The sequence below is a fragment of the Parahoeflea olei genome (assembly GCF_001703635.1).
In the GTDB taxonomy this organism is placed as follows: Bacteria; Pseudomonadota; Alphaproteobacteria; order Rhizobiales; family Rhizobiaceae; genus Hoeflea; species Hoeflea olei.
Genome location: NZ_LQZT01000008.1, coordinates 1 through 54356 on the forward strand (window position 1 = coordinate 1; position 54356 = coordinate 54356).

Sequence of the window (54356 nt, forward strand, 5' to 3'; positions counted from 1 at the left end):
CCCGCGCGATCAACGAAGAGGTGGGCGAGCGCTGGTACAAGATGTGGAAGGCCTATCAGGACGAGGTGATCTTCGCGCACCAGACCGACGACCTCAGTGACAGCCAGCCGACCAAGGGCAATATCGAGGGCGGTCTGACGACGATCGAGGAGAAGGCGCTGGGCAATCTCGAGAAGATCGGTCGGACATCGAAATTCATCGACATTCTCGATCCGGCCGAACAGCCGCAATCGGGCAACGGCTTGTACTTCATGGATTCGTCGTCGGCGGCGGCGGAATGCGTGACCCTGATGGCTGCGGGCGGTGCGGTGATCCACACCTTCCCGACGGGGCAGGGCAACGTGATCGGCAACCCGATCGTGCCGGTGATCAAGATCTCGGGCAACCCGCGCACGCTGCGCACCATGAGCGAGCATATCGATGTCGACGTGACCGGCGTGCTGACCCGGGAGATGACCATCGACCAGGCCGGCGACGCGCTGATCGAGATGATCATCCGCACCTCCAACGGCCGCGCAACCGCCGCCGAAGCCCTCGGTCACCGCGAATTCTCCATGACAAAACTCTATCGTTCGGCGTAAGCGGACGGGAGAGGGAGGATAAATGGCGGAAATTGTCATCACCGAATTCATGGACGAGGCGGCGGTTGCCCGCCTCGCCCAGGCCCACGACACGCTCTACGACCCGAAGCTGGTCGATGATCCGGCCACCCTTCACACCCATCTCGCCTCGGCGCGCGCGCTGATCGTGCGCAATCGCACCCAGGTGCGCGAGACCCTGCTCGGCATGGGGCCGAAACTTCGGGTGGTGGGGCGGCTCGGCGTCGGGCTCGACAACATCGACACCGGCGCCTGCAAGGCGCGCTCGGTGAAGGTGATCCCGGCGACCGGCGCCAACGACCTGTCGGTGGCCGAATATGTGATCACCTCGGCGCTGATGCTGTTGCGCGGAGCCTATCTGCGCAGCGCGGAGGTGGCCTCGGGCGCCTGGCCGCGGCAATCGATGATGGGACGCGAGCTTGCCGGCAAGACCATCGGGCTCGTGGGCTACGGCTCGATCGCGCGCGAAGTGGCCTGGCGGGCGCACATGATGGGCATGCAGATCGTGGCCTACGACCCCTATCTGATGGCCGACCATCCGGGCTGGCAGATCGCCCGCAACGTCTCGCTCGACGCGGTGCTGGACCTCTCGGACGTGGTCTCGCTGCACACGCCGCTCACGGATGCGACGAAGAACATGATCGACGCCAAGGCGCTTGCGGCCATGAAACCGGATGCGATCCTGATCAATGCCGCGCGTGGTGGCATTGTCGACGAGGCGGCACTGGCGGATGCGCTGAAGGCCGGAAAGCTCGGCGGCGCGGCGCTCGACGTGTTCGAGACCGAACCTCTGAGCGCCGAAGCAGGCGAGAAATTCAGGGGCATCGCCAATCTGGTGCTGACGCCACATGTCGCCGGGGTGACCGGAGAATCCAACGAGCGCGTCAGTCACATGATCGCGGACAAGGTGCTCGAAGCCCTGGGGAGCAAGGCATGAGCACTGCGACGACGATGGCGCCCGAGGCGGTCTCGCAACTGATCGCCGAGGCGCTGATGCGCAACCGGACTTCGGCCGAGAACGCCGCCTCGGTGGCGCGAGCGCTGCTCGCGGCCGAGCTTGCCGGCCAGACCGGGCACGGATTGAGGCGTGTCGCCGCCTATTCGGCGCAGGCCCGCGCAGGCAAGGTCGACGGTTTCGCCACGCCGTCTTCCACGCAATTGAGGCCCGGCGCGCTGGCGATCGATGCGGGCAACGGCTTCGCCTATCCGGCAATGGATCTGGCGCTCGACTGGCTGCCGGATGCGGCGAAAGCCCAGGGCATCGCCATTGCCGGCATCCGCCGCTCGCATCACTGCGGCGTGGCGGGCGTGATCGTCGAGGCGCTGGCTCAGCGCGGCGTGGCGGCACTGATGGTCGCCAATGCGCCGGCGGCGATGGCGCCCTGGGGCGGCAACCGCGCGCTGTTCGGCACCGACCCGATCGCCTTTGCAGCCCCGCTGCCGGATGCCGAACCGGTGGTGGTCGATATCTCGCTCTCCAAGGTCGCGCGCGGCAAGATCATGGCCGCGGCGCAGAAGGGCGATCCAATCCCCGAAGGCTGGGCGCTCGACACCGAGGGCCGGCCGACCACCGATGCGAAGGCCGCCATGGCCGGCACCATGATCCCGCTCGGCGACGCCAAGGGGACCGCGCTGGCGCTGATGGTGGAGCTTTTGTGCGCGGGCCTGACCGGGGCCAATTACGCCTGGCAGGCAAGCTCGTTCTTCGACGACAAGGGCGACCCGCCCGGCACCGGCCAGGCGATCATCGCCATCGATCCCGATGCCTTCGGTCCCGGCGGGGCGGAGCGGATGGCGCTGATGGCCGACATGGTGGCGGGCACCGAAGGCGCACGGCTTCCCGGCCGGCGCCGGCAGCAGATCCGCTCGGAGATGCTGGCCAACGGGATTCCCGTCGATGCGGAGCTGATCGAGCAGATCCGGATGCTCGGCGCCTGACGCCGGCGGAGACTGAACCCCGCGCCCGCCGACTGCCACGGCGGGCGTTTTCGCGTTCTCAGTAGAGCAGGCGGACCGCCACCAGGGTGATGGCGGGGAACATCGTCAGGATCGCCACCCGGACGATGTCGGTCAGTACGAAGGGGAACACGCCTCGGTAGGTGGCCGACAGCGGCGTGTCGCGCGCCATGGAGTTGATTACGAACAGGTTCATGCCGACCGGCGGCGTGATCAGCCCCACCTCGACGACGATCAGCACGATGATGCCGAACCAGAGCGCGAATTCCTCCGGTGCGAGCCCGAAATCGAGCGCCGACATGATGGGGAAGAAGATCGGCACGGTCAGAAGGATCATCGACAGCGAATCCATGATGCAGCCGAACACGAGATAGAGCACCAGCACCGCCACCATCACCAGCCACGGATTGAAGCCCTGCGAGCCGACATAAGCGGCGGCGGTCTGCGGCAACTGGCTGAGCGCAAGGAAGGCGTTGTAGACGCCGGCGCCGAAGACGATCAGGAAGATCATGCCGGTGGCGCTCGCGGTGGCGAGGATCGATGCCGTGAGCGTCCGGCGGTTGAGGCCGCCATTGGCGAGAGCGATCACGCCAGTGCCGAAGGCGCCGATCGCGGCGGCCTCGGTGGGCGTGAAGATGCCGCCATAGATGCCGCCGACCACGGCGATGAAGACGATCAGCACCGGCCAGACGCCGAGCAGGCTGCGGAACCGCTCGGAATAGGGCGCGCGTTCGCGCAACCCGGCGGAGCCGGGCTTGAGCCGGACATAGATGGCGATGGCGATCATGTAGCCGATTGCGGCGAGGATGCCCGGGATGAAGGCCGCGACGAACAGCTTGGCGATGTTCTGCTCGGTCAGGATCGCATAGATCACCAGAATCACCGAGGGCGGGATCAGGATGCCGAGCGTGCCGCCCGCCGCGAGCGCGCCGGTGGCAAGCTCGCCGGAATAGCCGTAACGCTTGAGTTCAGGCAGGGCGACCTGGCCCATGGTGGCGGCGGTGGCGAGCGAAGAGCCGCAGATCGCGCCGAAGCCGGCGCAGGCACCGACGGCGGCCATGGCGACGCCGCCGCGCCGGTGGCCCATCCAGGTTTCGGCCGCCTTGAACAGCGCCTGCGACATGCCACCGAGCGTGGCGAACTGGCCCATCAGCAGAAACAGCGGAATGATCGAGAGCGAATAGCTCGAAAACGTGCCCCAGGTCAGGTTCTTGAGCTGGGCGAAGACCATCAGGAACGAGCCGTTGATGAAATAGCTGCCGCCGATGCCGGCGATCAGCATGGCAAGTCCGATCGGGATCCTGAGGAAGATCAGGAGCAGCAGCGCCGGAAAGGACAGAAGCGCAATGTCGATATTGCTCACTGCGCGGGCTCCCCGTGCGGCTGGTCACGTCCGGTTGCGAGTGCCCGGAGGCTCAGGACCACGCACCAGGCGCTCACCAGCACGAAGCCAAAGGCGCCGGCGAGACCCGAGGCATAGGCCCACCAGATCGGATATTGCAGGACGAAGGTGGTCTCGCCGTAATTGAACTTGTCGAGCGTGCCGTCCCAGTGCTTCCAGGTCAGCAGGACCGCGATCGAGAGCATCAGCAGATCGGCGCAGAGATCGATCAGGCGGTTGGCGAACCCGCCCATATGCATGGTCAGGATCTCGACCGAGGCATGCTGGCGGTTGATCTGCGCCCAGGGCAGGAAGGCGAAGACGGCGAAGCCCGTGCCGAGTTCGACCAGTTCGAAATCGCCCCGGATCGGGCCGAGGCCCGCCCAGAGCAGCGCGCGGCCCGAGACCGATGCGACGGTGGAAAGGATCACCGCGATCAGGGCCAGCCCGCCGAGGATGGCGAGAAATGCGGCCAGCTTCCGCACCGCGCTGTCGATCCGGTCAAACATGGGCGGGGCCGCCCGGTGCGGCGGGACCGGGAATGAGCGGCGGCCGGGCATTGAGCGTTTCGCGGTCGAAACCCGCCAGCCGCTTGTAGCGGGCGGCGTGGTCGGCAAGTTCCTCGGCGCTCATGACCTCGTCGATGCTGTCGAACAGGCCTTCGCATTTCTGCTCCACCACTTCCATGATCTGGTCCGGGCCGTTGCCGCGATTGGCAAGCACGATCCGGGTGGTGGCCGGGCGCCGGTCTTCCTCATAGGCCGCGAGGGCCTCTTCGCTCAGTCCGTTCTCGATCAGCGTGCGGCCGAGAATGCGGGCATCGAGGATCGCCTGCGAGGCGCCGTTCGAGCCGATCGGGTACATCGGGTGGGCGGCGTCGCCCATCAATGTCACGCGTCCTTCGCACCAGCTGTCGAGCGGATCGCGATCGACCATCGGGTATTCGAAAATGTGGCTCGCGCTGCGGATCAGCGCCGGGATGTCGAGCCAGTCGAAGGCCCAGCTTTCGAAGGCCGGCAGGAAATCGGCGAGGTTGCCGGGCCGGTTCCAGTCTTCCCGGTTCCACAGCGCGTCCGGTGCTTTCTTGATCTCGGCCACCCAGTTGATGTCGGCAAGGCCGGTTTCGGGATCGACAGGCGAGATCGGGTAGGTCACGAATTTTTGCCATTCATGGCCGGCCATGGCCATGGAGGCGCCGGTGAGGAACGGCTTTGCGCGGCTGGTGGCGCGCCACAGCACGGCGCCGCCCCAGACCGGAGGGCCTTCCTTCGGGTTCATCTGGGCGCGGATGGCGGAATGGATGCCGTCGGCGGCCACCAGCAGGCTGCCGCGCTCGGTGCGTGTCTCTCCCTGCCGGTTGACGAGGTGCAGCGCCACGCCGCCGCGCTCGCGGGTGTAGCCCACGGCTTTCCAGCCGGTCTCGACCGCGTCGGCGCCGAGCCGGTCGCGCACCGCCTTGAGCAGCGTGAGCTGCAGCTTGCCGCGATGAACCGACAGTTGCGGCCAGTTGTAGCCGGCCTCGAGCCCGCGCGGCTCGGCCCAGATCCTGCGGCCGTGCTTGGAGAAATAGGCCACTTCGCGGGTGCGGATGCCGATCTCGTCGAAACAGGCCTCGAGCCCCAGATCGATCAGTTCGCGGATCGCGTGCGGCTGCAGGTTGATGCCGACGCCGAGCGGGCGGATCTTGTCCACCTGTTCGAACAGCCGCACCGGAATGCCGATCTGTCGGCAGGTGAGGGCGAAGGTCAGGCCGGCAATGCCGGCGCCGGCAACAAGGATGGTCATCGTCGTCACTCGCTACGTTCCGGCAGAGCGGCCCCGCTCGGACCGCCCTGCGGGCTTTGAAAAGTCGCCCGACTTACTTGGTGTATTTGGCGATCAGTTCCTGCGCCTTGGCATAGAGCGCCTCGCCGTCGATCCCCTTGTCCTTCATTTCCGCGAACCAGCTGTCGCGCACCTTTTCGCCAACCTTCTTCCAGCGTTCGACTTCGGCCTCGTCGAGAACGACGATCTCGTTGTCGGTGGCTTCGGCGATCTTGCGGCCGGGCGCATCGAACGAGGCCTGTGTCTTGCCGGCAAAGGCCGAGAACTCGGCGCCGGTGTTGTCGTCGATCACCTTTTTCAGGTCGTCGGGCAGGCTGTCATACTTGGCCTGGTTCATGGCCAGCACGAAAGCCGCGGTGTAGAGCGCATGGTCGCCCGAAAACTCGGTGTGGGTGTCGACCAGTTCGGCGATCTTGAGCGAGGGCGTGACCTCCCAGGGGATCACCGTGCCGTCGATCACGCCCTTGGACAGCGCCTCGGGAATGGCCGGCACCGGCATGCCGATCGGCTCGGCGCCGAGTTCGGCCAGAAGCCCGTTGATGACGCGGGTGGGCCCGCGCATCTTCTTGCCCTGCATGTCCTCGAGCTTGCGCACGCCTTCGCCCTTGGCATGGATCACGCCGGGGCCGTGCACCCAGGTGGCGAGGATCTTGATGCCCTGGAATTCCTGCGCTTCCATGTCGGATTTGAACAGATCCCAATAGGCGTGCGAGGTGGCTTCCGCGTTGGTCATCATGAAGGGCAGTTCGAACACTTCGACCCGGGGAAAGCGGCCCGGCGTATAGCCCGGCAGCGTCCAGACGATGTCGACCACGCCGTCGCGGGCCTGGTCGAGCAGCTGCGGCGGGGTGCCGCCAAGCGACATGGCGGAAAACACCTCGACCTTGATGCGCCCGCCGGACTCGGTGCCGATCTTCTCCGCCCAGGGGATCAGAAGTTCGGCCGGGACATTGGCCTGTGCGGGCAGGAACTGGTGCATGCGCAGGGTGACTTCCTGCGCGAAAGCGCCCGACGCGGAAGCGCCGAAAGCCGTCAGGGCGAACGCCGCCGCGGTTGCCGATTTCAGGAATGTGCGTTTTTTCATTGTATCCTCCCAGATTGTATGCGCGGTGCGAGACCGCTGTTCCCCGGAAATTAGGGTTATTTTTTGTAACTGCCTAGGGAGAGCCGCCTGGCGCGGGTCTGTTCTCTCTGTCAGTCTTTGGTCAATCCGCGTTTTACTGTCAGCTCCCGGTTTCGGGCCTGCTCTCCCAAACATTGCCGAAGGCGATTTCCTGCCGGAGCGCCGTTTTCGGCCCGCAACCGGACTGCGTGACCGGCGTGCCATTGGCCGACCGCCCGGTTGGTTTGTAGGGGCAAGGATTCGCGCCGACAAGCGCTTTCTTCGCGGGCACGACCAAAGGCGCAGGCGGGCGGCGCCGGCCCGGTCCCGCCGTCTCCGGGGCAGTCGGGCAGCTGTCGAGATTATTGCACGTTTGCCTGTTGATCCTTTTCCAAAAAAGGAAAATGATGGCTTCAGGGTGAGGAAGAGGAACTGCACCCCAGGGAGGTAATTGATGGCGACTGTATCAATGACCGTGAACGGACGATCCGTCTCCGGCCAGTGTGAGGACCGGACGCTTCTGGTCCAGTTCATTCGTGACAATCTCGGTCTGACCGGAACGCATGTGGGCTGCGACACGTCGCAGTGCGGCGCCTGCGTCGTGCATGTGGACGGCAAGGCCGTCAAATCCTGCACCATGCTTGCGGCACAGGCCGACGGCGCGGAGGTCACCACGATCGAGGGGCTGGCGTCCGGAGGCGAATTGCACCCCGTGCAGCTGGCGTTTCGCGAGCATCACGGGCTTCAGTGCGGGTTCTGCACGCCGGGCATGATCATGTCGGCCGTCGACATGATCCGGCGGCACGGCGGCAAGCTGGACGAGAAGACCGTCCGCGCCGAACTGGAAGGCAATATCTGCCGCTGCACCGGGTATCACAACATCGTCAAGGCCGTTCTCGACGCCGCGTCCAAGATGGGCGACGGCGCGCGGATCGCCGCCGAATAGGCACTGCCTGAACAGGCGATGGCGAAAGGCGGCGGCACATGCGGGTCTTCGACAGTCAGGTTTAGGCGCGGCGGACAACGAGCCGGATCACGATCCGGCCGCTGACGAAGCCCCCGCGCCGGGTCTGGCAAGCGATCGAACCGGTCCGCCCCGGCTTTTCTCCAGCACTCAACCGGAGGAGTTTGAGACATGGGAATGGAAGGTATCGGCGCCCGGGTGGCGCGCAAGGAAGACAAGCGGTTCATCACCGGCAAGGGCAAGTACACCGACGACATGGTGGTGCCGGGCATGCGCCACGCGCATTTCGTCCGCTCGCCGCATGCGCATGCGAAAATCAAGGGTATCGACACGTCGGCGGCGGAAAAGATGCCGGGCGTGATCGGCATTCTCAACGGCGCGCAGCTCACCGAGGATGCGATCGGCAACATCATCTGCGGCTGGATGATCCATTCCAAGGACGGCTCGCCGATGAACATGGGCGTCTGGCGCCCGCTCGCCCAGGACACGGTGCGCTATGTCGGCGACGCCGTGGCGGTGGTGATCGCCGATACCAAGGCGCAGGCGCGTGATGCCGCGGAAGCGGTCGTGGTCGACTACGAACCGCTGCCGGTGGTCACGAGCGCGGTCGAGGCGCTCAAGACGGGTGCCCCCCAGCTCCACGAGAATGCGCCCGGCAACCTGATCTATGATTGGGAGATCGGCGATGCCGCGGCCACCGACGCGGCGATTGCCGCGGCTGCGCATGTGACCGAGATGAAGATCATCAACAACCGGCTGGTGCCCAATCCGATGGAGCCGCGGGCGGCGCTCGGCGTCTATGACGAGGGCGAAGACCACTACACGCTGTGGACCACCTCGCAGAACCCGCATGTGGCCCGGCTGGTGCTCAGCGCCTTCTACAACGTCGCGCCCGAAAACAAGCTCCGGGTGATCGCCCCGGACGTGGGCGGCGGCTTCGGCTCCAAGATCTACATCTATCCCGAAGAGATCGTCTGCCTGTGGGCCTCCAAGCGCACCGGCGTTCCGGTCAAGTGGAACTGCGACCGGACTGAGGCCTTCCTCACCGATGCCCATGGCCGGGATCACGTGTCCACCATCAAGATGGCGTTCGACGCCGACAACCGGATCACCGGTTTCAAGGTCGACACGATCGCCAATCTCGGCGCCTACATGTCGCTGTTTTCGAGCTCGGTGCCGACCTATCTCTATGCCACGCTCTTGTCGGGCCAGTACAACATCCCGGCGATCCACGCCAATGTGCGCACGGTCTACACCAACACCGTACCGGTCGATGCCTATCGCGGCGCCGGCCGGCCGGAGGCGACCTATCTGCTGGAACGGGTGATGGAAACCGCGGCGCGCGAACTCGGCGTTTCGCCGGCGGAGCTGAGGCGGACCAATTTCATCCGCGAGTTCCCGCACCAGACGCCGGTGATCATGTGCTACGACGCAGGCGACTACGACGCCTCGATGTCGGCGGCGATGAAGGCCGCCGACTATGACGGGTTCGCCGCACGCAAGGCCGAGGCCAAGGGCCGCGGCAAGCTGCGCGGCATCGGCATGAGCTGCTATATCGAGGCCTGCGGCATCGCGCCCTCGGCGGCGGTGGGGTCGCTCGGCGCCGGCGTGGGCCTGTGGGAATCGGCCGAGGTGCGGGTCAACGCGGTCGGTACCGTCGAGGTGCTGACCGGTTCGCACAGCCATGGCCAGGGCCATGAGACGACCTTCGCCCAGCTTGTGGCCGAGCGCTTCGGCGTCGGCATCGACAGCGTCTCGATCGTCCACGGCGACACCGACAAGGTGCAGATGGGCATGGGCACCTATGGCTCGCGCTCGGGCGCGGTCGGCATGTCGGCGGTGGTCAAGGCGCTCGACAAGGTCGAGGCCAAGGCCAAGAAGATCGCCGCGCACCTGATGGAAGCCGACGAGAGCGACATCGTTATCGAAAACGGCGAACTCAAGGTCGCCGGCACCGACAAGAGCGTGCCCTGGTTCCAGATGGCGCTGGCCGCCTATACCGCGCACAACCTTCCCGAAGGCATGGAGCCGGGCTTGAAGGAGGGCGCGTTCTACGATCCCTCCAACTTCACTTTCCCGGCCGGCTGCTACATCTGCGAGGTCGAGGTCGATCCCGACACGGGCGTGACCGAGATCGTGCAGTTCGTCGCCGCCGACGACTTCGGCAAGATCATCAACCCGATGATCGTCGAAGGCCAGGTGCATGGCGGGCTCGCGCAGGGCATCGGCCAGGCGCTGCTCGAAGGCACGCATTACGACCCGGAAACGGGGCAATTGCTGACGGCGAGCTACATGGACTACACCATGCCGCGTGCCGACAACCTGCCCTCGTTCAAGGTCTCGACCACGGAAACGGCCTGTCCGGGCAACCCGCTCGGCATCAAGGGCTGCGGCGAGGCCGGCGCCATCGGCTCTCCGCCGGCCCTGATCAACGCGATCACCGACGCCATCGGCAACAACGACCTGACGATGCCCGCCACCTCCGAAAGGGTGTGGGCAGCGATCCGGGCGGCACAGTAGCAACGGGAGGCATACGCCATGTATCAGACCAACTATCACCGCGCCTCCTCGGTGGAGGACGCCGTCAAGCTGGCTTCGGCAAACGACGAGGCCAAATATCTCTCGGGCGGGCAGACCCTGCTCCCGACCATGAAGCAGCGGCTTGCCGCACCCTCGGACCTGGTGGATCTCAGGCATGTGGGCGAGATGAAGGGTATCTCCGTGAACGGCGGAAAGATCCGCATCGGTGCTGCCACGCCCCATGTCGAGGTCGCCACCTCGGCAGAGATCGCCGCGGCCTGCCCGGGGCTCGCGCATCTGGCCGCGCATATCGGCGATCCGCATGTGCGCCATATGGGCACCATCGGCGGCTCGATCGCCAACAACGATCCGGCGGCGGATTATCCGGCGGGCCTGCTGGCGCTCAACGCCACCATCGTCACCAACAGCCGTTCGATCAGCGCCGATGATTTCTTCACCGGCATGTTCGACACGGCGCTCGAGGAGGGCGAACTGATCGTGGCGGTGGAGATCACCGCGCCGGCCAAGAGCGGCTACGCCAAGTTCCCCAATCCGGCTTCGCGCTATGCGCTGACCGGCGTCTTCGTCGCCAGGCACGGCGATGGCTCGGTGCGGGTGGCGGTCACCGGGGCAGGGGCGGACGGCGTGTTCCGGCATGCGGGCATGGAGCAGGCGCTGGCCTCGAACTTCTCCGCCGATGCGCTCGACGGCGTGACAGTCGACGATTCCGACCTGATGGCTGACATCCATGCGTCGTCGGCCTACCGCGCCAACCTGGTCAAGGTGATGGCCAAGCGCGCGGTGGCGGCCGCGGGATAGCAAAGACGGCCGCTTGAGCTCGGTTGATGGAGGCCGGTTGCACAAGACGATGACCGGGCCGCCCGCGGATTATCCGGGCGGCCCTTTTGATACCTGGGGGAGGGGCGGTTGCATGTCGCATCGAGAGGGCTGGCCGGGAGCGCCCGGGTTCGGTGCCGGAGGCAATGATCCTATTGCGCCTGAGATGTGGCCATCTCAGCCCGCAGCTTGCGGCGCCAGGGCCGGGCGGGGCCACCCGCCGTCGGCGTGATGTCGGCGAGCGCGATTGCCGGGGTGCCGTTGTCTGCGCAGCGCGCGGCCCATCGTCCTTCCGGTCCCGCCACGCCGGATGGCACCATCTCGCTGTGGGCGGCATGCAGCGAGAGACTGACCCAGTAGGCGTTGCTCGCCGCATGGCCGAGTGCCTCGGCGGCAAAGGCCGAATCCGCACAGGTTCCCCCTGTCGTCGAGCACAGCACGCAATCCACCTCGAGGCTTTCGTAGTCGGTGAAGATCTCCGGAAAATGCGTCTCGGTGCCGAGCGCGCAGCCGAAGCGGAGGCCATCGACGGTGAAGGTCGCCGGTCCGGACCCGTGCGCATACATGTAGGATTGTTTGGTGTGGGAGAGCAGCCGTTCGTCATAGCGGGTTGCGATCTCGCCGTGCTCGGAAATGACGTAGAGACTGTTGAAGGGTCGTTGCTGCCCCGGTACCGGATGCACCGAGCCGACGACCGCCCAGACCCCGAGGCTGCGCGCGAGCTCCGCGATGCTGTCGAGTTCCTGCCCGAGGGCAGCCCAGTCCGCGCGGGCCCAGTTGGCTTCGGCGATCTCGGCGGGGCCGCGGCTCGACATCCGGCGCTTGCCGGGCGCACAGATGGCGCCTTCGGGAAAATGGATCAGCCGGGCGCCCTGTGCATGGGCCTGGCGCATCATCTCCCGGAGACCTTCCCCGCAGTGTTTGAGTGCTGTTGCATCGCCCGGGTCATCGCAGGCCGCCGACTGGACCACGGCGAGCCGGACGGATGCCGGATCGAGTGTCCGGGGAGAAGACTGGCGGAGATGGGCCAGGGCCGCGGTATAGGATTCGCCGGTCTTCGCCGCACGCGCGCGCACCCGGCGCTTGAAATTCGCATGTCTGGTCATGGTCGAGCCTTTCGCGTTCCGAACGGCATTCCCCGGCAACCACGTCCGAAACGGTCAGACTGAAGACAACGGCTCAAGACGAGAAGTCCTTTTGCCTCCATGGAAGGACCTTGCCGGGGAAGGCCCTGGGAGGTTGCGCGCGAGCCACGCCAGGAAAGGATGCCGCTGGGGCGGCGATTCGTCAATCTGCCTGAAAGACGTGCCTCAGTGGCGCGCGCGCGAGCGGGCGCCGAGTTCGGCGATGATCGCGCCCGCGACGATGCGGGCCTCGCGGTCGGCGGCATAGACGTCCTCGATCGCGGTCGCCTGGCGACCGTCGTCGAGCCGGTCCATGGTGGCTGAAACGATGTCGGCCATGTCGAGAAAGCCGATGCGACCGGCGATGAAGGCGTCGAGCGCGGCCTCCTTGGCGCCGTTCAGCACCGCACCCTGCAGCCCGCCGCGCTCCATGGCGGTCCGGGCGAGCGCCAGCGCCGGGAAGCGCACTTCGTCGGGGGCGTGGAAATCAAGCCGGGCGAGTTTGGCAAAATCGAGCCGCTCCACGGGAAGGCTGGCGCGGCGCGGATGCGAGATCGCGTAGCCGATGGCGTGGCGCATGTCCGGGGCGCCGAGCTGGGCCAGAACCGAGCCGTCCGAATAGCCCACCATGGAATGGATGATGGATTGCGGGTGGACGATCACCTCGATCTGCTCCGGCCGGAGGCCGAACAGATGGCGTGCCTCGATCATCTCCAGCGCCTTGTTGAACATCGACGCGCTGTCGATCGAGATCTTGATGCCCATCGACCAGTTCGGATGCGCGGCGGCGACCTCGGCGGTCATCGAGGCCATCTCGTCACGGGTGTGGTTGCGGAACGGCCCGCCGGAGGCGGTGAGGATGATGCGCTCGACCGCGTGACGCTGGTTTTCCTCCAGCACCTGGAAGATGGCGCTGTGCTCGCTGTCGACCGGCAGCAGGCTGCCGCCGCCTTGGGCGATGGCGGAGGTGAACAGGTCGCCGGCGGAGACCAGGCATTCCTTGTTGGCAAGCGCGATGTCGGCGCCGCCGCCGATCGCGGCGAGCGTGGGGGCGAGACCGGCGATGCCGACGATGCCGGCAAGCAGAATGTCGGTGTCGCGCAACCCGGCCTCGACCAGCGCCGAAGGCCCTGCGCCGGCCTCGATGCCGGTTCCCGCGAGCGCGGATTTCAGCTCGGCGTAGAGGTCGGGGTCCGCGGTCACGGCAAAGCCCGCGCCGGTCTGTTTGGCCTGTTCCACCAGCAGCCCGATATTGCCCATGCCGGTGATGGCGGGCACCTCGAAGGCTTCGCGTCCGCCCAGATGGCTCATCACGTCCAGCGTGTTGCGTCCGATCGACCCGGTCGACCCCAGAACGGAGATGCGGCGTTTTTCCGCGGAAGCGGCATTGGTCATGGAGACACCATCATGGGCTTGCGGCATGCGGTCACTTTCATCTCAAAGCCCGGATCTGCCATTGAGGTCGAGTAATTCGATGAAAAGAGCCGAATGGTCAAGGTCACCGCCGCCAAGTTCGTCCGAGAGGCGGCGGAACCGGTCCCTCACCGCCTCGACCATCGGCAGGCCCAGGCCGAGCGCGCGCGCCTCCAGCAGCACATTGTCGAGATCCTTGATCTGGACGTCGACGCGCCCGCCCGGGGCAAAGTCGCGCGCCTGCATGCGCGCGCCATGCTGTTGCAGGATGGTGGAATCGGCAAAGCCGCCCTTCAGTGCCGCACGGAAGGCTTCGAGATCGCCGCCGCCTTGGGAAACCAGCAGTGTGGCTTCGGCGACGGCGCCGATGGCGATGCCGACGATGGCCTGGTTGGCGAGTTTGGCGAGCTGTCCCGCGCCCGATGGGCCGACCCGGATCGCGCGCCCCATCGGCTCGAACACGGTGCGCGCGGCCTCGAACACCTCGGTCTCTCCGCCCGCCATGATGGCGAGCGTGCCGGCTTCCGCCCCACGGGTTCCGCCGCTCACGGGTGCGTCGAGATGGCGCACCCCGCGTTCGGCGAGGCGGGCGGCATGGGCGCGGGCCTGGGACGGCCTGATCGAGCTCATGTCGATCACGGTTGTCCCGGTTGGAAGCGCTTCCGCAACGCCTGTGCCAAACAGGACCTGTTCGACGGCGTCGCCATCGGTCAGCATGGTGATGACATGGGTTGCGCCCTGCACGGCGTCCGCTGCGGTCGAGGCGAGCCGGGCGCCGTGCTGCGCAAGCGGCGCGGCCTTCGCCGGATCGCGGTTCCAGGCCATGACGTCCAGGCCGGCGTCCACAAGCCGCCGGGCCATCGGAAGGCCCATCAGCCCGGTTCCGAGAACGGCAATGCAAGGTGTCATCGGCTCAGCCCCCTTCAGGCGCGGCGCAGACTGGCCTGGTGCAGGATCGAGGTCCAGCTGTTCATCGAGGCGAGGTGGCAATAGATCGTCGCCAATGCGTCCGCCTTGCGCAGCTTGAGATACGCCTCGTCGCTCATGGCGTTCAGCTTTGCTTCGTCGACCAGGTGAAAGCCGGTGATATTGAAGCTCTCGCCGTCGTTCAGGGAAATCTTGCTGGTGCGTTCGGCCAAAAGTCCGCTGTCTGTTATCACCTTCATGATCTGCCGCGTCTTGACGAACATGCCCTGGTACTGCTCGCAGAAGGACAGGGCGCTGTCGATGACCTCTCCCTTGCCGAGCGCGCCATCGGACTGCCTGACGAACAGTGGCTTGGCTTCACCGTTGCTGCCGGCATCGACCAGCCGGGCGGGATCGTTCTCGATGCAGAGTGCCAGCCGTTCGTCGGTGTCGCCGCCGGCGAGGATGAAGGGGTAGCGGCGGACATAGGCGGGAACGTAATGCGGCTCGGCCCACCGGCCTTCACCGTCGACGAACAGGTTTTCGTCCTTGCGGATGCCGGTGACCACCATCGGCATGAAGTCGGGCCCGGAAAAGACGATCGGATAGGAACGCATCGCCGCGGGCATCTCGGCGGCCATCAGCGGGATCACATGGGCCTTCGCCGCAAAGCTAAGGTCGCCGCTCAGCGCCAGCGCCTTGCCGCCATGGCGTTCGGGGGTGATCGCCTCGGGCGCCCTGTAAAACATCGGAAGCGCGGATGCCTGGGTGTCTGTCCTGCCTGCCACGTTCGCTCTCTCCCGCCCGGTTGTGTTTGGCCAATTTTCGACTTTTCGCGCGTATGCCGTTGCAATTCAAGCCCATTCCGCATGCCCGCGGCGCCGCCGGGAGATTTCCGCCCGCCGGCCGAAGCCGTCGCTATACAAAGCCCTCGGCCCTTCATAGATTGGTCCGCATGACAGATTCCGATGTCCTCGACAGCCGGTATTCATGGATGCGGCTCGGCGTGACGCTGGCGATTGCCGTGATTGGCAATGTCGGCATGTGGGCGGTGATCGTGATCATGCCCGCGGTCGAGGCGGAGTTCGCCGTCGAGCGCGCCGATGCTTCGATGCCCTATATCCTGACGATGATCGGCTTCGCGCTCGGCAATCTCCTGGTCGGCCGGGCGGTCGACGCATGGGGCATCACCACCGCGCTGATCGGTTCGGCGCTGGCGATCGCTGCGGGTTTCGGACTGGCGGCCACCAGCGGCTCGATGCTGATGCTGACGGCGCTGCACTTCATCATCGGCTTCGGAACGGCGGCCAGTTTCGGGCCGCTGATGGCCGATATCTCGCACTGGTTTCACCGCCGGCGCGGCATTGCCGTGGCGATCGCCGCAAGCGGAAACTACCTCTCGGGCGCGATCTGGCCGATGCTGCTGGCCGGCATCCTGAACGATCATGGCTGGCGCGCCGTCTACATGGTGCTGGCGGTGGCGCCGGTGCTGATGATCGTGCCGCTGTCGATGCTGCTCAGGCGCCGGGTTCCCGACAGCGCGGCCGCCCAGGCGGGCCGGATGTCGTCGGTCAGTGTGCGCGCGGTCAGCTTTTCGCCGCGCGCCCTGCAATGGCTGCTGGGCCTGGCGGGCGTCGGCTGCTGCGTGGCGATGGCGATGCCGCAGGTGCATCTCGTCTCCTACTGCACCGATCTCGGCTACGGACCCGCCGTGGGCGCCGAAATGCTGTCGCTGATGCTGATGGGCGGGGTGGTCTCGCGGCTGGTCTCGGGCCTCGTCGCCGACCGGCTCGGCGGGGTCAAGACGCTGCTGATCGGCTCGACGCTGCAATGCATCGCGCTGTTCTTGTACCTGCCGTTCGATGCGCTGGTGCCGCTTTACGTGGTCAGCCTGGTGTTCGGCCTGTCGCAGGGCGGGATCGTTCCGAGCTACGCGCTGATCGTGCGCGAATATCTGCCGGCCAAGGAAGCCGGTGCGCGCGTGGGCTTCGTGATCATGGCGACGATCGCCGGCATGGCGCTCGGCGGCTGGATGTCGGGCTGGATCTACGACCTGACCGGCTCCTACCAGGCAGCCTTCCTCAACGGCATCGCCTGGAACCTGCTCAACATGGCCATCATCGGCTGGCTCGCGTTCAGATCGCGGACGCGTGGCGGCGTGGCCGTCCCGGCCTGAGGCGGTTCAAGGATCGGACATTTCGGAAAATGGTGATCCCGGCAGGATTCGAACCTGCGACACCAGGATTAGGAATCCTGTGCTCTATCCCCTGAGCTACGGGACCACGCGACCCCTCAATACAGAAAGCGGGGCGGTTCGACAATATGAAGATCCGCCCCGAATTGCGGGCGCCCCCGAGCGGGCCGCTTGGGGATCAAGGGTCAGGCGGCGAGCGCCTTTTCGGCGAGGTTGACCCAGTAGGACACGCCCACGGGAATGGCGTCGTCGTTGAAGTCGTAGGCCGGGTGGTGCAGGCTCGCGCTGTCGCCATTGCCCATGAAGATGAAGGCGCCGGGCCGGGCCTCGAGCATGAAGGAGAAGTCCTCGCCGCCCATGGTCGGCGGCTGGTTGCGCTCGACCTTGCCTTCGCCGCTCACGGCTTCGGCCACGTCGGCGGCGAAATCGGTCTCGTCGGCATGGTTGAAGGTGAGCGGGTAGTTGCGCAGGTAGTTGACGGTGGCTTCCGCGCCGTGGGCTGCGGCCACGCCTCGCGCGATTTCGCCGATCCGGGTCTCGGCCAGGTCGTGCATCTCCGGCGACAGCGTGCGCACGGTGCCGGCAAGCTCCGCGGTCTCGGGGATGATGTTGTAGGCGGAGCCGGCGATGAACTTCGTCACCGATACCACCACCGAATCGAGCGGATTGGCGTTGCGCGAGGAGATCGACTGCAGCGCGGTGACGACCGCCGCGCCGGCGACGATCGGATCGATGGTCTGGTGCGGCATCGCCGCATGGCCGCCGCGCCCCTTGATGGTGATGTCGAAAACGTCGGTCGCGGCCATGATCGGACCCTTGCGGATCGCGAACTGGCCGACCGGCAGGCCCGGCAGGTTGTGCATGCCGAACACCTTGGTGATGCCGAACCGCTCCATCATGCCGTCCTTGACCATTTCCCGGCCGCCGCCGCCGCCTTCTTCGGCGGGCTGGAAGATCACGGCCACGGTGCCGGCGAAATTGCGCGTGGCCGCAAGATGGCGGGCGGCGCCGAGCAGCATGGCGGTGTGGCCATCATGGCCGCAGGCATGCATCTTGCCCGGCGTGCGCGAGGCCCATGGCAAGCCGGTGATCTCGTTGATCGGCAGGGCGTCCATGTCAGCGCGCAGGCCGATGGCGGGGCCGTTGCCGCCCGGACGGCCGTGGATGATGCCGACCACGCCGGTCTGGCCGATGCCGGTGACCACTTCGTCGCAGCCGAAGGCGCGCAGCTTGTCGGCGACGAAGGCCGCGGTGTTGTGCACGTCAAACAAAAGTTCGGGATCGGCGTGCAGGGTGCGGCGCCATTCGGCGACCTCGTCCTTCATGGCAACGACTTCCGGGACCAACTGCATCTTCAACCCCTGTGGTTTTTTGATCTTGACCGGTGGCAACGGCGTTCTTTGGACTGGCGCCTTTTGCCATCTGTCTGCCATATAGGCTAAGTAGGCGGGGAAGACGAGCAAAAATCAGTGCAATGGTTGCTTGGCGCCCGTCGCGGGCGGCCGTGAACGACCGCGTAACCTGCAGAAAGACCGGATGTCGATGATGAAGCCAATGCAACCCATGCGCCGCATCTGCGTGGCCCTCGCGGCGCTGGCGATGGCGGGCGCGCCCCATGCCTTCGCTAATCCGAGCATTGCCGTGGATGTGGCGAGCGGCCGGGTGATCTCGCACGAAGACGCATTTCAGCGCTGGTATCCCGCCTCGCTCACCAAACTGATGACGGCCTATCTGGTGTTCACGGCGGTCCGTGCGGGCCAGATGAGCCTGGAGACGCCGGTGCCGATGTCGGTGCATGCCGCGGGTGAGCCGCCGAGCAAGATGTATTTCCGGCCCGGCGAGCGTTTCACGGTGGATTCGGGGCTCAAATACCTGCTCGTCAAATCCGCCAACGATGTCGCCATGGCGCTGGCCGAGGCGGTGTCGGGCAGCGAGGAAGCCTTCGTCCGGGAGATGAACGCAACCGCGCTCCGGCTCGGCATGACATCGACCCGTTTCGTCAATCCGAACGGCCTGCCGGGCAGCGGGCAATATTCCACGGTGCGCGACATGGCGCTGCTGGCGGTGGCGCTGCGCCGCGAATTTCCGGACTATGCGCGCTATTTCGGCTTTGAGGGCTTTGCCAACGGCACGTCGACCCACACCAATATCAACCTGCTGATCGGCCGGTTTCCGGGCGCCGACGGCATGAAGACCGGCTTCATCTGCGCCTCCGGCTTCAACCAGGTCTCGTCGGCCACCCGCGATGGAAGGACCGTGGTCAGCGTGGTGTTCGGCGCGCCGTCGCAACATGCGCGGGCCGAACAGTCGGCCGAATTGCTGCACGCCGCGCTGACGGCGCCGGGGTCGGGCAGCCTCACGCTTGCCAACCTCGCCCCCTATGGCGCAAGCCGCGACGAGGTGGCCGACATTTCGGGCGAGATCTGCACGAAGACGGCGCATGCGGAGCGCAGCGACAAGCGCGATGCCGAGGGCAACATCATCCTCACCTCGCCCTATCTGGTGACCATGGATCGCGAGCCGCGGCTGGTGCAGGCGCCCTCGATCCCTGCGGCTCCGGTTGCCGAAATCGCACTGTCGCGGATTCCGCTGCCGGTTGCCCGTCCGCGCAGCCGCCTCGACGGCGAGACCGGCACCTCCGCGGCTTCCGCCTTCATCGCGCCGCCCGCTTCCGCGGCCGAGGTGAAGCCGCTGCGCTCCTATATCCCGATCCCGATTCCGCGCCCCGAAATCTGACGCTGAAAGGCCCCCCGATGATCGCAGAAGGCGCCTCCGAGCGCTCCTGGACCGTGCCGCAGGGCATCCCCGTCTCGATCCTGACCGGCTTCCTCGGCGCGGGGAAGACCACGCTTCTCAACCGGCTGATCGGCGATCCGTGGCTCAGCGACGCGGCGCTGATCATCAACGAATTCGGCGATGTCGGCATCGATCACCTGCTGGTCGAAAGCTCGGGCGACGGCGTGATCGAACTCTCCGACGGGTGCCTGTGCTGCACCGTGCGCGGCGAACTGGTGGATACGCTCGCCGACCTGATGGACCGGATGCAGACGGGCAAGATCAGGCCGTTCTCGCGCGTGGTGATCGAGACCACCGGGCTCGCCGATCCTGTTCCGGTGATGCAGTCGGTGATCGGCCATCCTGCGCTCGGCCAATCCTACCGGCTCGAAGGCCTGGTGACGGTGGTGGATGCGGTCAACGTGCTGTCCACGCTCGACGCCCACGAGGAGGCGCGCCGCCAGGTGGCGGTGGCCGACGCGTTGGTGATCTCGAAGGCCGCGCTTTCCGCGTCAGTCGAACCCGTGCGAGCGCGGCTTGGGGCGCTCAATCCGCTGGCGCGGATCCTCGACGCGGAGGATCCGGACGTGACCGCGCGCGGCCTGTTCGACACCGGCGCCTATGATCCGGCCACCCGCGGGCTCGATGTGGCCCGGTGGCTGAGTGCCGGGGACGGACACACCCATCACCATGATGATGGCCACCACCATCACCATCATGCGCACGGGCCGTCCCATGTCCATGACGTCAACCGCCACGACGGCGGCATCCGCGCCAGTTCGCTGGTGTTCGACAAGGCCATTCCGCCGCAGGCGCTGATGATGTTTCTCGATCTGTTGCGCTCGGCGCACGGGCCGAACCTGTTGCGCATGAAGGCGATCGTCAAGCTCGCGGACGATCCCGGGCGCCCGCTGGTGCTGCATGCGGTGCAGAGCCTGATGTCGGAGCCGGTGCGGCTTCAGGCCTGGCCCGAAGGCGCGCGGCAGGAGACACGGCTGGTCGTGATCACGCGTGACATGCCGGAGGGATTCGTCGCGGACCTGTTCGCGGCCTTTGCCGACGAACCCGGAATCGGACGTCCCGACCGGGCCGCGCTCACCGACAATCCGCTCGCCATTCCCGGTGCATCGGCGCGGCGATAGCCGCTCAGGCCTTTTCGATCAGGAAGGCGTGGCCGCCCCCGGTCGGCTCGCTGCCGAGCAGGCGATGGCCGTCCTCGCGGCAGAAATGGGGAATGTCGATCACCGCCAGCGGATCGGTGGTCTCGACCGTCACCCGCGCGCCGCTTTCGAGCGTGCGCAGATATTTGCGGGTCCGCAAAACCGGCAGCGGGCATTTGAGCCCGCGCAGGTCGAGCGTCGAACTTGCGCTCAATTCCGGCTCCAGATCTTCCAGAACGGTTTGTCGCCCTTGGTTTGGGCTGCGGGCGCGGCGGGTGCCGCGGCAGCCGCCAGGCCCGCGGCCTGCGGATTGGGTTCAGGCACAGGCACTTCGCTCGGGGCGGGTGCCTCGGCGACCTGATCGGCCACGGCCGTCTGGCCCCCAGTGGCTTGCCCGGAAGCTGTGGCGGCTTGCGCCGGCGCCTGGGTCTGCGGCGCCGATTCCCCGCCGGTCCGGGCCTTCAACGGGTTCCCGGAGGCAAACAGGCCAAGCACGGGGACTGCCGGCGATTGTCCGCCATGGGCGGCAAGCCGTTCGGCTTCGCGCGCTTCGCGTTCGGCCCGGCGGGTCTCGGCTTCGGCCTCGGCCTTCGCCTTGGCTTCCGCGGCGGCGAGGCGCTTTGCCTCTTCGTGATCGAATTTCGACACGGCCTTGAGGAAATTCTGGTTCCAGGTCTTCTCATAGGACGCGTAGGCCGAGGCGAGGGTGGTCGGCACGCTTGCCGGCGGGCAGGCGGCGGTCGCCTTGAAGCTCGCGTTTTCGTCCTCGGGAATCTGGTTGAAGACGTAGCGGCGGTCGCACACGTCCACCTTCGGCGGGCGCTTGGTGAGTTCGAAATGGTCGTAGCCGACCTTGAGCATCTTCCAGAATTCGTAATGCTCGCTGTCGCGGTGACGGGCCATGTTCTCGGGCGTCATCCGGAACGGCAGCGCCTCGACGAGGAAATATTCCTGCCCGCCCTTGAAGGCGTCGCGGGCGAAACCGTAGATCTCGAGCACCTGTTCGTCGGTCATCGAATAGCAGCCCGCCGAGGAGCAGGCGCCGTGCACCATCAGGTTCGACCCGGTGCGGCCATAGGCGCGGTCGTAGCTGTTGGGATAGCCCATGTTGAAGGACAGGTAATAGCTCGATTTCGGATTCATCTGCGCGGGATAGATCCGGTAATAGCCTTCCGGCGCCTGGCGGTCGCCTTCCTTGAATTTGGGCCCGAGCTTGCCCGACCATTTGCAGATCTCGTAGGAGGCGATCAGGTCGAAGCGGCCATTGCCCTTCTGCTTCCAGACCTCGAGCACGCCCTCTTCCTTGAAGATCCGCATCATGATCGGCGACCGCGTGCTCATGTCGTTCGCCTTCATCTTGTTGACGAGCTTGGCGGGCAGCGGGTGTTCGACCTTGTTGGAGACCGATTCCAGTGCGTCCTGGCAGCCGGCAAGGCCGAGCAGCAGAATGGGAAGGAATCGCAGCGTGCGCATGGGGATCATGGGGTCTCTTGAACTTCGCGATTGCGGGCGCCCGGCGCGACACCGGCGCTTTCGGCACCGGATGCAGCCGGGCATTTCAGGGCAAGAATACGCCAAACATGGTTCACGAAGCCTTACCGCAGAACGGCCGGCGGTACGGATTCGATGCCGGGAGGCCACACTAGCAAGTGCAATTGTGGCCCGATTACGGCAGGCTTCAGCCGATCTGTCGCCCGATCTTGAGGAACTTCCGGCGCCGCTCCGCGCGCAGATCGTCGCCCGAGCGGCCGGACATGTCCTTGAGCGCCGAGGCGATCGTGTCGCCGGTGCGGGCAATCACGCTCGCATGGTCGCGATGGGCGCCGCCGACCGGCTCGGAAATGATGCCGTCGATGACGCCGAGTTCGAGCAGGTCCTCGGCGGTGATCTTCATCGAGGTGGCCGCATCGCGGGCGCGCGTGGCGTCGCGCCAGAGAATCGAGGCGGCCCCTTCGGGCGAGATCACGGAATAGATCGCGTGTTCGAGCATGTAGACCCGGTTGCCGGTGGCGATCGCGATGGCGCCGCCGGAGCCGCCTTCGCCGATCACCACGGAGATGAGCGGTGCGCGCAGGTTGAGGCAGGTTTCGGTGGAACGGGCGATGGCTTCCGCCTGGCCGCGCTCTTCCGCGCCGATGCCGGGATAGGCGCCGGCGGTGTCGACCAGCGTGATCACCGGGATTTCGAACCGGTCGGCGAGTTCCATGATGCGGATCGCCTTCCGGTAGCCCTCGGGGCGCGCCGAGCCGAAATTGTGATGGATCCGGGTCTTGGTGTCGTGGCCCTTTTCCTGGCCGATCAGAACCACCGGCTGGCCGCGAAAGCGCGCGAAGCCGGCCTGGATGGCGGCGTCTTCGGCAAATTTCCGGTCGCCGGCGAGCGGCGTGAACTCGTCAAACAGGGTCCGGGCATAATCGTTGAAATGCGGCCGGTCCGGATGCCGGGCAACCTGGGTCTTCTGCCACGGATTGAGCTTGGCGTAGATGTCGGCCATGGCGTCGCGCGCGCGGTTTTCGAGCCGCATGATCTCATCGCCGGTGTCAATGCTCTCATCCTCGGAGGCGAGCTTGCGCAGCTCGTGGATTTTGCCTTCCAGGTCGGAGATCGGTTTTTCGAAATCTAGGTAATGGTGCATCAAACTCATCCGCGCGGGGTTCCGCTTTTGTGTTGCCGGGCACACTCAATCGCAGTCAGCGGGCTCTGTCACGCGCTAGGTTGCCGCATGCAAGCGGGCTTAATCGCGGCTTTTTGTGGCTTTTGCAAGGGGGTGATGCTCATTGACGAGTTGCCGCAGCCGTTCGTCGAGCACATGGGTGTAGATCTGGGTGGTGGAAATGTCTGCGTGGCCGAGCAATTCCTGCACCGCTCTCAAGTCGGCGCCGCCGGCGAGAAGGTGGCTCGCGAAGGCATGGCGCAGCACATGCGGCGAGACGCAGGCGACCGGGATGCCGGCCCGGCTTGCCACCTCCTTGAGCTCGCGCGCGAAGACCTGGCGCGACAGGTGGCCCTCGGCCGAATGGGCGGGAAACAGGAAGCCCGCCTCCTCGGCGGCCTCCCCGATCACGTCGAGCCAGGTTTCCAGCGCGGCGCGCGCAGGGCGTGACATCGGCACCATGCGTTCCTTGGCGCCCTTGCCGCGGATCACCAGGAACCGTCCCCCGTCCGCGAGCACCCGGTAGGGCAGGCTCACCAGTTCGCTCACCCGCATGCCGGTGGCGTAAAGCAGCTCCAGGAGCGCGCGGAAACGGATCCGCTGCAGCGTTTCGGCCGGGGTCCTGGCCTGGGCGATATCCGCTTCGGCCTGCGCCAGCAGCCGCGAGACATCGTCGATGCTGAGCACCTTCGGCAAGGCGCGGGACTTGCGCGGCGAATCGACCACACCGGTCGGGTCATCGGCGCGCAGGCCCTCGGCATGGAGAAACTTGTAGAACTGCCGGAGCGCGGAGAGCCGTCGGGCCTGGGAGGCGGGGGAAAAGCCACGGGCGGCGAGATCGGAGAGGATCGCCCGTATGTCCTCGGCGCCGGCACCGGCCAGCGTCGCGCCGCGGGACCTGAGCACGTCGGCGGCGTCATCGAGATCGCGGCGATAGGCCTCGAGCGTGTTGCCGGCGGCGCCGCGCTCGGCGCTCATCATTTCCAGGAAGGCTTCGGCATGGGCGGCGCTCAGATCGCGCATGTTCGGTCAGGGCCTGTGAAGTGTCGGGGTCAGCGGTTCAGTCTTTCGGTCGGCACGCGCACCGTGACGTCACGATCGACCGGCTGCACGTAGATCACCAGCGCAAACATCGCGCCATAGACGATGCCGGTGAGGATGGCGCAGATGAACAGAAAACGGAACAGGGAAGGCATGAGGACTCCGCCAGACAGGTCAAGCCGCTGTTATGCGGCAGGGGAACGGCTGTTTCAAGGCGGGACGGAACCTCGGCGCCAGCTTGACGCGCCGCCGGTGATAGCGAATACAAGGCCCGGGCCACGGGTCCGCCGGCGTGTGCCGCGATGCGGCGCGGGCAGGGACCATGACATCCGGCAATCGCGCAGGCCGCCCTTCCGGAAACGAGCCGATTTGAAGGGCATGCGCCAGGAACAGGGGAGAGCGTTGACCGAACCGCAGCCGAGTTTGCCGGAGCAGGAGATCGCCAGCGCGCGCCGCGTGCTCGGCCGCCGCAACCTGGTGTTCGTTGGCCTGATGGGCGCGGGAAAATCGGCGATCGGCCGGATCGTCGCGCAGATGCTTGACATTCCGTTCGTCGATTCCGATCACGAGATCGAACGGGTGTCGCGGATGTCGATTCCCGAACTGTTCGAGGCTTATGGAGAGGCGGAGTTCAGGGCGCTGGAGGCGCGGGTGATCAAGCGGCTGCTCAGGACCGGACCCCGCGTGCTGTCGACCGGCGGCGGCGCGTTCATGAACGACGCCACGCGTGCGACGGTGCTTGCAAGCGGCTTGTCGGTCTGGCTCAAGGCGGACCTTGAGGTGCTTTGGACCCGGGTTTCCAAGCGCGATTCACGGCCGCTGCTCAAGACCGCCAATCCCAAACAGACCCTGGCCTCGCTGCTGGAGCAGCGCTATCCGGTCTATGCCGAGGCCGACGTGACCGTGCAATCGCGCGACGACCCGAAGGAAACCATCGCCGCGGAAGCCATTGCCGCGATCGCGCGGCTCGACGGCGAAAGGAAAAAGGCGCCATCCCAATGACCGATCCCACTTCTCCCAGAACCGTTCGCGTCGATCTCGGCGAGCGCAGCTACGACATCGTCATCGGCTCCGGCCTGATCGCGCGCGCCGGGGCTGAAATCGCCGCACGCCGGCCCGGCATCCGCTGCGCGGTCATCACCGACCGCAATGTCGCGGCCGCCCATCTCGACAGCCTGGTCGCAAGTCTCGCCGATGCCGGGGTGGAAGCCGCGCCGCTGGTGCTGGAGCCAGGCGAGAAGACCAAGCGCTTCGACGAACTGGTCCGGGTCTGCGACCATGTGCTGGGCGCGCGGCTCGAACGCGGCGATGCGGTGGTCGCGCTCGGCGGCGGGGTGATCGGCGATCTGGCGGGCTTTGCCGCGGGCATCGTGCGCCGCGGCATGCGCTTCGTGCAGGTGCCGACGAGCCTTCTGGCGCAGGTGGATTCCTCCGTCGGCGGCAAGACCGGGATCAACTCGGGGCATGGCAAGAACCTGATCGGCGTGTTTCACCAGCCGGAACTGGTGCTTGCCGACACCGATGTGCTCGACACGCTGCCGATCCGCGAGTTCCGCGCGGGCTATGCGGAGGTCGCCAAATACGGGCTGATCGACCGGCCGGGGTTCTTCGCCTGGCTCGAAGCCAACTGGCGCGAGGTGTTTTCCGGCGGGCCGGCCCGGATCGAGGCGATCGCCACGGCCTGCCAGGCCAAGGCGGAAGTGGTGGCGGCCGACGAGCGCGAGAGCGGCGCCCGCGCGCTGCTCAATCTCGGCCATACCTTCGGCCACGCGCTGGAGGCTGCGACAAATTACGACAGCGCGCGGCTCGTGCATGGCGAGGGCGTGGCGATCGGCATGGTGCTGGCCCATGAATTCTCCGCGCGGATGAACCTTGCGAGCCCCGACGATGCGGCGCGGGTGGCCCATCATTTGCGCGAGGTCGGGCTTCCGACCCGGATGTCGGATATTGAAGGCGGGCTGCCGCCGACCGATATACTGATGACGCACGTCGCGCAGGACAAGAAGGTCAGGCGCGGGGCGCTCACCTTCATCCTCACGCGCGGCATCGGCCAGAGCTTCATTGCCGACGATGTTCCGGGGGACGAGGTGTTTCGATTTCTCGAGGACAAGCGGGCATCATGATGCTGGAGACAATTGGCGCAATCCTGACCGACCACGGCCTGACGATTCTGGCGATCCTGCTCCTGATCGGGCTGTCGGCGTTCTTTTCGGGGTCCGAGACGGCGCTGACCGCCGCCTCGCGCGCCCGTATGCATTCGCTGCAGACCAATGGCGACCAGCGGGCCGCAACCGTGACCGCGCTGATCGAGCGGCGCGACCGGCTGATCGGGGCACTTCTGATCGGCAACAATCTGGTCAATATCCTGGCTTCGGCGCTGGCCACAAGCGTGCTTCTGTCGATTTTCGGCGACAGCGGCGTGGCGGTGGCGACGCTGACGATGACGCTGCTGCTGGTGGTCTTCGCCGAGGTCCTGCCGAAAAGCTGGGCGATCTCTGCACCCGACCGCTTCGCAATGACGGTGGCGCCGCTGGTGCGCATGTTCGTGCTGGTCGTCGGCCCGCTGTCGAGCTTCGTCAACCTGATCGTGCGGCAGCTGATGTCGCTGTTCGGCGTGACCTTCGCCTCGGAAAATTCGATGCTGTCGGCGCATGAGGAAATTCGCGGCGCGGTGGATCTCGCCCACCGCGAGGGTTCGGTGGTCAAGGCGGATCGCGACCGACTTGGCGGATTGCTCGACCTCGGCGAACTCGAAGTCTCCGATGTCATGATCCACCGCACCTCGATGCGCATGCTCAATGCCGACGAGACGCCGGAGGCCAATGTGCGCGCGGTGCTGGAAAGCCCCTATACGCGGATGCCGGTCTGGCGCGGTTCGACCGACAACATCATCGGCATCGTCCATGCCAAGGACGTGCTCAGGGTGCTCGCGGAAGTGGGCAACGAGCCGCACCGGATGGATGTGGTCAAGATCGCGCAGAAGCCCTGGTTCGTGCCCGACACCACGAGCGTGCCCGATCAGCTCAACGCGTTCCTGCGGCGCAAGGCGCATATCGCCATCGTGGTGGATGAGTATGGCGAGGTCGAGGGCCTGGTGACGCTCGAGGACATTCTCGAGGAAATCGTGGGCGACATCGCCGACGAGCACGACGCCGAGGTGCAGGGCGTGCGCCAGGAAGCCGATGGCTCGATCGTGGTCGATGGCTCGGTGCCGATTCGCGACCTCAACCGCGCGCTCGACTGGTCGCTGCCCGATGACGAGGCCACCACCGTGGCGGGCCTGGTGATCCACGAATCGCAGACGATCCCCGAGGAGAAGCAGGCCTTCACCTTCCACGGCAAGCGCTTCATCGTGATGAAGCGCGACCGGAACCGGATCACGCGGCTCAGAATTAGGCCCGCCGACAAGGTGTGAGGCGGGCGCGGGCTGCCGGCGAAGGGCAGGCAGCCGGTGTCGTTACCAGCGTGTCGGCTCGCCCGGTGCCGAAGCCTCCACCGCCATCGCGTGCAGGCCGCTGTCGAGCTCGTCTTTCAGCAGCGCGTTGACGGCGCGGTGGCGTTCGATCCGGTTCATCCCCGAAAAGGCGTCCGAGACGATGCGGATGCGGAAATGCGTCTCGCCGGTGCCGTCGAACGCTTCATGATGGTCGCTTCCCGAGTGGTGATGCCCCGCATGCAGATGGCTTTCGTTGATCACCGCGAGCCGTTCGGGGTGGAAGCGGTCGGTCAGCGCGGTTTCGATGCGGTTTTGGCGGGACATGGAGACGCTCCTGGTTTGTCGCGGGTCAGACAATCGTCAACCGGCATGATTTGCGAGGTGGCATTCGATGCCCAGACGGGGTACGCAGCTTGAATCACCCCTGTCAATCCTTGTTCGTTAACGTGCAGAGCCCCATAATCGTCGACATGAAACTGGATTCCAAATATTTCGATCGCATCCGGGTCCGCCGCAAGGGCGAGCGCCCGGCAGAACCTTCCACCCCCGAATGCCAGTGGGACGGATGCTCTAAGCCGGGCGTCCACCGTGCGCCGGTGGGCCGAGATGCGGAAGGCCAGTATTTCCTGTTCTGCTTCGAGCACGCGCGGGAGTACAACAAGGGCTACAACTATTTTTCGGGACTCTCCGACGGGGAGATCGCGCGCTATCAGAAAGAGGCGCTGACCGGGCACCGGCCGACCTGGAAGATGGGCGTCAACCGGAGCGCGGAAAGCGGGCCCAATCACTCGACGGCGAAATCCGGGTCGGCGAGTTCGCATGCCCGTATGCGCGATCCGCACGGCTTCTTCAACGGTCCCCGGCCCAATCGCCCGGCGCGGGCGCGCAAGGTCAAGTCGCTGGAATCCAAGGCCTTCGACACGCTGGGGCTTGCCGCCAACGCGACTTCGGCGGAGATCAAGACCCGCTACAAGAGCCTCGTCAAGAAGCACCATCCCGACGCCAATGGCGGCGACCGCGGTTCGGAAGACCGTTTTCGCGCCGTCATTCAGGCCTACCAATTGTTAAAGCAGTCTGGTTTCTGCTAAGCGAACAGTCTAAGCAGGAGCGGACAGGACAGACGGCCCGCCGGCCTTTTCAGTCGGGCCTTGGAGACAATATGAGCAAGAGCGATTTCGATATTACCAACCTGCCGGACACCACCGTGAAAGTGCGTGAGGTTTTCGGCATCGATTCGGACATCAGCGTCCCGGCCTACAAAGAGCGCGATGCCTATGTCCCCGAAGCGGATCCGGATTACCTGTTCGACCGCGACACCACGCTCGCCATCCTGGCAGGCTTTGCGCACAACCGCCGGGTGATGGTCTCGGGCTATCACGGCACCGGCAAGTCCACCCATATCGAACAGGTCGCCGCCCGTCTCAACTGGCCCTGCGTGCGCGTCAACCTCGACAGCCATGTCAGCCGCATCGACCTCGTCGGCAAGGACGCGATCGTGATCCGCGAAGGGCTGCAGGTCACCGAGTTCAAGGACGGCATCCTGCCCTGGGCCTATCAGCACAACGTGGCGCTGGTGTTCGATGAATACGACGCCGGCCGGCCCGACGTGATGTTCGTCATTCAGCGCGTGCTCGAATCCTCCGGCCGCCTGACGCTGCTCGACCAGAGCCGCGTGATCCGCCCGCATCCGGCCTTCCGCCTGTTCGCGACAGCCAACACGGTGGGCCTCGGTGACACCACCGGGCTCTATCACGGCACGCAGCAGATCAACCAGGCGCAGATGGACCGCTGGTCGATCGTGACCACGCTGAACTACCTGCCGCACGATCAGGAAGTCGACATTGTCGCCTCCAAGGTCAAGGATTTTGCCCAGGGCGAAGGCCGCGAGACCATCTCGCGCATGGTGCGGGTGGCCGACATGACCCGCTCCTCCTTCATCAATGGTGACCTGTCGACCGTGATGAGCCCGCGTACCGTGATCACCTGGGCGGAAAACGCGCAGATCTTCGGCGATGTGGCGATGGCCTTCCGGCTCACCTTCCTCAACAAGTGCGACGAGCTGGAGCGGGCGCTGGTGGCCGAGCATTATCAGCGCGCCTTCGGTGTGGAACTGAAGGAAAGTGCCGCCAACATCGTCCTCAGCGCAACCGCCTGACGGGTAGCGCCATGGCTGGACGCGGCGACAACATTCGGGCAAAGCCGACAGGCACCGTCGATACGGAACCGTTCCGGCGCGCGCTCACGGGGTGCGTCCGGGCGATCGCCGGCGATCACGAACTCGAGGTGAGTTTCGGCGCCGACAGGCCCGGGCTGGCCGGCGAGCGCGCCCGGCTTCCCGACCTTCCCCGCCGTCCCACCGCCGCCGATTTCGCCGTCACCCGCGGGGTCGGGGATTCGATCGCGCTGCGCAAGGCCTGTCACGACGACAGCGTCCATGCCCGCATGGCGCCCGAGGGGCCCGATGCGCGCGCGGTCTATGACGCCGTCGAGCAGGCCCGGGTCGAAGCCATCGGCGCACGGCGCATGACCGGGGTGGGCGACAACCTCGCCTCCATGCTTGAGGACAAGTACAAGCGGGCCAACTACCAGGGCATCGTCAATCGTGAGGATGCGCCGCTCGAGGAAGCCCTGGCGCTGATGGTGCGCGAAAAGCTCACCGGACGCGCCCCGCCGCAATCCTCCGGCCAGGTGGTCGAGTTGTGGCGCGACTTCATCGAGAGCAAGGCCGGCAGCGTGCTCGATACGCTGGAAGGCTCGGTCGAGGACCAGCAGGCCTTCGCCCGTGTGGTGCGCGAGATGCTCTCGGCCATGGAGATGGCGGAAGACTACGGCGACGACGACCTCGATCAGAATGACGAGGACGAGGTTTCCGACGAGGATCAGCCGCGCAGCGAGGAGCAGAACGACCAGTCCTCGCAGGAGGAGGCCGGCTCGGATGCCGCGCCCGCCGAGGAGAGCGAAGCCTCCGACGAGCAGATGGATTCGGGAGAGATGGACGGCGCCGAGACCGGCGAGGACGACATCGCCGACGACAGCGACGAGGATGCGGAAACCCCCGGCGAGACCCGGCGCAGCGACGACCCCTTCGCCGAACTCAACGAAAAGATCGACTACAAGGTCTTCACCCAGGAATTCGATGAGGAGATCCTGGCCGAGGAACTGTGCGAGGAAGCCGAACTCGAACGGCTGAGGGCATTTCTCGACAAGCAGCTCGCGCATCTGCAGGGCGTCGTCGGCCGGCTCGCCAACCGCTTGCAACGGCGGTTGATGGCACAGCAGAACCGCGCCTGGGATTTCGATCTCGAAGAGGGCTATATCGACAGCGCCCGGCTGCCGCGAATGATCATCGATCCGATGCAGCCGCTGTCGTTCAAGATGGAGCGTGACACCAATTTCCGCGACACCGTGGTGACGCTGCTGATCGACAATTCCGGCTCCATGCGTGGCCGCCCGATCACGGTCGCGGCCACCTGCGCGGATATCCTGGCGCGCACGCTCGAACGCTGCGGCGTCAAGGTCGAACTGCTGGGCTTCACCACCAAGGCCTGGAAGGGCGGACAGGCGCGCGAGAAATGGTTGACCGGCGGCAAGCCGCCATTGCCGGGCCGTCTCAACGACCTGCGCCATATCGTCTACAAGTCGGCCGATGCGCCCTGGCGCCGCGCCCGGCGCAATCTCGGGCTGATGATGCGCGAAGGCCTGCTCAAGGAGAACATCGACGGCGAAGCGCTGATCTGGGCACACCGGAGGCTGCGCAACCGGCCCGAACAGCGCAAGATCCTGATGATGATCTCCGATGGCGCGCCGGTCGATGATTCCACGCTCTCGGTCAATCCGGGCAATTATCTCGAACGGCATTTGCGCGCGGTCATCGAGGAGATCGAGACCCGCTCGCCGGTCGAACTGCTGGCGATCGGCATCGGCCATGACGTCACCCGCTACTATCGCCGCGCCGTCACCATCGTCGATGCCGAGGAGCTGGCCGGCGCGATGACGGAGCAGCTGGCGGCACTGTTTGCCGACGAGGCCGGCGGTCCGCAAGCGCGCCGGGGCCGCGGACGGGCGTGATCCGGCAGGGGGCCATCGCCCGGCGGCTGTCGGCCGGCGTGGCCGCGCTGGCCATGATCGGTGCCACCTGCATGGCCGCCCCGGCGGCTGCGCAGCAGGCGATCGACATCCGCTCGCAGGTCATTTCCCATTTCAAGGTCGGCTCCAGCGAAACCCGCTTCGGCGCGTTCGAGTTCGTGGGCGGTCTGGAACTGAGTTCCCCCAGCTCTGCGCTCGGCGCCATGTCGGCCATCCGGCTGGCCCCGGACAGGAGCCGTTTCCTGGGCGTCATGGATACCGGCGACTGGTATGCCGGCCGCTTCCTGCGGTCCGCGGACGGAACGCTTGCCGGCGTGGCCGATTTCTCCGTCTCTCCGATTCTCGATGCCGATGGCACCGCTTCGGGGGAGAAGTGGCGGTTCGATGCGGAAGGGATGGCGCTGCGCGGTGACGAGGTGCTGGTGAGCTTCGAGCGCAGCAGCCGCGTGGACATCTACCCAGCCAAGGCGCCGGCGGGCGCGAAGCCGATCAGCTCGCTGCCGCTGCAGATCCCGCTCGGCGAGATCCGCAACAATCGCGGGCTCGAGGCCCTGGCTGTCGCGCCGGAGACGTCGGCGCTTGCCGGCGCTGTGGTGGCGGTGACCGAAAGAAGCCTCAATGCCGAGGGCAACATCTATGCGGCGATCCTGACCGGACCGTCCAAGGGCGTGTTCTTCGTCAAGCGGCACGCGCCCTATGACGTCACCGACGGCGATTTCCTGCCCAATGGCGACCTGTTGCTGCTCGAGCGCCGGTTCTCGATGGCTCAGGGCATCGGCATGCGCATCCGCCGCATCGACGGCAGCCGCATCGGCAAGGGCAACCTGGTGGATGGACCGGTGATCCTGGAGGCCGATTTCGGCAACCAGATCGACAACATGGAAGGTCTCGACGTCAGCACCGACGACCAAGGCCGGGTCTTCGTCACGCTGGTGTCGGACGACAACCACTCGATCCTGCAGCGCAACCTGGTGCTGGAATTCCGGTATCTGGGCGCGGGCGGGTAGACCCCGCCCGCCGCCCAGCGGATGCCGGCTTCGCTCCTTGTCAGGAGAGCACGCGGCGCTGCAACACCGGCATCAGCGCGCCATAGGGCGCGAGCATCACCACGCCCACGACCAGCTTGACCGCGAGGTCGCCCAGCGCCCAGGACACCCAGCGCGGCAGGTCGAGGGCCACGAGGCCGAGCAGCGGCGCGGTCTCGGTCGCAAAGGCGTCGCCCGGGCCGATCACGTTCGCGGCCGCGGAGAAGGCCAGGCCAAAGAAAATCAGCGTATCGAGGCACGAGCCGATCACGGTGGAGGTCAGCGGCGGCAGCCACCAGACCCGGTTGCGCAGCCGGTCGAAGATCGACACGTCGAGCAGCTGCGCCGCCAGAAAGGCGGAGCCGGAGGCCACCGCGATGCGCGGGGTTGCCAGCCACACCGACAGCGCCACGGCGACCAGGAAGCCGCACAGCACCACCAGGCGCGCTCTCGGCGCACCGAAACGGCGATTGGCGAGGTCGGTGACAAGGAACGCCACCGGATAGGTGAACGCGCCCCAGGTCAGGAGATCGGCGAGATTGAGCGTGCCGAGCGTCGCCTCCACCGGGAACTGGACCAGGTAGTTCGAGGCCACGACAACGGCGGCCATGACGGCCATGAACGGCAAAAGGGAGGAGGTCAGTCGCATTTTTTTATCCTGGGTTGATGCCACCAGCGAAAAGACGAAGGCGGGCCTGAGGGCCCGCCATGTCATAACAAATTGTGTGCCTGTGTCAGGCTGCCGAGTTCTCGACGAGCTTCTTGGCGATCTGGCGCTTGAGCAGGCGGGCGCGCATCGACAGTTCGCTGTCCTTGGCCTTGGCCAGGAAAGCGTCGAGGCCGCCGCGATGCTCCACGGTGCGCAGGGCATTTGCGGAAACGCGCAGCCGGTAGCGCTGGCCCAGCGCATCGGAAATCAGCGTCACGTTGCACAGGTTCGGCAGGAACCGGCGACGGGTCCGGTTGTTGGCGTGGCTGACATTGTTGCCAGACTGGACAGCCTTGCCGGTCAATTCACAGCTGCGGGACATATTGCACCTATTATCTTTTCGCCAACGGACGGGCCGAGCCGGAAGAGAGGCTCATCCAAACGACCGCAGGCCTTTATTCGGAAGTCGCGTGTCTATAGTCAGACGAGCCCGCGACGTCAAGCGGGAAGACGGGCAAAGGCGCGATTCCGCGCCGGACGGCCAAGATTAATCTGTTTTCGGCTCCGACGTCGACATAATGTTCCGTTCAGCGGCGGTTCAGATGCGGTGGCCGACAGTCGGACGGGCAACAGCGCAGGAGGCATTCCGGTGAGGCGTATAAAGACAGTGCTTGCAACCGTGGCAATGGTGCTGGCGGCATGTGCCGTGCTTCCGGCCTCGGCCGAGCCGGTTCGCTTCAAGAGCGAGTACAAGGTGACGCTGATCGGCTTTCCGGTTGCCTCGGCGCGGTTCGTGACCGAAGTCGACGGCGCCGCCTATTCGATCTCGGGTGATTTGAGCTCCTCGGCCCTGTCGGACATCTTCGCCAAGACCAGGGGCACCACAAGCGTCTCGGGCAGACTTGGCCGCGACCGGCTGGCGGCCTCCCGTTTCCTGGTCGCCTACACCAGCGGAAACAAGCGACAGCGTACCGAGATCAGCTATCGCAACGGTGCGGTCGTCAAGACCGTCAACAAGCCCGAAGCGAGGACGCAAGGGGCGGACTGGGTGCCGCTTGACAAGCGCGACCTGCGTTCGGTCGTCGATCCGCTTTCGGGCATGATCTTTCCCGCCGGTGCCGCCGAATGTCCGCGCAGCCTCCCGGTCTATGACGGCGAGTCGGTCGCCACGCTGCACCTGACGCCGATCGGGCGGCGCCCCTTCAGCACGGCAGGCTTCAAGGGCGATGCGGTTGTCTGCGCGGTGCGGTTCGAGCCGAATTCGGGCTATCGCAGGAATTCCTCCTCGGTGCGCTATCTGACCCAGCTCAAGGGCATCGAGGTCTGGTTCGCAAGGCACGCGGCCACCGGCTTGTCGGCGCCCGTCTATGCCAAGGTGCCCACCAAGATCGGTCAGGTAATCGTTGCCGCGACGCGGTTTGGCGGCTAAAGCCGATATCTGTTTGATGCATTTTCAGAAGCACTTTTTGCCCGGCCTTCGCGCCAGGGCAGGCAGGGGGCGGGCATGGGCAATCTTCCAACCTTGATCGGGTTTTCGGCCGTGGTGATGTGGTCGGCACTGGCGGTGTTGACCGCCGCTTCGGGCACGATGCCGCCATTCCAGCTGTCGGCGATCTGCTTTCTGGTCGGCTCGACGATCGGGGTGGCCGCGATGATTCGCGAGCCGGCGCGCTTCCGCGCCTTTCGGCAGCCGCTGAAGGTCTGGGCGCTCGGCCTGTTCGGGCTGTTCGGCTATCACTTTCTCTATTTCACCGCGCTCAGGAATGCGCCGGCGGTGGAGGCGGGGTTGATCGCCTATCTCTGGCCGCTGCTGATCGTGGTCGGCTCGGCGCTGCTGCCGGGCGAGAAGCTCGGCTGGCACCACATCGCCGGTGCGCTGATGGGGCTTGCGGGAACCGCGCTGATCCTGCTGCGCGGGGCGGATGGCGGCTTCGGCGGCGGCAGCGTGCTGGGCTATGCGGCAGCGGGCCTGTGCGCGCTCACCTGGTCGTCCTACTCGCTGATTTCGCGGCGGTTCGGCGCCACGCCGACGGATGTGGTGGCGGGTTTCTGCATGATTTCCGCGGTGCTCTCGGCGGTGTGCCACCTGTTGCTTGAAACCACCGTCTGGCCCGAGACCACCGGCCAGTGGCTGGCGGTCGCCGGCCTTGGTGTCGGCCCCGTGGGGCTCGCCTTCTATGCCTGGGATTACGGGGTCAAGAAGGGTGACATCCAGGTGCTCGGCGTGGCGAGCTATGCCGCGCCGCTGCTGTCGACGCTGATCCTGATCCTGTTCGGGCATGGCCGCGCGACGGTCGGCATCGTGGTCGCCTGCCTGCTGATCACCGGCGGCGCCTTCCTCGCGGCCAAGGACCTGCTCAAGGCCAGGACCTCCGGATGACGGTTGCGGGTGCGGATTTCGACACGGTTTCCCTCGTCATCCTGGCGCTGTCGGTGCTGGCCTCCGCGGCCTATCTGACCTGGCTCGCCCGGCCGGTCTCGCTTCCGCGCACGATCGCAAAGACACTCGCCGTCGGCTTGCTCTGCCTGCTGGCCCTGAGCGCCGGCGGTCCATGGCTCCTGGTGCTGGCGCTGGCCCTGTCTGCGCTCGGGGACGCCTTTCTCGCCCATGAGGGCGATGTCGCCTTTCTGGGCGGGCTCGGCAGTTTCCTTGCGGGCCACATTGCCTATGCCGTGCTGTTCCTGACCGCAGGGCCCGGATTTTCCGCAGCCGCGGCGCCGGGCGTGCTTGCGATTGCGATTTTCGCCGTCGGGATGGGGTATCTGCTGGTCAGCAGGGCCGGGCCGCTTGCGGTCCCCGTGGCGATCTATGTGCTCGCCATCGCCGTCATGGGAGCCGGCGGCGTCACCATGGGCGGATATGTTCTCGTGGGCGCGGTCCTGTTCATCGCGTCGGATGCGATCCTGGGATCCGAGAAGTTCCTGCTGTCCGAAGGCAGCCCGGCGCGGCGCCTGACCGCGCCTGCGGTCTGGGTGCTCTATTACGCGGGCCAGGCCCTGATCACGCTTGGCCTTCTGGCCTGACCGGGGCTCCCGCGAAGGGAGACGGCCGCCAGTCGGGCGGCGCCATTTCGAAGCTTGCGAAGTCGAAGCCCGGCGCCACGGTGCAGCCGACCAGCGTCCAGGCGCCGAGCGAGGCCGCCGTCTGCCAGCAGCCGGCAGGCACGACGAGTTGCGGCCGCTCGCCGGCGGCGAGGTTCATGCCGAGCCGGTGCGCCTCGGCGCTGATGCCGTCGGACGAGAGCGTAAGCGCCAGCGGCCCGCCGCCATGCCAGTGCCAGATTTCGGTCGCGTCGAGCACGCGATGCCAATGCGAGCAGTCGCCGCCTTCGAGCAGATAATATATCGCGGTCGAATGGCCGCGCGCGCCGCCTTCGGTGTCACGGAAGGTCTCGCGGTACCATCCGCCCTCGGGGTGTTCGCGCATGTCGAGCAGCGCAATGATCTCGCGGGCCGACAGGGTGGGATCCATGGTCAGAACCGGTCCTTGCGCTGGCGCAATTCGGCGAAAACCGCTTCGTCCGATGCGCCCTGCATGCCGAGATGGCTGCGGATCGCGGGATCCCCGGCGCGCAGGAACGGATTGGTGCGCTTCTCATAGCCGATGGTCGTGGGCAGGGTCGCGAGCCCCTTGGCGCGCAGGGTGTCGATTTCGGCCGCACGTTCGGCAAGGGCGGCGTTGTCCGGATCGACGCTCAAGGCAAAGCGGGCATTGGACTGTGTGTATTCGTGGCCGCAATAGACCCGGGTCCGGTCGGGCAGGGCACCGAGCCGGTTGAGCGAGGCGAACATGTCGGCCGGCGAGCCTTCGAACAACCGGCCGCAGCCGAGCGCGAACAGCGTGTCGCCGGCAAACAGCAGATCCTCGCCGGCGATGTAGAAGCAGATGTGACCCGCGGTGTGTCCCGGTGTCGAAATGACCTGCACGGTCCGTCCGGCGAAGTCGAACGTGTCGCCATCGCGAAGCGTCTGGGTCAGCCCCTTGATCTTGTCCGCCTCCGCGGCGGGGCCGATCACCTCCGGGGCCTGGGTCTCCGTCAGCGCCGGCAGCCCCTCGACATGATCGGGATGATGGTGAGTCACGAACACATGCGTGAGCCGCCAGCCATTGTCCGCAACCCGCTTGGAGATGGCCGTGCCGTCCGGTGCGTCGATGCTGGCTGTCTCTCCGGTCAGCGGATCATGCAGGATCACCCCGAAATTGTCCTGCCGGCAGGTGAACTGCTCGATCATGAGGTTGGTCATCAGGCTTTGTCTCCCCGGGTTCGTGTCTTGGCGGTCACTATAGCGGCGGGGACGGTGCCCGTCACCTCAAGGAACTCCCGCATTTTCGAAGGCTCGGCCGTCTCCGGAAACTTGTCGCCCAGGCGGCAGGTGCCTCCGACACCAAAAAAAGCGTGGCCCGGAGGTGGGCTCGGCCGGCAGCGGGTGTTAGGCTGCCGGTCCAAGAGCCGATCCGGGTTTCCTGCCATGCACGCCGATATCGTTGATCTGAGACAGTTCTACCATTCCCGCCTCGGCCGCTTCGCCGAGCAGTCGGTGGCGATGGCGCTGTCCTCGATCTGGGCCAGCCTTCCGGGCGAGCGGCTGATGGGGCTCGGCTATGCGGTGCCCTATCTCGACCGTTTCGGCCCCGATGCCGAGCGGGTGTTCGCCTTCATGCCCGCGGGGCAGGGGGCGGTGAACTGGCCGATGGGCGGGCCTTCGGCAACCGCCCTGGTGTTCGACGAGGAACTGCCGCTGCCCGATGCCGCGGTCGACCGGATCCTGATGGTGCACTCGCTGGAATTTGCCGAGAACCCGCGCGAGACGCTGAAGGAGCTGTGGCGGGTCTTGGCGCCGGGCGGGCGACTGGTGATCGTTGCGCCCAATCGCCGCGGTGTCTGGGCCCGGTTCGAGCACACGCCGTTCGGAGCAGGGCGGCCCTATTCGCGCGGTCAGCTGACCTCGCTGCTCAGGGAGAGCAATTTCACACCCGGAGCCTTTGCCGAGGCCTTGCTGTTCGCCCCCTCCGAGCGCGCGGTGGTGCTGCGCATGCGCGGCATGTTCGAGCGGATCGGCCGCACCATGTGGCCGGTGTTCGCGGGCGTCATCATCGTCGAAGCGCAGAAGAGGCTGTATCAGGGCCTGCCGGTCGCGGCGCGGGCGTCGCGCCGGGTGTTCGTTCCCGTCCTGTCGCCGCAGCCTTCGCGCGCGGTGCAGCGGCATTCCGACCCGCAGGTCTGAGCGAAACTCTCGACAAGACCGCTGCGAGGGGCTATTGCGGCCCATCCCGCCTTGGGTTTTCGTTTTCAAGGAAAAGTCGCCATGAGCAGCACCGAGTCCCCCCGTCCGAAACCGGGTATCATGGATATCGCCGCCTATGTGCCGGGGCGCGAGAAGGTGGCCGGCGTCGACAAGGTCTACAAGCTGTCGTCGAACGAGTCCCCGCTCGGGCCGAGCCCGAAGGTGACCGAAGCCTTTGCCGCCCGCAATGTCGACCTGGCGGCCTATCCTGACGGCGCGGCGCACGAGCTGCGCGAGGCGATTGCGCGGGCGCACGGGCTCAATGCCGGCAACATCCTGTGCGGCAACGGCTCGGACGAACTGCTCGGCCTGCTGTGCCAGACCTATCTTGCGCCCGGTGACGAAGGCGTGTTCACCGAATACGGCTTCCTCGTCTACAAGATCCAGATCCTGGCGGCGGGTGCCACGCCGGTCAGCGTGCCCGACACCGACCTGACGGCCAATGTCGATGCGATCCTGGCGGCGATCACGCCAAAGACGAAGCTCGTGTTCCTGGCCAACCCGAACAATCCGACCGGGACCTATCTGCCCGTGAGCGAGGTCCGGCGGCTGCATGCCGGTTTGCCCAAGAACGTGATCCTGGTGCTCGATGCGGCCTATGCGGAATATGTCCGCCGCAACGATTACGAGGCGGGCATCGAGCTGGTCTCGGCGAATGCGAATGTGGTGATGACGCGGACCTTCTCGAAGATCCACGGGCTTGCTGGCCTGCGCATCGGCTGGATGTACGCCAACGAAGCCATCATCGACGCCTGCAACCGCGTGCGCGGACCCTTCAACCTCAATGCGCTGGCTCTCATCGCCGGTGCCGCGGCAATCGGCGACCGCGCGCATGTCGAGCGTGCCGTCGAGCACAACGAGATCTGGCGGGACCGGGTCTGCACGGCCTTGGAAGAGCTCGGTCTTGCGGTGACGCCCTCGGTCGGCAACTTCGTGCTGATCCATTTTCCGCAAACGGCGGGCAAGACCGCGGCGGAAGCCGACGAGTATCTGAGTGCGCGCGGCTATGTGTTGCGCCGCGTGGCCGGCTACGGCCTGCCCGACGCGCTGCGGATGACGATCGGCAGCGAGGAAGCCAATCTCGGCGCGATTGCGGCGCTGAAGGAATTCATGGCCTGAATATCATGACCGATCCCCTGTTTGAAAACGTCACCCTGATCGGCATCGGGCTTATCGGCTCGTCGCTTGCGCGCGTCATTCGCGCCAAGGGTCTCGCCCGCCATGTCACCATCGCCACGCGCAGTGCGCCCACGCTCGAGGCGGCGCGCGCGCTCGATCTCGGTCATGCCTATACCCTCTCCAATGCCGAAGCCGTCGCTGACGCGGATCTGGTGATCGTGTCGGTTCCGGTCGGCGCCTCGGAGGCCGTGGCACGGGAGATCGGCCCGCATCTCAAGCGCGGCGCGATCGTGACCGACGTGGGATCGACCAAGGCGTCGGTCGTCCGCCAGATGCAGCCGCACATTCCCGAGACCGCCCACTTCATTGCCGGGCACCCGATCGCCGGCACCGAGCAGAGCGGGCCGGAGTCCGGCTTCGCGGAGCTGTTCGAAGGTCGCTGGTGCATCCTGACCCCGACGCCGGGCACCGATGCGGATGCGATCGCGCGGCTCAAGGCCTTTTGGGAGGCCTGCGGCTCGACGGTCGAGGAGATGGATCCGGAGCACCACGACCTGGTGCTGGCGATCGTCTCCCACCTGCCGCACATCATCGCCTACAACATCGTCGGCACCGCCGACGATCTGGAGACGGTGACGAAATCCGAGGTGATCAAATATTCGGCCTCCGGTTTCCGCGACTTCACCCGCCTGGCCGCGTCTGATCCGGTGATGTGGCGCGACGTCTGCCTGCACAATCGCGATGCGATCCTGGAAATGCTGGCTCGGTTTTCCGAGGACCTGGCTTCGTTGCAGCGGGCGGTGCGCTGGGGCGATGGCGACAAGCTGTTCGACCTGTTCACCCGCACCCGCGGCATCAGGCGCTCGATCGTCGAGGCCGGCCAGGATACGGATGTGCCGAACTTCGGCCGCAACGTGCTCAAGCAAGACGCCAAGGCTGGCTCGTCCTGAAACCCTGATCAGAAGCCCGGCAGGGTTCCGAGCGGGAAGATTCCGAGCGAGACGCGGTTGTCGGCGATCGACAGCGGCAGGGTGATGCCGTCGTCGCCGGGCTTGCTGTCGAGCGATGCCATGAGCGGCGCGAGGCGACCGAGCATCGCGCCAAGCTCGGGATCGAGCTGTGCCGCAAGATCGACCAGACGACCGGGATTGCGCAGCGTCACGTCGAGCTTTCCCGAAAGCAGCCCGTCGGCGCCGACTTCGACGGGGCCGGTGAATTCCAGCGAAGCGCTGTCGTCGAGCGCGATCGAGAAACGATGGATCATCGCCTGGTAAGGCGGGAACACGGGCGTATAGGGAATGTCGAGGACATCTGCCCTGCCGGCGACGGTGGCCTCGAGAACGGCGGCTTTTGTCGTCAGGCCTCCCAGAAACAGGGTGTGGAGCCCGTCCGCCTGAAGCGCCAGATCGAGATCCGCGCCGTTCTTGCGGGCATGCGCCACCAGCCGCTCGGCCTCGATCGCCAGTTTCTGCGAGAGCCCGGCGCCATCGAGATCGATATAGACGGTGCGGCTGTCGAGCGAAGCGCGGGCGATCCCGGTCGTGTCGGCGACCACGCTTGCCTGGAGCAGCTGCCAGTCCACGCGGGCCGCAAGACCTGGGCCCTGGACCGCGAGCGGCCCGTCGATTTCGGCAACCGCGTGACCGGGGTTGTAGACCTGCGCCGCCGAACGCAAGGGGCCGGCGGTCGCCGTCAGGCCCTCGGCGGCATTGGCATAGGACAGCGACCGGCAGAACAGGCCGAACCGGAACGGATAGCCGCGGATTTCGGGGTCGTCGCAGGAGGCGGTTGCCTGTGCGCCGGTGATCCGGGCGAGGGTCTCAGGCAAGTGGCGTTCGGCCTGAGCGGCAAGCACGAACCAGCCGGCGGTCCACAGCACGCAGGCGCCGACAACCGCCAGGCCGAGCCAGACGAACTTGCGCGATGAATTCCGGGACGGCGATCCGGGTGTCTGGGCTGGCATTGCGTTCTCCCGCTGGGGCCTGCAATAAGGGCGGTCATTGTGGTCAGACCGTGACCGGCGCGGCCGGTCTTCACAGGCAAGACGGGCCGGGCGGCTTGCCTTGCCAGACGACTCGATCGCCGGAATGGACACTGTGGACGCGGATATGGACGATTTCTGGGTGTTTGGCTACGGCTCGCTGATGTGGCGGCCGGGCTTCGATCATGAGGAGACGCGCCAGGCGCGGCTGTTCGGTTATCACCGTGCGCTGTGCGTGCGCTCCTTCGTGCACCGTGGCACGCCCGAACGGCCGGGCCTGGTGCTGGGGCTCGACCGCGGCGGCTCGTGCCACGGCGTCGCCTTCCGGGTTCGCTCTGAAAATCGCGAGGCGGTGCTTGCCTATCTGCGCGCGCGCGAACTTGTGACGCTGGTCTATGTCGAAACCGTGCGCAGGATCCGGCTCGACAGCGGTGAACATGTGCGGGCGCTCACCTATGTGGTCGACCGGGCGCATCCGCAATATGCCGGCGGGCTGACGGTGGATGACGCGCTGGCGGGCGTGCGCGGGGCGCGCGGCCAGTCAGGGCCGAACGAGGAGTATGTGCTCAACACGGTCGCCCATCTCTGCGCGCTCGGAATCCGCGACCTCCATCTTGAGGCGATCGCGGGCGGCTTGCGGGCCAGGGAGTCCATTACGGACTCAGCGCAGCTCGGCGCCGGGGTCTGAGGCAGTCAGTTCCGCGAAGCGGCGGCGGGCGTCCTCGCGCAGCGGCACCTGCGGATTGGCACGGATGGTTTCCACCAACAGCTTGTCGCTCGCGGTTTCCATCACGTCGACCAGCTTTTCCATGAAAGCGTCCGGATCCATGCCGGGAGCGATCGGCGGCAGGATCTGAACCTTGAAATGGCCGGGGAAGCGCAGGAACTTGCGCCGCGGCCAGAACAGGCCCGGGTGCATGACCACCGGGACCACCGGAACGTCGAGGTCGCGGTAGAGCCGGGCGATGCCGTATTTGTAGTTCGGCGGTGCGCCGGCCGGGCGGCGGGTGCCTTCGGGATAGATGATCAGCTGCCGGCCGTCGCGCAGCTGCTGCTTGGTGCGCTCGAGAACTTCGGCCATGACCTTGCCCTTGGCGCCGCGATTGACGGGAACCATGCGCATGCGCGTGATGTATTGGCCGAACAGCGGAATCCAGGTCAGCTCGCGCTTGAGGATGTAGAACGGATCGTCGAGCCAGGGCAGGAGCGCATAGGCGTCCCAGAAGGACTGGTGCTTTGGGGCGAAGATATAGCCGCCCTGCGGAATGTTCTCGAGGCCTTCGATCTCGAACGTGGTTCCGACGATGACCTTCTGCAGCCAGTGGTTCGCGCGCACCCAGTTCTTCGGAACGCTCCAGGCCGCCTTGCGGTCGGCCAGGAAATAATAGGGCGAGAACAGGATCATGCGCGCGATCAGGTTGATATAGAACGCGGCGTTGAAGAGGATCGATCGAAGGGCAATCATGGTGCAATCCGGATTTGCGGCGGCCCCGGCGCGGCGCGGTCAGGACACTGGTCGATCCCGGTTACACCATCGCTGCGCAGCCGAAAACCTCAAGGCGTGCAAAACCTGCCCTGGCGGATAAATCAGTGCAGTCCGGCGGCAACCGGCTCGCGCCCGGCGGCATCGGCACGCAGGCCGCTTGCGGTCTTGGCCCCGCTCCAGTTGCGCAGCCGCGCCAGCGAGTATTTCGCGTATTCGACGAGCAGGGTGCGCAGCGCCATCGGATCGGTCAGCCAGGCGTCGGTCTTCAGGTCCGAATGGGAGACCGGGTGGGCAATGAAGGTGACGTCGGGGCTGGCCTGCTGCAATTCGAGCAGGCTGCGCGGCATGTGGTAGTTGTTGGTGACCACCAGGATCCGCGAGTAATCGTGCTCACGGATCCAGGCCGCGGTTTCATTGGCATTGCCGATGGTGTCGAGCGCTTCGTAGCCGATATCGACGCAACAGTCGAAGGTTGCCGATTTGGTGCCGGTGGCGCGGCGCAGGGCCGCGCCGCTGGTGGTCGGATTGACCCCGGAGATCAGCAGCCGTTCGCCGACGCCGTCTTCCAGCAGCGCCAGCGCCTGGTCGATTCGCTGATAGCCGCCCGTAAGCGCCACGATAGCATCGACATCGGAGGGGACGGCGGCGGCCTTCAAGTCGGCAATGGTGTCGGTAAAGCGAAAAAAGCCCATTGCCGTCAAGGCGATGGCAAGGATGATGGTGATCGTGGCCAAACGCAGGGCATGATGTCCCACCCGCCTGAGACGATGCAGCGCATCCGGTCTGGCGGTGCGGCGAGACGCAGGTTCATGGTCTGCGGAGTGCACACTCATGCTGCATGAATACTCCGAGATTCCGGCAAGGACCAGCCGGATTTGCGGCGAAAACCGGGCACGTCAACCGATTTCGGCCAGCGACGGATCGGCGCGCTGGCGGTCGATTTCGCGGATGGTCCGGATCACGGTCAGGCGCGTGGTGAGTGTCGTCATCGCGGCAATCAGGGCGATGATGGCGACAATGCCGAAATAGCCCGCGCTGCTCAGGCTGAAGCGGCCGAACAGGGCGGTGGCCTGGTCGTTGAGCGCGGTGGCCATGGTGTGGTTCTGCCAGGCTGCGAGGAGGAGGAAGACGACGGCGGCCACGCCGCCGCCGACGCCCGCGCCCTTGAGGCCGATGAGCAGGAAGCGGCGCTGGAACTGGGAGGCGATGAAACCGGTCTCGGCGCCCACGAAATGCAGCACCTCGACGATGTGGCGGTTGCCCGCCATGGCGCCGCGGGTGGCGAAGATCACGGTCAGCATGGTGGTGGCGAGCATCAGCGACAGGATCCCGACGCCGATCAGCACCGTGATCCGCGCCATGGAGATCAGCCGATCGGCCCAGGCGCGATGATCGTCGAGCGCCGCGGCGGGCACGGCTTCGGCAAGCGCCTGGCGCATGGCGCCAAAATCCGGCGGGTTGTTTTCGTCGATGGTGACGATGACGAGCCGCGGCACCGGCAGCTCGTCCATGTCGAAGCCCTCGCCGAGCCAGGGCTCGAGCAGGCGGGCGGTGGAGGCGCGATCGACGATCCGGGCGGCCACGGCGCCAGGGCTTCCGAGCACGATGTCCCGGACGGCGATCAGGGCCTGGTCCATGTCGAGCCCTTCCTCGGGCTTGATCTGGATGGTGATTTCGCGGGAGACGTCGCCCTGCCAGGCCTCGGCCTTCTCCTGAACCATGGTGACGGCGCCCAGCGTGACGGCGCACAGGAACGACATGATGGCGATCACCACCATCAGCGCGCGGCCCGAGACGTTGACCGGCGGTACGATCGGCGCCGTCGGCCGCAAGGTCACCAGGCGCTCCTTGCTGCCGCGGTCTCTGGCGGTTGCGGCGGGATCAGTCATAGATGTCGAGCCGCCCCTCGGACAGGATCATGCGCCGCGCATTGACCCGGTCCATCAGGGTCAGGTCATGGGTGGCGATGATCACGGCGGTTCCCAGCCGATTGAGTTCGATGAAGAGGTTGAGCAGGCGCTGCGCCATGGGAGGATCGACATTGCCCGTCGGCTCGTCGGCAAGCAGGATCTCCGGCTGGTCGATCAGGGCGCGGGCGATGGCCACGCGCTGCTTTTCGCCGCCCGAAAGAACTGGCGGCAGCACATTGATGCGTTCGCCCAGGCCGACCCATTTGAGCAGTTCGATCACGTCGGAGCGATAGCTTGCCTCTTCCTTGCCGCGCACTCTGAGCGGCAGGGCGACGTTCTCGTAGGTGGTCATGTGGTCGAGCAGGCGGAAATCCTGGAACACGATGCCGATCCGGCGCCTGAGCAGCGGCAACTCCTCGCCGGGAATCATGGAAATATCGCGGTCGAACATGCGAATCAGGCCGCGCGTCGGCTTCAGCGACATGAACAGAAGCCGCATCAGCGTGGTCTTGCCCGCGCCTGACGGCCCGGTCAGGAACTGGAAGGAGCGCTTCGGGATGTCAAAGGTCAGGTCGCGCAGGACCTCCGGCCCCATGCCATAGCGCAACCCGACATTTTCGAAATGAATCAACGATCTATTCCTGTCGCGGGGGCGGATATGCATCATCCGCCGCGCCGTTTGCTCGCCGGCCTCACACTCGCCGGGCATGGTTAACGTCAGGTTAAGTTGCCCGTCGGGCCATCGCGCCGGCAGGGGCTGTTCGCCAAGCATTAACCATTTCGGTTTACGCATCGGAAAGGAATGTTTCAATGCCTGCTGCGCGTGAGCGGGCAAACGAGGTGGATCATGGGCGCTTCAAGCCGCGCGGCCGGAACGATCGAGCCGGCAAACGCCGACCTTCTGATCCCCGACAGGCCCGGGTCGGGGGCGGCCGACCGCAAGCGCGACATCGAGGACGCGCGTTTCGAACCCGTGGCGCCGGCGGGCACCGGTGGCAGGTCTTTCTCCGCGGACGGGGCCGGCGGATTCAAGGCGGGATTTGCCCGCCGCACCAGGGCTGCACCGCCGGACGCCGATCTTTCATTGCACGCACCGGATGCGGGGCCTGGCACAATCCGCGGCGAGCGGCTCGGGGGTTTCGCCGCCATGCCCCCGGCGCGCAGCGCCAGCGGGCCGAAGGCGCTCAGGGGCCTTGCGCTGGCGGCCCTCGGCCTGTGCGCATTCGCCGCAGCGGCTGTCTGGGCGACGGCAGGGCCAGACGGGCGCGCGCCGGTTGAAGCTTCCCGTGCCATTGCCGGCGCTTCCGGTCCGCCGCAGGTCTCGACGGAACAGGCGAGCAGCATGCCCCAGGTGTCCTCCGATCCGCTGACCACGGCCTCGCTTCCCCATGTAGACCGTAAACCCTCGGCTCCCGGCTTCAGCGCGCCGTTGCCTCGGCCCGCGCGCATCGAGCGGGCGGGCTCGATCCTGATGATCCGGCCGCAAACGAACTGAGGTGGCCACGGCCTTGAGGTTGGCGGCCGGCGCCGTTTCCGCTGCCTGTGGATAGTCGGGTGTCAAACCGGTTCCGGTTTCAGGGCATATGCGATAGGAATGGCCTTGATATTGGCCAACCCAGCTGGAGAGCGCAAATGCCGGTCGTGCGCGGAAAAGTCATCGAACCCCTGTTCACGCCCGACATGATCGCCGCGCGCAACAGAAGCATGGCCGCGGAAATCGCTGCCAGTCCGAAGCAGGACCTGCTGGTGATCTCGGTGCTGAAGGGCTCCTTCATCTTCGCCGCCGACCTGATCCGAGCGCTGCACGATGCGGGGCTCGCGCCCGAGGTCGAGTTCATCACGCTGTCGAGCTATGGCAAGGGTACCCAGAGCCAGGGCGTCAAGATCATCAAGGATATCGATAGCGATGTCCGCGACCGCGACATTCTCCTGATCGACGACATTCTGGAATCGGGGCGCACGCTCCGCTTCGCGCGCGATCTCATGTATGAGCGCGGCGCCAGGAATGTCGATATCGCGGTTCTTCTCGACAAGCGCTCGCGTCGGGAAGGCAATCTCGATGCTGATTATGTCGGCTTCGAATGCCCCGACTATTTCGTGGTCGGCTACGGCATGGACGTGGCCTATGCCTTCCGCGAACTCCCGTTTGTGGGCGTGGTGAAGGGCGACGCCTGACAATCCGGCGGCGCCGCGCAGCAGCCGGAAACTGCCGCCGGGTTCACGTTGCGGCAAGGTTTGGACGCTACCTTCCGCGCAACTGCCGGAGGACCCGACCATGGCGAAAATTCTGATTGCCGAAGACGAAGACACGCTCAGGCGATTTGTCGCGCGGGCGCTTGGCATGGATGGCCACGAGGTCGTCGAGGCCGCCGATGGCGCCGAGGCCATGGAACATCTGCAGGCCGGTCCGTTCGAGCTGTTGCTGTCCGATATCCGCATGCCTGTCATGGACGGTATCGCGCTGGCGACGGAGGCGGCCAAGCTCGCGCCCGGCATGCCGATCCTGCTGATGACGGGCTATGCCGAGCAGCGCGAGCGCGCCGAGCCGCTGATGCAGATCGTCGTCGACGTGGTGGCAAAGCCCTTCACACTGCCGCAAATCCGCCAGGCCGTGGCAGACGCGCTGCTCTCGAAAGCCGGCTGAGATCCCGGGGCGGCGCTGCCGCCCGTCATTGCAGGTCGAGCAGGCGTTCGAGATAGCGCTTTTCAACTTCCGGCGAGAGCTGGTCGCCCAGGCGCTTGCGGATCGCATCGAGAATCTCCCGTGCGCGCTGGATGTCGATCTCACCGGGCACCTTGACGCCATTGCCGAAATCCGGACTGTTGGTTGCGCGCGGGCGGCCAAGGGGATCGCGGTCGTCGGCGCCGCGGTTGCCGTTGCGGGAGGGCCCCTCGCCCTCGGCCTCGTTCTGCTGGTCGCCCATGGCCTGCATCATCTGGTTCATCATGTCTTCCGCGCCCTTGCGCAGCGCCTGCAGGGCACGGCCCTGTTCGCTGAGCGCCTGGCCGGTTTCGCCCTGTTCAAGGCTTCCGGCGGCATCGCCCATGGCCTCGCCGGCCTCGCCGAAGCCGGGGGAGGGATTGATGCCAAGCTCTTCGAGATCGCTCTGCAACTGGCCGAGCGCATCGCGCAGTTCCTGCTGGCTCTTGCCCAGGGCGCCGAGCGCGTCTTCCAGCGACTGGTCGCCCGAGCCCTGCTGGCCCTGGTCCTGACCTTCGCCGGGCTGGCGCTGGCCCTGCTGCTGGCGGTCGCGGCCCTGGCCCTGCTGCTGGCTGTCCCTGTCAGCGCGCATGGTCTCGTCCATCAGCTGCTGCTGGCGGCGCATCAGTTCACCGAGCTTGTCCATCTGCTGGCGCATCGGACCGCCCTGCTGCGGCTGGCGCTGCTGGCGGCCGGCCTGGAGATTGTTCATCATCCGCTGCAGATCCTGCAGCATCTGCTGGGCCTGGTCGCGGGCGCCGGACCTTGCCAGATTCTCGATCTGGTCGAGCATGTTGGCGAGATCGCGTTCGCGCAGCATGTTCTGCGGCATGGCCAGCTGGTTCTCGCCGGCGGGGGGCGCCTGGCGTGCGAGCTCGCGCAGATAGTCCTGCATGGCCTCGCGCAACTCGTCCATCAGACGGCTGATTTCCTGGTCTGACGCACCGTTCTCAAGCGCTTCGGCCAATGCGTTCTGGGCCTCTCGCAGGCGCCGCTCGGCGAGCGAAAGATTGCCGTCCTCGAGATGCAGCGCCACGCCCCACATGTAATCGATGGCCGCGCGCAGATCCTCGTCCGTGCGCGCGTTCTCGAGCCTGCCGCGCACCGATTGCAGGAGCAGGTACTGGGTCAGGTCGGGAATGGTCTCCTCGGGCGCGATCATCAGCCCATCGTGCAGATCGCAGACCCGCTGCAGGTTGTTGGCGTCGAGCGCCAGCACGCCGCGCTGCTCGACGACGGCCGCAGCCAGCGGCTCCGAGAACCGGCGTCCGGGCAGGATGGTCTCGAGCGTCTCGCTGCGGCCTTCCTGGCCTGCGCCGTCGGTGGCGACGAGCGTGATCCGCACCTTCTGGCCGGCAAGCGGGTGCTCCGTCAGGTCGTGGCTGGAGACGGCCTTGTTTTCGGTCGCCGAGCGCCGCGGCAGGGTGAGCCGGTATTTCGGCGGATCGAACAGCGGCCGCGCATCGGCCGCCGGCTCCTCGGCCGGGACGATCACGGCTTCGGCGCGGGCCAGGCCATGGTCGTCGGCGAGCGTGTAGGCGAGTTCGAGCGCGCCGTTGGCCGCCCGCCGCGGCTCTTCGACAAAGGCCGCGACCGGCGGCTCGTCCGGGATCACGCGGATGGCGAACTCGGCCTCGCTGCGGCCGGCGGCGATCCTGAGTTCACCGTCCGCGTCAGGCTTGAAGGTCCAGGTGGACGGGCCGGCAGGCGCGGCACCGGCGGTGTCCGCCGCCGCCGCCGGTTCGACAGGGGCGAGCGATTCCCGATCCGGTCCCCACAGCACATCCGCGCCGGACGCGTCGCCGCCGCCGATGCGGATGTTGACTTCGCTGCCGGCGATGGCGTCGATGGGGGCGCCGTCGGGCCGGTTCACGCCTGTGAGGAAGATCGGGGCCTGGTTGATATAGGAAGGCGGCGTGATCCAGGCGTCGATGCGCACATCGGGCAGTTCGGCGACGGCGTGGCTGACGAAGGCGTCGCCGGGCCTGCCGGCATTGCCGGAGAAGGAATAGCCGAAGGCCACGAACAAGAGGAGGGCCAGCGCGACGCGCAGGCCCCAGGGGTCGCGCTGCGGCAGGCTCGATCGCGGCAGCCCCGTCTCCAGCGTGCCGATGGAGCGCGCCATGCGGCGGCGGTGCTCTTCCCAGAGCGCACGGGCAAAGGGATCGGTAGCGGCAATGGTGTCGTCCTGGGTCGCGATCGCCTGGTTGAGGATCCGGTTCTCCGCCTCGAGCCGTTCGTCGATCTCGGCGCGACCGGGCGCGCGAAAGCGGGTAAGCGGCCAGATCGAGGCCGCGAGACCTGCGACGAACAGGCCCAGCAGCACGAGCCGCAGCCAATCCGGAACCATCCGGAAGATGCCGAACCAGGACAGGGAGAGGTAAAGGGCGACGACCCCGAGGAGGGGAGCCGCCAGGGTGAGCAACCGGCCGAGCGAGAGCGTGAGGCGCATGCGCAGCCGCGCGAGAGCCAGGGAGCGGCGGGTCGCGTCACTTTCGGTCTCGGGCCTTTCAGCCATGCCGTCCGGCGTGCTTGCCATGTCATCTTCCTTCGCGTCACCCGAGAAGATAGCAGCCTTTGCGGCCAAGGCGAGCCCTGTGACACAAAACTGCGGCGGGAATGCAGCTTTCTGGAAAATGACGATCGGACAAGGTGGCGCCCGGCGGGCGCCACCTGGGGCTCAATCGAGCCAGGCAGGCACCGAATCGAGGCCGATCAGGTCCTCATAGGACGGGCGCGGGCGCACCACATGGTAGCTGTCGCCATTGACCAGCACCTCGGGTACCAGAAGCCGGGTGTTGTAGGTCCCGGCCTGGACCGCGCCATAGGCGCCGGCCGAACCGACCGCGATCAGGTCGCCGGCCTTGGGCGCGGCCATCTCCCGGTCCTTGGCGAGGTAGTCGCCGCTTTCGCAAACCTGGCCGACGATATCGGCGCGGATGCGCGGGGCGTTGGCGGCCGAAATCCGGACGGGCCGGATCTCATGCCAGGCCTCGTACAGGGTCGGGCGGATCAGGTCGTTCATGGCCGCGTCGACGATCACGAAGGTCTTGTCGCCGCCGTCCTTGACATAGATGACTTCGGACACGAGCACGCCGGCATTTGCGACGATCAGTCGGCCGGGCTCGAGGATCACCTTGCAGCCGAGATCCCGGAGCCGGGCCTTGACCATCTCGCCATAGGCGTGGGGATCCGGCGGCGGAACATTGTCGTCCTTGTAGGGGACGCCCAGACCGCCGCCGAGGTCGAAATGATCGATGGTATGGCCCTCGGCGCGGAGCGTGCCGATCAGTTCCACCATCAGCCTGAGCGCATCGTCGAAGGGTTGCAGCTCGGTGATCTGGCTGCCGATATGCATGTCGATGCCGCTGGCCCGCACGCCCTCAAGTTCGGCGGCACGCCGGTAGACCTGCGGCGCGCGCTGCCAGGAAATGCCGAACTTGTCTTCCTTCTTGCCGGTCGAGATCTTGGCGTGGGTCTTGGCATCCACGTCGGGATTGATGCGGAAGGAGACGGGTGCCACCTTGCCCATGGCCAGTGCGCGGGCATTGAGCACTTCGAGTTCGGGTTCGGACTCGACGTTGAAGCAGTAGATGTCGGCGGCGAGCGCCGCATCGATTTCCCGCGCGGTCTTGCCCACGCCCGAAAACATGATCCTGGAGCCGGGAATGCCGGCGGCCAGCGCCCGGCGCAACTCGCCTTCGGAGACCACGTCGACGCCAGATCCGAGCTTGGCCAGGGTTCTGAGCACGGCCTGGTTGGAATTGGCCTTCATGGCGTAGCACACCATGGAATCGATATCGGCGAAGGCGCCGGCAAAGACCTTGTAATGGCGCGTCAGCGTGGCGCTGGAATAGCAGTAGAACGGCGTTCCGACCGCGGCTGCGATATCCGGAAGGCTCACATCTTCGGCATGCAGGATGCCGTTCCTGTACTCGAAATGGTTCACGGGATGCGCCTAGTCCAGAAGGCTGTCGAGGATGAAGCGGCGTTCCGGAGCGGGCGGCGTCGCGGGGGCGTCGTCCTCCCCGGTGGACGTTGCTGCAGCGGCTGGTGCCGGGGAAGCGCCCGGGCGCTCGAGCGCACCCTTGCGGCCACAACCCGCCACAACCGCGCCGGCCAGGGCCATCACGCATATCAACTTGATCCAGGGACCGGTGGTCATTCGCTTTTCCTCACACTGGCCTTGCGGCCGTCGTCATTGGCTTGGCCCGGTGGCCTACATACTAGGTTTCGATGCGGCATGCATCCGTTTTGTCCCGGCCGCTGGCGCGGGCTCAGGTCCACGCGCGCCAGCGGGCGATCTGGCTGCGCACCTGCGCGGGCGCGGTGCCGCCATAGCTCTGGCGGCTGGCAACGGAAGCATCGACCGTCAGCACGTCGTAGATGCCTTCTGTGATGGCCGGGTTGATCGACTGAAGATCGGCAAGCGGCAGCTCGGCGAGTTCGCATCCGCGCTCTTCAGCCATCGCGACGGCACGGCCGGTGACGTGATGGGCTTCGCGGAACGGCAGGCCCGCCTCGCGCACCAGCCAGTCGGCGAGGTCGGTGGCGGTGGAGAAGCCCGAGCCCGCAGCCGCGCGCATGCGGTCGGCGCGGATTTCCATGTCGCGCACCATGCCGGTCATCGCGGCGAGCGACAGCTCCAGGCTCTCGGCGGCGTCGAAGACCTGCTCCTTGTCTTCCTGCATGTCCTTGGAATAGGCGAGCGGAAGCCCCTTCATGATGGTCAGCAGCGCGATCAGCGAACCGTTGATGCGGCCGGTCTTGGCACGCACCAGTTCGGCCGCGTCCGGGTTCTTCTTCTGCGGCATGATCGAGGAGCCGGTGGAGAAGGCGTCCGACAGCCGCACGAAGCCGAATTGCGGGGTCGACCAGATGACGATTTCCTCGGCTAGGCGCGACAGGTGCATGGCGCAGATCGCCGACAGCGAGAGGAATTCGAGCGCGAAGTCGCGGTCGGACACGGTGTCGATCGAGTTGCGGGTGGGTTCGCGGAAGCCAAGCGCCGCCGCGGTCATGGCGCGGTCGATCGGAAAGCCGGTGCCGGCAAGCGCTGCGGCGCCGATCGGGCTTTCGTCCATGTGCTCGATGGCGTGGCGCACCCGTTCGCGGTCGCGGCCGAACATTTCGACATAGGCCATGCAGTGATGGCCGAAGGTGACGGGCTGGGCGGACTGCAGATGCGTGAAGCCCGGCATCACCGTGTCGGCATGTTCTTCCGCCTTGTCGAGAAAGGCCGAGATCAGGCGAGTGAGCGAAGCCTCGGTGCGGCCGAGTTCTTCCTTGACCCAGAGGCGGAAGTCGAGCGCAACCTGGTCGTTGCGCGACCGTGCCGTGTGCAGCCGTCCGGCGGCCGGGCCGATCAGGTCGGCGAGCCGGGATTCGATGTTCATGTGGATGTCTTCGAGCCTGCGGGAGAAGACGAACTTGCCGTCCTCGATCTCTGACAGGATCGTGTTCAGTCCGTGAGAAATCTTGTCACAATCCTCTGCCGTAATTATGCCAGTCTTGGCAAGCATTGCGGCATGTGCGAGGGAACCGCGAATATCCTGGGCATAGAGTTTGCGGTCAAAATCGATGCTGGCGTTGATTTCCTCCATGATGGCGTCGGGGCCGGAGCCAAATCGGCCGCCCCACATCTGGTTTGACGCCTGTTTGTCCTTATCTGTCGACATGAGCCTGTCCCGGAGTTTGTCATGAGCCAATCGCGCAACCGCCTTTCCACCGGTGCCCTGGTCGCAATCGCCATTGCGCTGGGCGCCGCCGTCGGGGTCGCCGGGATATACGGGAAACAGTCCCCCTCTGGCAATGCGCCGGCGGCCGAAAGTCTGGCGCAGGGCGAGAGCGCGGCGTCCTGCGAGACCGATCCGGACCTGCTGGCCCGGCTCAAGCCGCTCGCCAGGGGCGAGGTGGCGGCGATGGCCGTGCGCGAGCAGGCGCTGGGGCTTCCGCCACTGGCCTTCACGGCCGCCGACGGCTCCAATGCGAGCCTCGCCGATTTCTCCGGGCAGGCGATCCTGGTCAATTTGTGGGCGACGTGGTGCGCCCCCTGCCGGGCGGAGATGCCGGCGCTGTCGGAATTGCAGTCCGAACTTGGCGATGCGGATTTCCAGGTGCTGGCGATCAATATCGACACCGGCGACGTGAGCAAGCCGCAAGGCTTTCTCGACGAGATCGGCGTGTCCAATCTGGGGCTTTACCGGGATGCGAGCATGGGCGTGTTCA

General features: G+C 66.2%; 54 protein-coding genes, 1 tRNA gene and 1 pseudogene (1 of these 56 running past the window's edge). 27 read left to right on the forward strand and 29 right to left on the reverse strand.

Translation table 11 applies throughout. From position 1 onward, the window contains the following. From AWJ14_RS07050 to AWJ14_RS07060, 3 genes and pseudogenes are all read left to right on the forward strand, one after another. Nucleotides 1-581 (forward strand): annotated as a pseudogene (locus tag AWJ14_RS07050) (UxaA family hydrolase); the annotation flags it as partial. Between the two features lie 22 nt (nucleotides 582-603). After that, nucleotides 604-1536 (forward strand): hydroxyacid dehydrogenase, encoded by a 933-nt coding sequence (locus AWJ14_RS07055; RefSeq protein ID WP_066176806.1) that lies wholly within the window; start codon nucleotides 604-606, stop codon nucleotides 1534-1536. After that, complete coding sequence (locus tag AWJ14_RS07060) at nucleotides 1533-2537, forward strand: Ldh family oxidoreductase (RefSeq protein WP_083220117.1); 1005 nt, start codon at nucleotides 1533-1535, stop codon at nucleotides 2535-2537. Before AWJ14_RS07055 ends, AWJ14_RS07060 begins: the two co-directional genes overlap by 4 nt. 58 nt (nucleotides 2538-2595) lie before the next feature. On the opposite strand, the gene AWJ14_RS07065 is transcribed toward AWJ14_RS07060, so the two are convergent. From AWJ14_RS07065 to AWJ14_RS07080, 4 genes are all read right to left on the reverse strand, one after another. After that, nucleotides 2596-3918 (reverse strand): TRAP transporter large permease, encoded by a 1323-nt coding sequence (locus AWJ14_RS07065; protein WP_066176810.1) that lies wholly within the window; start codon nucleotides 3916-3918, stop codon nucleotides 2596-2598. Further along, nucleotides 3915-4445, reverse strand: a complete 531-nt coding sequence (locus AWJ14_RS07070; protein WP_066176960.1) for a TRAP transporter small permease — start codon at nucleotides 4443-4445, stop codon at nucleotides 3915-3917. The genes AWJ14_RS07065 and AWJ14_RS07070 overlap by 4 nt, the downstream gene beginning before the upstream one ends. Continuing rightward, a complete protein-coding gene (locus AWJ14_RS07075; protein WP_066176812.1) occupies nucleotides 4438-5721 on the reverse strand; it encodes a flavin-dependent oxidoreductase in 1284 nt (427 codons plus the stop codon). The genes AWJ14_RS07070 and AWJ14_RS07075 overlap by 8 nt, the downstream gene beginning before the upstream one ends. A gap of 73 nt (nucleotides 5722-5794) precedes the next feature. Further along, nucleotides 5795-6844, reverse strand: coding sequence for a TRAP transporter substrate-binding protein (locus AWJ14_RS07080; RefSeq protein ID WP_066176814.1), 1050 nt, complete (start codon nucleotides 6842-6844; stop codon nucleotides 5795-5797). Between the two features lie 472 nt (nucleotides 6845-7316). On the opposite strand from AWJ14_RS07080, the gene AWJ14_RS07085 reads away from it, so the two are divergent. From AWJ14_RS07085 to AWJ14_RS07095, 3 genes are all read left to right on the forward strand, one after another. After that, nucleotides 7317-7808, forward strand: coding sequence for a (2Fe-2S)-binding protein (locus AWJ14_RS07085; RefSeq protein WP_066176817.1), 492 nt, complete (start codon nucleotides 7317-7319; stop codon nucleotides 7806-7808). Nucleotides 7809-7997: 189 nt separating this feature from the next. Next, a complete protein-coding gene (locus tag AWJ14_RS07090; protein ID WP_066176819.1) occupies nucleotides 7998-10346 on the forward strand; it encodes a xanthine dehydrogenase family protein molybdopterin-binding subunit in 2349 nt (782 codons plus the stop codon). 18 nt (nucleotides 10347-10364) lie between these two features. After that, entirely contained in the window at nucleotides 10365-11165 is an 801-nt protein-coding gene (locus AWJ14_RS07095; RefSeq protein WP_066176821.1) for an FAD binding domain-containing protein, read from the forward strand. 170 nt (nucleotides 11166-11335) lie between these two features. Here AWJ14_RS07095 and AWJ14_RS07100 read toward each other — a convergent pair whose 3' ends face one another. The 4 genes from AWJ14_RS07100 to AWJ14_RS07115 all read right to left on the reverse strand — a co-directional run bounded on the left by AWJ14_RS07100 (nucleotide 11336) and on the right by AWJ14_RS07115 (nucleotide 15414). Next, nucleotides 11336-12289 carry a carbon-nitrogen hydrolase family protein gene (locus AWJ14_RS07100; RefSeq protein WP_066176823.1) on the reverse strand — a complete coding sequence of 318 codons (954 nt, stop codon included), beginning with the start codon at nucleotides 12287-12289 and terminating at the stop codon, nucleotides 11336-11338. Between the two features lie 204 nt (nucleotides 12290-12493). Beyond that, nucleotides 12494-13702 (reverse strand): 1-deoxy-D-xylulose-5-phosphate reductoisomerase, encoded by a 1209-nt coding sequence (gene dxr, locus AWJ14_RS07105; protein WP_066176962.1) that lies wholly within the window; start codon nucleotides 13700-13702, stop codon nucleotides 12494-12496. Nucleotides 13703-13744: 42 nt separating this feature from the next. Further along, nucleotides 13745-14629, reverse strand: a complete 885-nt coding sequence (locus AWJ14_RS07110; protein WP_066176825.1) for an NAD(P)-dependent oxidoreductase — start codon at nucleotides 14627-14629, stop codon at nucleotides 13745-13747. Nucleotides 14630-14643: 14 nt separating this feature from the next. Further along, entirely contained in the window at nucleotides 14644-15414 is a 771-nt protein-coding gene (locus tag AWJ14_RS07115; protein WP_245304162.1) for a SapC family protein, read from the reverse strand. 167 nt (nucleotides 15415-15581) lie between these two features. Here AWJ14_RS07115 and AWJ14_RS07120 point away from each other — a divergent pair, with 167 nt between their 5' ends. Next, entirely contained in the window at nucleotides 15582-16802 is a 1221-nt protein-coding gene (locus AWJ14_RS07120; RefSeq protein WP_066176828.1) for an MFS transporter, read from the forward strand. Between the two features lie 30 nt (nucleotides 16803-16832). On the opposite strand, the gene AWJ14_RS07125 is transcribed toward AWJ14_RS07120, so the two are convergent. Both AWJ14_RS07125 and AWJ14_RS07130 read right to left on the reverse strand, forming a co-directional pair. Then, nucleotides 16833-16908 (reverse strand) — tRNA-Arg (locus AWJ14_RS07125). Between the two features lie 97 nt (nucleotides 16909-17005). Beyond that, nucleotides 17006-18172, reverse strand: a complete 1167-nt coding sequence (locus AWJ14_RS07130) for a M20 aminoacylase family protein (protein WP_066176964.1) — start codon at nucleotides 18170-18172, stop codon at nucleotides 17006-17008. 169 nt (nucleotides 18173-18341) lie between these two features. Between AWJ14_RS07130 and AWJ14_RS07135 the strand changes: the two genes are divergently transcribed. Together AWJ14_RS07135 and AWJ14_RS07140 are read left to right on the forward strand one after the other, a co-directional pair. Then, nucleotides 18342-19556, forward strand: coding sequence for a D-alanyl-D-alanine carboxypeptidase family protein (locus AWJ14_RS07135; RefSeq protein ID WP_425349618.1), 1215 nt, complete (start codon nucleotides 18342-18344; stop codon nucleotides 19554-19556). A gap of 17 nt (nucleotides 19557-19573) precedes the next feature. Continuing rightward, entirely contained in the window at nucleotides 19574-20737 is a 1164-nt protein-coding gene (locus tag AWJ14_RS07140) for a CobW family GTP-binding protein (RefSeq protein ID WP_066176830.1), read from the forward strand. 4 nt (nucleotides 20738-20741) lie between these two features. Here the strand turns inward: AWJ14_RS07140 and AWJ14_RS07145 are convergent, their stop codons facing one another. The 5 genes from AWJ14_RS07145 to AWJ14_RS07165 all read right to left on the reverse strand — a co-directional run bounded on the left by AWJ14_RS07145 (nucleotide 20742) and on the right by AWJ14_RS07165 (nucleotide 24604). Further along, complete coding sequence (locus AWJ14_RS07145) at nucleotides 20742-20969, reverse strand: sulfurtransferase TusA family protein (RefSeq protein WP_066176832.1); 228 nt, start codon at nucleotides 20967-20969, stop codon at nucleotides 20742-20744. Further along, nucleotides 20966-22237, reverse strand: coding sequence for a L,D-transpeptidase family protein (locus AWJ14_RS07150; RefSeq protein WP_245304163.1), 1272 nt, complete (start codon nucleotides 22235-22237; stop codon nucleotides 20966-20968). Before AWJ14_RS07150 ends, AWJ14_RS07145 begins: the two co-directional genes overlap by 4 nt. A gap of 196 nt (nucleotides 22238-22433) precedes the next feature. Continuing rightward, the gene (locus AWJ14_RS07155; protein WP_066176970.1) at nucleotides 22434-23390 is read right to left on the reverse strand and encodes an acetyl-CoA carboxylase carboxyltransferase subunit alpha; all 957 of its coding nucleotides are present in this window, start codon (nucleotides 23388-23390) and stop codon (nucleotides 22434-22436) included. Nucleotides 23391-23489: 99 nt separating this feature from the next. Next, on the reverse strand, nucleotides 23490-24431 hold the full coding sequence (locus AWJ14_RS07160; RefSeq protein ID WP_066176834.1) for a site-specific tyrosine recombinase XerD: 942 nt from the start codon (nucleotides 24429-24431) through the stop codon (nucleotides 23490-23492). Between the two features lie 29 nt (nucleotides 24432-24460). Beyond that, nucleotides 24461-24604 (reverse strand): histidine kinase, encoded by a 144-nt coding sequence (locus AWJ14_RS07165; protein ID WP_066176836.1) that lies wholly within the window; start codon nucleotides 24602-24604, stop codon nucleotides 24461-24463. A gap of 247 nt (nucleotides 24605-24851) precedes the next feature. Here AWJ14_RS07165 and AWJ14_RS07170 point away from each other — a divergent pair, with 247 nt between their 5' ends. Genes AWJ14_RS07170 through AWJ14_RS07180 form a run of 3 tightly spaced genes read left to right on the forward strand, consistent with a single transcriptional unit; the run spans nucleotide 24852 to nucleotide 27864 of the window. After that, a complete protein-coding gene (locus AWJ14_RS07170) occupies nucleotides 24852-25451 on the forward strand; it encodes a shikimate kinase (protein WP_066176838.1) in 600 nt (199 codons plus the stop codon). Further along, nucleotides 25448-26572: a 3-dehydroquinate synthase gene (aroB, locus tag AWJ14_RS07175; RefSeq protein ID WP_066176840.1), complete on the forward strand. Its 1125-nt coding sequence runs from the start codon at nucleotides 25448-25450 to the stop codon at nucleotides 26570-26572. The genes AWJ14_RS07170 and aroB overlap by 4 nt, the downstream gene beginning before the upstream one ends. Then, a complete protein-coding gene (locus AWJ14_RS07180; protein WP_425349616.1) occupies nucleotides 26569-27864 on the forward strand; it encodes an HlyC/CorC family transporter in 1296 nt (431 codons plus the stop codon). The genes aroB and AWJ14_RS07180 overlap by 4 nt, the downstream gene beginning before the upstream one ends. Nucleotides 27865-27906: 42 nt before the next feature. On the opposite strand, the gene AWJ14_RS07185 is transcribed toward AWJ14_RS07180, so the two are convergent. Next, a complete protein-coding gene (locus tag AWJ14_RS07185) occupies nucleotides 27907-28209 on the reverse strand; it encodes a BolA family protein (protein ID WP_066176841.1) in 303 nt (100 codons plus the stop codon). Nucleotides 28210-28346: 137 nt separating this feature from the next. Between AWJ14_RS07185 and AWJ14_RS07190 the strand changes: the two genes are divergently transcribed. The 4 genes from AWJ14_RS07190 (at nucleotide 28347) to AWJ14_RS07205 (ending at nucleotide 32978) form a co-directional block, all read left to right on the forward strand. Further along, a complete protein-coding gene (locus tag AWJ14_RS07190) occupies nucleotides 28347-28973 on the forward strand; it encodes a J domain-containing protein (RefSeq protein WP_171904837.1) in 627 nt (208 codons plus the stop codon). A 71-nt stretch (nucleotides 28974-29044) separates the two neighbouring features. Continuing rightward, on the forward strand, nucleotides 29045-30040 hold the full coding sequence (gene cobS / locus AWJ14_RS07195; RefSeq protein ID WP_066176846.1) for a cobaltochelatase subunit CobS: 996 nt from the start codon (nucleotides 29045-29047) through the stop codon (nucleotides 30038-30040). 11 nt (nucleotides 30041-30051) lie between these two features. Continuing rightward, complete coding sequence (gene cobT / locus AWJ14_RS07200) at nucleotides 30052-31953, forward strand: cobaltochelatase subunit CobT (protein ID WP_066176848.1); 1902 nt, start codon at nucleotides 30052-30054, stop codon at nucleotides 31951-31953. A gap of 53 nt (nucleotides 31954-32006) precedes the next feature. Further along, a complete protein-coding gene (locus tag AWJ14_RS07205) occupies nucleotides 32007-32978 on the forward strand; it encodes an esterase-like activity of phytase family protein (RefSeq protein ID WP_066176975.1) in 972 nt (323 codons plus the stop codon). A gap of 40 nt (nucleotides 32979-33018) precedes the next feature. On the opposite strand, the gene AWJ14_RS07210 is transcribed toward AWJ14_RS07205, so the two are convergent. Then, the gene (locus AWJ14_RS07210) at nucleotides 33019-33645 is read right to left on the reverse strand and encodes a queuosine precursor transporter (protein WP_066176850.1); all 627 of its coding nucleotides are present in this window, start codon (nucleotides 33643-33645) and stop codon (nucleotides 33019-33021) included. Nucleotides 33646-33730: 85 nt separating this feature from the next. Then, nucleotides 33731-34027, reverse strand: coding sequence for a 50S ribosomal protein L28 (rpmB, locus tag AWJ14_RS07215; RefSeq protein WP_066176852.1), 297 nt, complete (start codon nucleotides 34025-34027; stop codon nucleotides 33731-33733). Nucleotides 34028-34294: 267 nt separating this feature from the next. Here rpmB and AWJ14_RS07220 point away from each other — a divergent pair, with 267 nt between their 5' ends. The 3 genes from AWJ14_RS07220 (at nucleotide 34295) to AWJ14_RS07230 (ending at nucleotide 36669) form a co-directional block, all read left to right on the forward strand. Then, nucleotides 34295-35074, forward strand: a complete 780-nt coding sequence (locus AWJ14_RS07220) for a DUF3108 domain-containing protein (protein ID WP_139112561.1) — start codon at nucleotides 34295-34297, stop codon at nucleotides 35072-35074. Nucleotides 35075-35149: 75 nt separating this feature from the next. Further along, the gene (yddG, locus tag AWJ14_RS07225; protein WP_066176855.1) at nucleotides 35150-36025 is read left to right on the forward strand and encodes an aromatic amino acid exporter YddG; all 876 of its coding nucleotides are present in this window, start codon (nucleotides 35150-35152) and stop codon (nucleotides 36023-36025) included. Beyond that, complete coding sequence (locus AWJ14_RS07230; RefSeq protein WP_066176857.1) at nucleotides 36022-36669, forward strand: lysoplasmalogenase; 648 nt, start codon at nucleotides 36022-36024, stop codon at nucleotides 36667-36669. The genes yddG and AWJ14_RS07230 overlap by 4 nt, the downstream gene beginning before the upstream one ends. Here the strand turns inward: AWJ14_RS07230 and AWJ14_RS07235 are convergent. Beyond that, nucleotides 36647-37117: a cupin domain-containing protein gene (locus AWJ14_RS07235; protein WP_066176859.1), complete on the reverse strand. Its 471-nt coding sequence runs from the start codon at nucleotides 37115-37117 to the stop codon at nucleotides 36647-36649. The two genes, AWJ14_RS07230 and AWJ14_RS07235, sit on opposite strands and share 23 nt — an antisense overlap. 2 nt (nucleotides 37118-37119) lie before the next feature. Continuing rightward, entirely contained in the window at nucleotides 37120-37890 is a 771-nt protein-coding gene (gene gloB, locus AWJ14_RS07240) for a hydroxyacylglutathione hydrolase (protein ID WP_066176862.1), read from the reverse strand. 225 nt (nucleotides 37891-38115) lie between these two features. On the opposite strand from gloB, the gene AWJ14_RS07245 reads away from it, so the two are divergent. From AWJ14_RS07245 to AWJ14_RS07255, 3 genes are all read left to right on the forward strand, one after another. Next, nucleotides 38116-38871: a class I SAM-dependent methyltransferase gene (locus AWJ14_RS07245; RefSeq protein ID WP_066176864.1), complete on the forward strand. Its 756-nt coding sequence runs from the start codon at nucleotides 38116-38118 to the stop codon at nucleotides 38869-38871. An 81-nt stretch (nucleotides 38872-38952) separates the two neighbouring features. Next, a complete protein-coding gene (hisC, locus tag AWJ14_RS07250; protein ID WP_066176865.1) occupies nucleotides 38953-40050 on the forward strand; it encodes a histidinol-phosphate transaminase in 1098 nt (365 codons plus the stop codon). Between the two features lie 5 nt (nucleotides 40051-40055). Beyond that, the gene (locus tag AWJ14_RS07255; protein WP_066176867.1) at nucleotides 40056-41000 is read left to right on the forward strand and encodes a prephenate/arogenate dehydrogenase family protein; all 945 of its coding nucleotides are present in this window, start codon (nucleotides 40056-40058) and stop codon (nucleotides 40998-41000) included. 8 nt (nucleotides 41001-41008) lie between these two features. Here AWJ14_RS07255 and AWJ14_RS07260 read toward each other — a convergent pair whose 3' ends face one another. Next, on the reverse strand, nucleotides 41009-42013 hold the full coding sequence (locus tag AWJ14_RS07260; protein ID WP_066176869.1) for a DUF2125 domain-containing protein: 1005 nt from the start codon (nucleotides 42011-42013) through the stop codon (nucleotides 41009-41011). Between the two features lie 145 nt (nucleotides 42014-42158). Here AWJ14_RS07260 and AWJ14_RS07265 point away from each other — a divergent pair, with 145 nt between their 5' ends. Continuing rightward, nucleotides 42159-42719 carry a gamma-glutamylcyclotransferase gene (locus tag AWJ14_RS07265; RefSeq protein ID WP_066176871.1) on the forward strand — a complete coding sequence of 187 codons (561 nt, stop codon included), beginning with the start codon at nucleotides 42159-42161 and terminating at the stop codon, nucleotides 42717-42719. Here AWJ14_RS07265 and AWJ14_RS07270 read toward each other — a convergent pair. The 4 genes from AWJ14_RS07270 to ftsE all read right to left on the reverse strand — a co-directional run bounded on the left by AWJ14_RS07270 (nucleotide 42693) and on the right by ftsE (nucleotide 46058). Further along, nucleotides 42693-43496, reverse strand: coding sequence for a lysophospholipid acyltransferase family protein (locus AWJ14_RS07270; RefSeq protein WP_066176873.1), 804 nt, complete (start codon nucleotides 43494-43496; stop codon nucleotides 42693-42695). The genes AWJ14_RS07265 and AWJ14_RS07270 overlap by 27 nt on opposite strands. Before the next feature lie 122 nt (nucleotides 43497-43618). After that, nucleotides 43619-44350, reverse strand: a complete 732-nt coding sequence (locus tag AWJ14_RS07275) for a YdcF family protein (RefSeq protein WP_066176874.1) — start codon at nucleotides 44348-44350, stop codon at nucleotides 43619-43621. Nucleotides 44351-44413: 63 nt separating this feature from the next. After that, on the reverse strand, nucleotides 44414-45406 hold the full coding sequence (locus tag AWJ14_RS07280) for a cell division protein FtsX (RefSeq protein WP_066176875.1): 993 nt from the start codon (nucleotides 45404-45406) through the stop codon (nucleotides 44414-44416). After that, the gene (gene ftsE / locus AWJ14_RS07285; protein WP_066176879.1) at nucleotides 45399-46058 is read right to left on the reverse strand and encodes a cell division ATP-binding protein FtsE; all 660 of its coding nucleotides are present in this window, start codon (nucleotides 46056-46058) and stop codon (nucleotides 45399-45401) included. Before ftsE ends, AWJ14_RS07280 begins: the two co-directional genes overlap by 8 nt. A gap of 216 nt (nucleotides 46059-46274) precedes the next feature. Here ftsE and AWJ14_RS07290 point away from each other — a divergent pair, with 216 nt between their 5' ends. From AWJ14_RS07290 to AWJ14_RS07300, 3 genes are all read left to right on the forward strand, one after another. Next, on the forward strand, nucleotides 46275-46922 hold the full coding sequence (locus tag AWJ14_RS07290; protein ID WP_139112562.1) for a hypothetical protein: 648 nt from the start codon (nucleotides 46275-46277) through the stop codon (nucleotides 46920-46922). A 137-nt stretch (nucleotides 46923-47059) separates the two neighbouring features. Beyond that, on the forward strand, nucleotides 47060-47602 hold the full coding sequence (gene hpt, locus AWJ14_RS07295) for a hypoxanthine phosphoribosyltransferase (protein ID WP_066176883.1): 543 nt from the start codon (nucleotides 47060-47062) through the stop codon (nucleotides 47600-47602). A gap of 100 nt (nucleotides 47603-47702) precedes the next feature. Continuing rightward, nucleotides 47703-48071, forward strand: coding sequence for a response regulator (locus AWJ14_RS07300; RefSeq protein WP_066176885.1), 369 nt, complete (start codon nucleotides 47703-47705; stop codon nucleotides 48069-48071). Nucleotides 48072-48096: 25 nt separating this feature from the next. Here the strand turns inward: AWJ14_RS07300 and AWJ14_RS07305 are convergent, their stop codons facing one another. The 4 genes from AWJ14_RS07305 to argH form a co-directional block, all read right to left on the reverse strand. Continuing rightward, nucleotides 48097-50667 (reverse strand): TIGR02302 family protein, encoded by a 2571-nt coding sequence (locus tag AWJ14_RS07305; RefSeq protein ID WP_245304166.1) that lies wholly within the window; start codon nucleotides 50665-50667, stop codon nucleotides 48097-48099. A 141-nt stretch (nucleotides 50668-50808) separates the two neighbouring features. Further along, nucleotides 50809-52077, reverse strand: a complete 1269-nt coding sequence (lysA, locus tag AWJ14_RS07310; RefSeq protein WP_066176887.1) for a diaminopimelate decarboxylase — start codon at nucleotides 52075-52077, stop codon at nucleotides 50809-50811. 9 nt (nucleotides 52078-52086) lie between these two features. Beyond that, entirely contained in the window at nucleotides 52087-52293 is a 207-nt protein-coding gene (gene lptM / locus AWJ14_RS07315; protein WP_066176890.1) for an LPS translocon maturation chaperone LptM, read from the reverse strand. Nucleotides 52294-52405: 112 nt separating this feature from the next. Continuing rightward, nucleotides 52406-53806, reverse strand: a complete 1401-nt coding sequence (argH, locus tag AWJ14_RS07320; RefSeq protein ID WP_066176891.1) for an argininosuccinate lyase — start codon at nucleotides 53804-53806, stop codon at nucleotides 52406-52408. Between the two features lie 21 nt (nucleotides 53807-53827). On the opposite strand from argH, the gene tlpA reads away from it, so the two are divergent. After that, nucleotides 53828-54356: the 5' portion of a thiol:disulfide interchange protein TlpA gene (tlpA, locus tag AWJ14_RS07325; RefSeq protein ID WP_066176893.1), read on the forward strand. Its footprint extends 149 nt past the window's final position; the window shows 529 of its 678 coding nt (coding positions 1-529); the start codon lies at nucleotides 53828-53830; its stop codon lies off the right edge, out of view.

Excerpts from the sequence above, each read along its gene's own strand:
- AWJ14_RS07060 (WP_083220117.1), top strand. The coding sequence starts at position 1,533 with ATGAGCACTGCGACGACGATGGCGCCCGAGGCGGTCTCGCAACTGATC.
- AWJ14_RS07300 (WP_066176885.1), top strand. The coding sequence starts at position 47,703 with ATGGCGAAAATTCTGATTGCCGAAGACGAAGACACGCTCAGGCGATTT.
- AWJ14_RS07185 (WP_066176841.1), bottom strand. The coding sequence starts at position 28,209 with ATGTCCCGCCAAAACCGCATCGAAACCGCGCTGACCGACCGCTTCCAC.
- AWJ14_RS07235 (WP_066176859.1), bottom strand. The coding sequence starts at position 37,117 with ATGGATCCCACCCTGTCGGCCCGCGAGATCATTGCGCTGCTCGACATG.
- AWJ14_RS07290 (WP_139112562.1), top strand. The coding sequence starts at position 46,275 with ATGGGCGCTTCAAGCCGCGCGGCCGGAACGATCGAGCCGGCAAACGCC.
- AWJ14_RS07275 (WP_066176874.1), bottom strand. The coding sequence starts at position 44,350 with ATGAGTGTGCACTCCGCAGACCATGAACCTGCGTCTCGCCGCACCGCC.
- hpt (WP_066176883.1), top strand. The coding sequence starts at position 47,060 with ATGCCGGTCGTGCGCGGAAAAGTCATCGAACCCCTGTTCACGCCCGAC.
- AWJ14_RS07150 (WP_245304163.1), bottom strand. The coding sequence starts at position 22,237 with ATGATCCCCATGCGCACGCTGCGATTCCTTCCCATTCTGCTGCTCGGC.
- gloB (WP_066176862.1), bottom strand. The coding sequence starts at position 37,890 with ATGACCAACCTCATGATCGAGCAGTTCACCTGCCGGCAGGACAATTTC.
- AWJ14_RS07100 (WP_066176823.1), bottom strand. The coding sequence starts at position 12,289 with ATGACCAGACATGCGAATTTCAAGCGCCGGGTGCGCGCGCGTGCGGCG.
- AWJ14_RS07245 (WP_066176864.1), top strand. The coding sequence starts at position 38,116 with ATGCACGCCGATATCGTTGATCTGAGACAGTTCTACCATTCCCGCCTC.
- AWJ14_RS07180 (WP_425349616.1), top strand. The coding sequence starts at position 26,569 with ATGATGCTGGAGACAATTGGCGCAATCCTGACCGACCACGGCCTGACG.
- AWJ14_RS07075 (WP_066176812.1), bottom strand. The coding sequence starts at position 5,721 with ATGACCATCCTTGTTGCCGGCGCCGGCATTGCCGGCCTGACCTTCGCC.
- AWJ14_RS07160 (WP_066176834.1), bottom strand. The coding sequence starts at position 24,431 with ATGCGCGATCTGAGCGCCGCCCATGCCGAAGCCTTCCTGGAAATGATG.
- AWJ14_RS07120 (WP_066176828.1), top strand. The coding sequence starts at position 15,582 with ATGACAGATTCCGATGTCCTCGACAGCCGGTATTCATGGATGCGGCTC.
- AWJ14_RS07305 (WP_245304166.1), bottom strand. The coding sequence starts at position 50,667 with ATGGCAAGCACGCCGGACGGCATGGCTGAAAGGCCCGAGACCGAAAGT.
- AWJ14_RS07280 (WP_066176875.1), bottom strand. The coding sequence starts at position 45,406 with ATGACTGATCCCGCCGCAACCGCCAGAGACCGCGGCAGCAAGGAGCGC.
- aroB (WP_066176840.1), top strand. The coding sequence starts at position 25,448 with ATGACCGATCCCACTTCTCCCAGAACCGTTCGCGTCGATCTCGGCGAG.
- hisC (WP_066176865.1), top strand. The coding sequence starts at position 38,953 with ATGAGCAGCACCGAGTCCCCCCGTCCGAAACCGGGTATCATGGATATC.
- AWJ14_RS07110 (WP_066176825.1), bottom strand. The coding sequence starts at position 14,629 with ATGACACCTTGCATTGCCGTTCTCGGAACCGGGCTGATGGGCCTTCCG.
- rpmB (WP_066176852.1), bottom strand. The coding sequence starts at position 34,027 with ATGTCCCGCAGCTGTGAATTGACCGGCAAGGCTGTCCAGTCTGGCAAC.
- AWJ14_RS07155 (WP_066176970.1), bottom strand. The coding sequence starts at position 23,390 with ATGCACCATTACCTAGATTTCGAAAAACCGATCTCCGACCTGGAAGGC.
- AWJ14_RS07090 (WP_066176819.1), top strand. The coding sequence starts at position 7,998 with ATGGGAATGGAAGGTATCGGCGCCCGGGTGGCGCGCAAGGAAGACAAG.
- cobS (WP_066176846.1), top strand. The coding sequence starts at position 29,045 with ATGAGCAAGAGCGATTTCGATATTACCAACCTGCCGGACACCACCGTG.
- AWJ14_RS07270 (WP_066176873.1), bottom strand. The coding sequence starts at position 43,496 with ATGATTGCCCTTCGATCGATCCTCTTCAACGCCGCGTTCTATATCAAC.
- yddG (WP_066176855.1), top strand. The coding sequence starts at position 35,150 with ATGGGCAATCTTCCAACCTTGATCGGGTTTTCGGCCGTGGTGATGTGG.
- AWJ14_RS07095 (WP_066176821.1), top strand. The coding sequence starts at position 10,365 with ATGTATCAGACCAACTATCACCGCGCCTCCTCGGTGGAGGACGCCGTC.
- AWJ14_RS07070 (WP_066176960.1), bottom strand. The coding sequence starts at position 4,445 with ATGTTTGACCGGATCGACAGCGCGGTGCGGAAGCTGGCCGCATTTCTC.
- AWJ14_RS07255 (WP_066176867.1), top strand. The coding sequence starts at position 40,056 with ATGACCGATCCCCTGTTTGAAAACGTCACCCTGATCGGCATCGGGCTT.
- AWJ14_RS07080 (WP_066176814.1), bottom strand. The coding sequence starts at position 6,844 with ATGAAAAAACGCACATTCCTGAAATCGGCAACCGCGGCGGCGTTCGCC.
- AWJ14_RS07210 (WP_066176850.1), bottom strand. The coding sequence starts at position 33,645 with ATGCGACTGACCTCCTCCCTTTTGCCGTTCATGGCCGTCATGGCCGCC.
- AWJ14_RS07205 (WP_066176975.1), top strand. The coding sequence starts at position 32,007 with ATGATCGGTGCCACCTGCATGGCCGCCCCGGCGGCTGCGCAGCAGGCG.
- AWJ14_RS07085 (WP_066176817.1), top strand. The coding sequence starts at position 7,317 with ATGGCGACTGTATCAATGACCGTGAACGGACGATCCGTCTCCGGCCAG.
- AWJ14_RS07265 (WP_066176871.1), top strand. The coding sequence starts at position 42,159 with ATGGACGATTTCTGGGTGTTTGGCTACGGCTCGCTGATGTGGCGGCCG.
- AWJ14_RS07230 (WP_066176857.1), top strand. The coding sequence starts at position 36,022 with ATGACGGTTGCGGGTGCGGATTTCGACACGGTTTCCCTCGTCATCCTG.
- cobT (WP_066176848.1), top strand. The coding sequence starts at position 30,052 with ATGGCTGGACGCGGCGACAACATTCGGGCAAAGCCGACAGGCACCGTC.
- dxr (WP_066176962.1), bottom strand. The coding sequence starts at position 13,702 with ATGACCAATGCCGCTTCCGCGGAAAAACGCCGCATCTCCGTTCTGGGG.
- AWJ14_RS07055 (WP_066176806.1), top strand. The coding sequence starts at position 604 with ATGGCGGAAATTGTCATCACCGAATTCATGGACGAGGCGGCGGTTGCC.
- lptM (WP_066176890.1), bottom strand. The coding sequence starts at position 52,293 with ATGACCACCGGTCCCTGGATCAAGTTGATATGCGTGATGGCCCTGGCC.
- AWJ14_RS07140 (WP_066176830.1), top strand. The coding sequence starts at position 19,574 with ATGATCGCAGAAGGCGCCTCCGAGCGCTCCTGGACCGTGCCGCAGGGC.
- AWJ14_RS07130 (WP_066176964.1), bottom strand. The coding sequence starts at position 18,172 with ATGCAGTTGGTCCCGGAAGTCGTTGCCATGAAGGACGAGGTCGCCGAA.
- AWJ14_RS07260 (WP_066176869.1), bottom strand. The coding sequence starts at position 42,013 with ATGCCAGCCCAGACACCCGGATCGCCGTCCCGGAATTCATCGCGCAAG.
- AWJ14_RS07165 (WP_066176836.1), bottom strand. The coding sequence starts at position 24,604 with ATGCCTTCCCTGTTCCGTTTTCTGTTCATCTGCGCCATCCTCACCGGC.
- argH (WP_066176891.1), bottom strand. The coding sequence starts at position 53,806 with ATGTCGACAGATAAGGACAAACAGGCGTCAAACCAGATGTGGGGCGGC.